The organism is Thaumasiovibrio clandestinus (genome assembly GCF_047250365.1).
Classification (GTDB): Bacteria; Pseudomonadota; Gammaproteobacteria; order Enterobacterales; family Vibrionaceae; genus Thaumasiovibrio.
In genome coordinates this window covers 1-57671 of sequence record NZ_JBLBVL010000003.1, presented here as the reverse complement: position 1 = coordinate 57671, position 57671 = coordinate 1, and the positions used below count along the sequence as shown (strand labels likewise).

At 45.3% G+C, this 57671-nt stretch carries 47 protein-coding genes and 1 riboswitch (1 of these 48 running past the window's edge); of the genes, 23 read left to right on the top strand and 24 right to left on the bottom strand.

From position 1 onward, the window contains the following. The 5 genes from ACKLNH_RS05820 to ACKLNH_RS05800 all read left to right on the top strand — a co-directional run. On the top strand, positions 1-237 hold the 3' portion of the coding sequence (locus tag ACKLNH_RS05820; protein ID WP_413111311.1) for an ATP synthase subunit C. The gene continues 213 nt to the left of window position 1, outside the view; 237 of the gene's 450 nt are visible here — the last part of the coding sequence; its start codon lies off the left edge, out of view; its stop codon occupies positions 235-237. A gap of 10 nt (positions 238-247) precedes the next feature. After that, positions 248-931, top strand: coding sequence for a hypothetical protein (locus ACKLNH_RS05815; RefSeq protein ID WP_413111310.1), 684 nt, complete (start codon positions 248-250; stop codon positions 929-931). Between the two features lie 47 nt (positions 932-978). After that, positions 979-1659, top strand: coding sequence for a DUF2764 family protein (locus ACKLNH_RS05810; RefSeq protein ID WP_413111309.1), 681 nt, complete (start codon positions 979-981; stop codon positions 1657-1659). A gap of 22 nt (positions 1660-1681) precedes the next feature. Then, positions 1682-3520, top strand: a complete 1839-nt coding sequence (locus ACKLNH_RS05805) for a V-type ATP synthase subunit A (protein WP_413111308.1) — start codon at positions 1682-1684, stop codon at positions 3518-3520. Between the two features lie 310 nt (positions 3521-3830). After that, positions 3831-5138, top strand: coding sequence for a dicarboxylate/amino acid:cation symporter (locus ACKLNH_RS05800; RefSeq protein WP_413111307.1), 1308 nt, complete (start codon positions 3831-3833; stop codon positions 5136-5138). An 80-nt stretch (positions 5139-5218) separates the two neighbouring features. Here the strand turns inward: ACKLNH_RS05800 and ACKLNH_RS05795 are convergent, their stop codons facing one another. Together ACKLNH_RS05795 and ACKLNH_RS05790 are read right to left on the bottom strand one after the other, a co-directional pair. Further along, on the bottom strand, positions 5219-7999 hold the full coding sequence (locus ACKLNH_RS05795; RefSeq protein WP_413111306.1) for an ATP-binding protein: 2781 nt from the start codon (positions 7997-7999) through the stop codon (positions 5219-5221). After that, positions 7996-9045, bottom strand: coding sequence for a cytochrome-c peroxidase (locus ACKLNH_RS05790; protein ID WP_413111305.1), 1050 nt, complete (start codon positions 9043-9045; stop codon positions 7996-7998). The genes ACKLNH_RS05795 and ACKLNH_RS05790 overlap by 4 nt, the downstream gene beginning before the upstream one ends. 227 nt (positions 9046-9272) lie before the next feature. On the opposite strand from ACKLNH_RS05790, the gene ACKLNH_RS05785 reads away from it, so the two are divergent. Continuing rightward, a complete protein-coding gene (locus ACKLNH_RS05785) occupies positions 9273-9695 on the top strand; it encodes an Hsp20/alpha crystallin family protein (RefSeq protein ID WP_413111304.1) in 423 nt (140 codons plus the stop codon). 71 nt (positions 9696-9766) lie between these two features. Here the strand turns inward: ACKLNH_RS05785 and serS are convergent, their stop codons facing one another. The 5 genes from serS to lrp all read right to left on the bottom strand — a co-directional run bounded on the left by serS (position 9767) and on the right by lrp (position 16563). Then, positions 9767-11059: a serine--tRNA ligase gene (serS, locus tag ACKLNH_RS05780; protein WP_413111303.1), complete on the bottom strand. Its 1293-nt coding sequence runs from the start codon at positions 11057-11059 to the stop codon at positions 9767-9769. A 107-nt stretch (positions 11060-11166) separates the two neighbouring features. Beyond that, on the bottom strand, positions 11167-12507 hold the full coding sequence (locus tag ACKLNH_RS05775) for a replication-associated recombination protein A (protein WP_413111302.1): 1341 nt from the start codon (positions 12505-12507) through the stop codon (positions 11167-11169). A 5-nt stretch (positions 12508-12512) separates the two neighbouring features. Beyond that, complete coding sequence (gene lolA, locus ACKLNH_RS05770; protein WP_413111659.1) at positions 12513-13112, bottom strand: outer membrane lipoprotein periplasmic chaperone LolA; 600 nt, start codon at positions 13110-13112, stop codon at positions 12513-12515. A 3-nt stretch (positions 13113-13115) separates the two neighbouring features. Beyond that, positions 13116-15968 (bottom strand): DNA translocase FtsK, encoded by a 2853-nt coding sequence (locus ACKLNH_RS05765; RefSeq protein ID WP_413111658.1) that lies wholly within the window; start codon positions 15966-15968, stop codon positions 13116-13118. A 100-nt stretch (positions 15969-16068) separates the two neighbouring features. Further along, positions 16069-16563, bottom strand: coding sequence for a leucine-responsive transcriptional regulator Lrp (gene lrp, locus ACKLNH_RS05760; RefSeq protein WP_413111301.1), 495 nt, complete (start codon positions 16561-16563; stop codon positions 16069-16071). Positions 16564-17133: 570 nt separating this feature from the next. Between lrp and trxB the strand changes: the two genes are divergently transcribed. The 5 genes from trxB (at position 17134) to ACKLNH_RS05735 (ending at position 24696) form a co-directional block, all read left to right on the top strand. After that, on the top strand, positions 17134-18090 hold the full coding sequence (gene trxB / locus ACKLNH_RS05755; protein ID WP_413111300.1) for a thioredoxin-disulfide reductase: 957 nt from the start codon (positions 17134-17136) through the stop codon (positions 18088-18090). 98 nt (positions 18091-18188) lie between these two features. Next, on the top strand, positions 18189-20000 hold the full coding sequence (gene cydD / locus ACKLNH_RS05750) for a heme ABC transporter permease/ATP-binding protein CydD (protein WP_413111299.1): 1812 nt from the start codon (positions 18189-18191) through the stop codon (positions 19998-20000). Then, positions 19993-21717: a heme ABC transporter ATP-binding protein/permease CydC gene (gene cydC / locus ACKLNH_RS05745; RefSeq protein WP_413111298.1), complete on the top strand. Its 1725-nt coding sequence runs from the start codon at positions 19993-19995 to the stop codon at positions 21715-21717. The genes cydD and cydC overlap by 8 nt, the downstream gene beginning before the upstream one ends. Positions 21718-21919: 202 nt before the next feature. Continuing rightward, complete coding sequence (locus ACKLNH_RS05740) at positions 21920-23176, top strand: anaerobic sulfatase maturase (protein ID WP_413111297.1); 1257 nt, start codon at positions 21920-21922, stop codon at positions 23174-23176. Between the two features lie 29 nt (positions 23177-23205). Then, positions 23206-24696, top strand: coding sequence for a sulfatase family protein (locus ACKLNH_RS05735; protein WP_413111296.1), 1491 nt, complete (start codon positions 23206-23208; stop codon positions 24694-24696). A gap of 94 nt (positions 24697-24790) precedes the next feature. Here ACKLNH_RS05735 and ACKLNH_RS05730 read toward each other — a convergent pair whose 3' ends face one another. Both ACKLNH_RS05730 and ACKLNH_RS05725 read right to left on the bottom strand, forming a co-directional pair. After that, complete coding sequence (locus tag ACKLNH_RS05730) at positions 24791-25510, bottom strand: Crp/Fnr family transcriptional regulator (protein WP_413111295.1); 720 nt, start codon at positions 25508-25510, stop codon at positions 24791-24793. A 55-nt stretch (positions 25511-25565) separates the two neighbouring features. Beyond that, positions 25566-26027 carry an outer membrane lipoprotein gene (locus ACKLNH_RS05725; protein ID WP_413111294.1) on the bottom strand — a complete coding sequence of 154 codons (462 nt, stop codon included), beginning with the start codon at positions 26025-26027 and terminating at the stop codon, positions 25566-25568. A 107-nt stretch (positions 26028-26134) separates the two neighbouring features. Between ACKLNH_RS05725 and aat the strand changes: the two genes are divergently transcribed. The 3 genes from aat (at position 26135) to infA (ending at position 27930) form a co-directional block, all read left to right on the top strand. Continuing rightward, the gene (gene aat, locus ACKLNH_RS05720; RefSeq protein WP_413111293.1) at positions 26135-26854 is read left to right on the top strand and encodes a leucyl/phenylalanyl-tRNA--protein transferase; all 720 of its coding nucleotides are present in this window, start codon (positions 26135-26137) and stop codon (positions 26852-26854) included. Further along, complete coding sequence (locus tag ACKLNH_RS05715) at positions 26851-27549, top strand: arginyltransferase (protein ID WP_413111292.1); 699 nt, start codon at positions 26851-26853, stop codon at positions 27547-27549. The genes aat and ACKLNH_RS05715 overlap by 4 nt, the downstream gene beginning before the upstream one ends. 162 nt (positions 27550-27711) lie before the next feature. Then, complete coding sequence (infA, locus tag ACKLNH_RS05710) at positions 27712-27930, top strand: translation initiation factor IF-1 (RefSeq protein WP_005298441.1); 219 nt, start codon at positions 27712-27714, stop codon at positions 27928-27930. 103 nt (positions 27931-28033) lie between these two features. Here the strand turns inward: infA and clpA are convergent, their stop codons facing one another. Then, positions 28034-30319, bottom strand: coding sequence for an ATP-dependent Clp protease ATP-binding subunit ClpA (gene clpA / locus ACKLNH_RS05705; protein WP_413111291.1), 2286 nt, complete (start codon positions 30317-30319; stop codon positions 28034-28036). A 36-nt stretch (positions 30320-30355) separates the two neighbouring features. Then, the gene (gene clpS, locus ACKLNH_RS05700) at positions 30356-30676 is read right to left on the bottom strand and encodes an ATP-dependent Clp protease adapter ClpS (protein WP_413111290.1); all 321 of its coding nucleotides are present in this window, start codon (positions 30674-30676) and stop codon (positions 30356-30358) included. A gap of 215 nt (positions 30677-30891) precedes the next feature. Between clpS and cspD the strand changes: the two genes are divergently transcribed. Beyond that, a complete protein-coding gene (gene cspD / locus ACKLNH_RS05695) occupies positions 30892-31113 on the top strand; it encodes a cold shock domain-containing protein CspD (RefSeq protein ID WP_413111289.1) in 222 nt (73 codons plus the stop codon). 163 nt (positions 31114-31276) lie between these two features. Here cspD and icd read toward each other — a convergent pair whose 3' ends face one another. Then, entirely contained in the window at positions 31277-32527 is a 1251-nt protein-coding gene (gene icd / locus ACKLNH_RS05690) for an NADP-dependent isocitrate dehydrogenase (RefSeq protein ID WP_413111288.1), read from the bottom strand. 142 nt (positions 32528-32669) lie between these two features. Here icd and ACKLNH_RS05685 point away from each other — a divergent pair, with 142 nt between their 5' ends. From ACKLNH_RS05685 to ACKLNH_RS05665, 5 genes are all read left to right on the top strand, one after another. Continuing rightward, positions 32670-33332, top strand: coding sequence for a pseudouridine synthase (locus tag ACKLNH_RS05685; protein ID WP_413111287.1), 663 nt, complete (start codon positions 32670-32672; stop codon positions 33330-33332). 256 nt (positions 33333-33588) lie between these two features. Continuing rightward, complete coding sequence (gene mnmA, locus ACKLNH_RS05680) at positions 33589-34695, top strand: tRNA 2-thiouridine(34) synthase MnmA (protein WP_413111286.1); 1107 nt, start codon at positions 33589-33591, stop codon at positions 34693-34695. 11 nt (positions 34696-34706) lie between these two features. Further along, on the top strand, positions 34707-35333 hold the full coding sequence (gene hflD, locus ACKLNH_RS05675) for a high frequency lysogenization protein HflD (protein WP_413111285.1): 627 nt from the start codon (positions 34707-34709) through the stop codon (positions 35331-35333). An 87-nt stretch (positions 35334-35420) separates the two neighbouring features. After that, positions 35421-36788, top strand: coding sequence for an adenylosuccinate lyase (gene purB / locus ACKLNH_RS05670; protein ID WP_413111284.1), 1368 nt, complete (start codon positions 35421-35423; stop codon positions 36786-36788). A gap of 360 nt (positions 36789-37148) precedes the next feature. Then, positions 37149-37916 (top strand): hypothetical protein, encoded by a 768-nt coding sequence (locus ACKLNH_RS05665; RefSeq protein WP_413111283.1) that lies wholly within the window; start codon positions 37149-37151, stop codon positions 37914-37916. A gap of 106 nt (positions 37917-38022) precedes the next feature. On the opposite strand, the gene ACKLNH_RS05660 is transcribed toward ACKLNH_RS05665, so the two are convergent. Continuing rightward, positions 38023-40110 (bottom strand): methyl-accepting chemotaxis protein, encoded by a 2088-nt coding sequence (locus ACKLNH_RS05660; protein ID WP_413111282.1) that lies wholly within the window; start codon positions 40108-40110, stop codon positions 38023-38025. A gap of 469 nt (positions 40111-40579) precedes the next feature. Here ACKLNH_RS05660 and ACKLNH_RS05655 point away from each other — a divergent pair, with 469 nt between their 5' ends. Next, the gene (locus ACKLNH_RS05655; RefSeq protein ID WP_413111281.1) at positions 40580-41689 is read left to right on the top strand and encodes a ribosomal protein uL16 3-hydroxylase; all 1110 of its coding nucleotides are present in this window, start codon (positions 40580-40582) and stop codon (positions 41687-41689) included. Positions 41690-41804: 115 nt separating this feature from the next. On the opposite strand, the gene oppF is transcribed toward ACKLNH_RS05655, so the two are convergent. From oppF to moaA, 8 genes are all read right to left on the bottom strand, one after another. Beyond that, positions 41805-42800 (bottom strand): murein tripeptide/oligopeptide ABC transporter ATP binding protein OppF, encoded by a 996-nt coding sequence (gene oppF, locus ACKLNH_RS05650; protein ID WP_413111280.1) that lies wholly within the window; start codon positions 42798-42800, stop codon positions 41805-41807. A 14-nt stretch (positions 42801-42814) separates the two neighbouring features. After that, positions 42815-43780: an ABC transporter ATP-binding protein gene (gene oppD, locus ACKLNH_RS05645; RefSeq protein ID WP_413111279.1), complete on the bottom strand. Its 966-nt coding sequence runs from the start codon at positions 43778-43780 to the stop codon at positions 42815-42817. Positions 43781-43789: 9 nt separating this feature from the next. Next, positions 43790-44704, bottom strand: coding sequence for an oligopeptide ABC transporter permease OppC (oppC, locus tag ACKLNH_RS05640; protein WP_413111278.1), 915 nt, complete (start codon positions 44702-44704; stop codon positions 43790-43792). Positions 44705-44714: 10 nt separating this feature from the next. Beyond that, entirely contained in the window at positions 44715-45635 is a 921-nt protein-coding gene (gene oppB, locus ACKLNH_RS05635) for an oligopeptide ABC transporter permease OppB (RefSeq protein ID WP_413111277.1), read from the bottom strand. Positions 45636-45731: 96 nt separating this feature from the next. After that, positions 45732-47357, bottom strand: a complete 1626-nt coding sequence (locus ACKLNH_RS05630; protein WP_413111276.1) for an ABC transporter substrate-binding protein — start codon at positions 47355-47357, stop codon at positions 45732-45734. Between the two features lie 573 nt (positions 47358-47930). Further along, entirely contained in the window at positions 47931-48080 is a 150-nt protein-coding gene (locus ACKLNH_RS05625; protein ID WP_413111275.1) for a hypothetical protein, read from the bottom strand. 412 nt (positions 48081-48492) lie between these two features. Then, positions 48493-49071, bottom strand: a complete 579-nt coding sequence (locus tag ACKLNH_RS05620) for a hypothetical protein (protein ID WP_413111274.1) — start codon at positions 49069-49071, stop codon at positions 48493-48495. A 3-nt stretch (positions 49072-49074) separates the two neighbouring features. Continuing rightward, a complete protein-coding gene (moaA, locus tag ACKLNH_RS05615) occupies positions 49075-50064 on the bottom strand; it encodes a GTP 3',8-cyclase MoaA (RefSeq protein WP_413111273.1) in 990 nt (329 codons plus the stop codon). Continuing rightward, a riboswitch (molybdenum cofactor riboswitch) is annotated at positions 50053-50210 on the bottom strand. Its footprint overlaps the gene before it by 12 nt. Before the next feature lie 350 nt (positions 50211-50560). Between moaA and ACKLNH_RS05610 the strand changes: the two genes are divergently transcribed. Beyond that, entirely contained in the window at positions 50561-51133 is a 573-nt protein-coding gene (locus tag ACKLNH_RS05610) for an LON peptidase substrate-binding domain-containing protein (RefSeq protein WP_413111272.1), read from the top strand. Between the two features lie 245 nt (positions 51134-51378). Next, positions 51379-52266 (top strand): uridine diphosphate-N-acetylglucosamine-binding protein YvcK, encoded by an 888-nt coding sequence (gene yvcK / locus ACKLNH_RS05605; protein ID WP_413111271.1) that lies wholly within the window; start codon positions 51379-51381, stop codon positions 52264-52266. Here the strand turns inward: yvcK and ACKLNH_RS05600 are convergent. The 3 genes from ACKLNH_RS05600 to uvrB all read right to left on the bottom strand — a co-directional run bounded on the left by ACKLNH_RS05600 (position 52228) and on the right by uvrB (position 56498). Beyond that, positions 52228-52590 (bottom strand): Hpt domain-containing protein, encoded by a 363-nt coding sequence (locus tag ACKLNH_RS05600; protein WP_413111270.1) that lies wholly within the window; start codon positions 52588-52590, stop codon positions 52228-52230. The genes yvcK and ACKLNH_RS05600 overlap by 39 nt on opposite strands. Further along, positions 52590-54062, bottom strand: coding sequence for a quorum-sensing sigma-54 dependent transcriptional regulator LuxO (luxO, locus tag ACKLNH_RS05595; protein ID WP_413111269.1), 1473 nt, complete (start codon positions 54060-54062; stop codon positions 52590-52592). Before luxO ends, ACKLNH_RS05600 begins: the two co-directional genes overlap by 1 nt. Positions 54063-54476: 414 nt before the next feature. Beyond that, positions 54477-56498: an excinuclease ABC subunit UvrB gene (gene uvrB / locus ACKLNH_RS05590; protein ID WP_413111268.1), complete on the bottom strand. Its 2022-nt coding sequence runs from the start codon at positions 56496-56498 to the stop codon at positions 54477-54479. Between the last annotated feature and the right edge of the window lie 1173 nt (positions 56499-57671).

Below are 57671 nucleotides of genomic sequence, written 5' to 3'. Positions count from 1 at the left end.
GCAATCGGTGTTGATGCTGAAACAGCTGGCGGTCTATTCGGTATCGGTCTAATGACTGGTCTTGCTCTGCTATTCTCTGCTATCTACCAGGGTCAAGCAGTCTCTGCTGCAATCAATGCATCTAAGAACAAACCTGAAGTATTTGGTCTGTCTATCGCTCCAGCCGCTATCGTAGAAGGCTTCTCTGTATTTGCTTTCGTATTCGCGTTAGTAATGGGTGCTAGCATCGGCGCTTAAGGAATAGACCATGACTGTAGAAAATCAAAACTCAACTCCTGTGTCTGCTGGTATCAAGCAACTGGTTGAAACTCTTCGTCAAGAAGGCGTAGATGCAGGTAAAAAAGCCGCAGAAGATATCATCGCTGAAGCGCGTGAAGAAGCATCAACCATCGTTTCTGAAGCTCGTGACAAAGCAGGCCTTATCCTAGGCAATGCACGTAAAGAAGCAGACTTTATCTCAACTGCAGGTAAGCAAGCATTTGAAATGGCAAATCGAAATGCCGTTCTTGAATTGAAAACTTTCCTACAAGAAGAGTTTGCGAAGCAGATCCAAGCGACTGTTGGTACTCAACTGACTGACGAAAAACTGCTTCAACAGATGATTATCGAAGTGGCAGGCCGTAACGCCATTGACGAAAGCGAGCCTGTTGACGTTATTCTTCCAACAAAAGTTGTTGGTGTTACAGAACTAAGCACTTCTCCTGAAGAGCTGAAAGAAGGCACATTGATGCACTTTGCTGTGGCACAAGCGGCTGAAATGTTACGTGAAGGCGTAACATTCAATGTTAGCGAAGATAACAAGCACGCATTGATGTTCCGTCTAAAAGACAAAGACATCGAAATTGCACTATCTGATGAAACTGTCACTCAAATGATGCTTAACCACCTGCAGCCACGTTTCCGTGCGCTACTGGAAGGCATTGTAAAATAAGCGGAAGAGGCAGGCTTGCCCTGCCTCTCCTTTAGCAAGGAGCGAATATGTCTGAAAAAGCATATCATGGTCTGTTGACTTCGCTGCCGCATATCGATTCATTGTTTGACAGTAAAATAACGCCTATATCGCGTTATCAGCTGGAACGTCGACTAAGCGGATTGACTTTCGATGAAAGAAAGTACCTAGGCACGATTGAACAATTGATGCACTGGGACCAAGCAAAAGATGACGCAGATGATGCAGAGCTAATCAAGTTCGCCACACGTACTCGAGACAGTGTGGACAGTCAGGTTCTTCGTGACCTGATAGATTGGCGCTTGGATATGCGCACAGTAGTTGCTGCCCTTCGTCGCAAGAAGGCTGGGGAAAAAGCCCCGTCTGCACCGCGCTGGAGCTTCGGCACTCGCTATGAATTTATCCGTCGCAATTGGAATGTTCCGTACTTCAATTTGCAATTTACCTTTCCATGGCTACCAGACGTAGCACGATACATGGAAAACGACCAAAGCCTAGAGCTAGAAAAAGAGCTACTTAATGCCGTGTGGGAACAACTTGACCGCATCAGCACTAAAGAGCGTTTTAGCTTTGAAGCAGTAGTTATCTACTTACTTCGCTGGAACTTAGTCTCTCGCTGGACAACATACAACAGCGAAATTGCAATTGAGCGGTTCGACCAGCTCGTAGAAAACGCACTTGGCAGCTTTGCCAGTGAGCTACCGGATTAATAACGAATAACAGGTTGTTCAAATGAGCACTGATTTAGTGAATACAAAGCCAACTGCACACGTAACCGCAGTTATTGGCGATACCTTAACCATTCGTCTAAACCCAGAAGATAATGGTTCATTGGTAAAAAACGAAGTACTGTATGTACTTCCAAGCCGTAAACAAACTGAAGGGCTCGACGAGCTACTGATGGCAGAAGTACTACGTGTTCGTGGTGACTCTGCTGACATTCAGGTCTATGAAGATACGCGTGGTGTCGCCGTTGGTGATGGTGTTATCCAAACGGGTGAGATGCTAAGTGTCGATCTTGGTCCAGGTATCCTGGCTCAAATCTACGACGGCCTTCAAAACCCGCTTGAGCGTTTGGCTCAAATCCACGGCAAATTCCTGAAGCGTGGCGTTCAAGTAGACGCATTGGACAAAACCGAAACATGGGCATTCAACGCTATCGCTAAAAAAGGCGACAAGCTACGTGCTGGTCAATCAATGGGTACGGTACAAGAAGGCCGCTTTACTCACCAAATTATGGTTCCTTTCCATATTAAAGGTGAAGTTGAGGTTACTTGGATCCAAGAAGGTACGTTCACCGTTGATACCGTTATCGCTCACGTAACTGATAGTCGTGGTAAAGAGCACAAGCTCACCATGGTTCAAAAGTGGCCAGTTCGTCAGTCTATCGCTAACACACTCGCGAAGATGGGCGGCAAGACTGAACGTAAATTCCCTAACGAGCCGTTGGTAACAACAACACGTACTATCGATACTTTCTTCCCTATCGCGCGTGGTGGTACAGGTTGTGTACCTGGCCCATTCGGCTCGGGTAAGACGGTACTACAGCATGGTATCTCTCGTTACTGTGATGCAGACATCGTTATTGTTGTAGCATGTGGTGAGCGTGCGGGTGAGGTAGTAGAAACTATCGAAGAATTCCCACACCTACCGGATCCTAAGCATGGTGGCACATTGATCGATCGTACGGTTATCATTTGTAATACATCATCAATGCCAGTTGCTGCACGTGAAGCCTCTATCTATACCGGTCTAACGCTAGGTGAGTACTACCGTCAGATGGGTTATAACGTACTGCTTCTTGCTGACTCAACGTCACGTTGGGCACAAGCAATGCGTGAAACCTCTAACCGTCTGGAAGAGATCCCAGGTGAAGAAGGTTTCCCTGCGTACATGGACTCCGCAATTAAAGGTGTTTATGAGCGTTGTGGTGTTATCGACAACGAAAACGGTGTTGATGGGTCACTGACTATGATCGGTTCTGTATCACCGGCTGGTGGTAACTTTGAAGAACCTGTTACACAGTCGACGCTAGGTACGGTTAAAACCTTCCTAGGCCTGTCGTATGAGCGTGCATACAAGCGCTTCTACCCTGCTATCGATCCACTCATCTCATGGTCTCGTTATCTTGACCAACTAGAAGATTGGTACGCTGAGAACTTAAGTCCTGACTGGGTTCCTACCGTTAAAGAGATGAAGCAACTGCTAGCCGATGGTGACAGTATTGGTCAGATGATGCAGGTCACGGGTGAAGAAGGTATTTCACTAGAAGACTATATTACGTATCAGAAAGCCCTGTTCCTCGACATGGTATACCTACAGCAAGATGCATTTGATGACGTTGATGCTTCTGCGAGCTTGGAACGCCAGCAGTTTACCTTTAACAAGGTTGTTGAGATCATCCGCATTACGTATGACTTTGCTGACAAAGCGACTGCACGTAAGTACTTTACATCAATGACACGTTACTTCCGTAACTTCCATTATGCTAAAGAAAACTCTGCAGAGTACGCTGATTACATTCAACGTATTGATATGCTGCGTGAAGACACACTGAAAGAAACAGCATAAGCAGTCAATTTCATGAATAATTTAAGCCGACATTATTGTCGGCTTTTCTTTTTCTTCAAATTAGTAATCATTAGCCACGTAAATTAAAACAAGATTAACATTTAATATTTATCGCTACTTTTTACCTTAAGCAGCGTTACGATATTGTTATAAACCCTCGAACAGTAGTACATAAAACCAACTAGTTTAGTGACGGCCATCACACTTCAGTTGATTACACCCCATATAAATTCGCAATCCAATCGAAAATCCGCTTTATTGAACACGCTTTGAAAGTAGTCGAAGCTATAATAATAAGGAGCGTTAACGCATGAATATGCAAAACAACAAATTATCACTCACCCAAAAAGTCATTTTGGGTATGGTGGCAGGTATCCTAACTGGGTTTGCTATCCAACATGTTTTTGGCAACATCGTTTGGGTTCAAGACTACTTGGTTGACGGCTTACTTAACGTTGGTGGTGCCATCTTCGTATCCAGCCTACAAATGTTAGTTGTGCCACTTATTTTTGTCTCTCTCGTCTGTGGCACTAGTTCACTAAAGGATATCTCGACTCTGGGTCGCCTCGGTGGTAAAACCATCGCCTTTTATCTACTGACAACGGCTATCGCAATTACTCTCGCCTTAACCATGGGTTCCATCTTTCAGCCAGGCGCAGGTGCAGACCTAGCCGCAGCGACCACCTTTGAATCTCGCGAGGCTCCAGCTTTAGGACAAGTTATTATTAACATGTTCCCTCGCAACCCAATCAACGCGATGGCAGAAGGCAATACACTACAAATTATCGTTTTCGCCATTCTGTTCGGTATTGCTATCGCCGCGGCAGGTGAACCGGGTAAGCGTGTTGCAAGCCTGTTTGCTGATCTAAATAGTGTTATTATGAAGCTAGTTGCTCTGCTAATGAATATCGCCCCTTTCGGTGTATTCTGCTTGATGGCAAAGCTGTTCTCTACACTCGGGCTTAGCGCCATCTTTAATCTGTTTGAGTACTTCTTAGTCCTGACCTGTACCCTGCTTCTTCACGCACTGATCACCTACCCACTATTACTAAAGACACTAGGCGGCCTAGACCCACGCATTTTCCTACGTAAAATGAAAGACGCTGTGATGTTTGCCTTTTCAACCGCATCATCTAACGCCACTCTGCCTGTAACAATGGAGACTGCAACCAAGCGCCTAGGAGCCAGCAATCGCATCGCTTCTTTCACTGTGCCTCTTGGTGCGACCATCAACATGGATGGTACTGCGATTATGCAGGGTGTCGCCACCATGTTTATCGCTCAGGCGTTTAATATCGACCTGACCATGGGTGACTATCTCACTGTTATCATGACAGCGACATTGGCATCCGTAGGTACAGCAGGTGTACCTGGCGTTGGCCTTATCATGCTCGCAATGGTACTGAATCAGGTCGGCCTTCCTGTTGAGGGAATCGCGATCATCATGGGTGTTGACCGCCTACTCGATATGATTCGTACAGCGGTTAATATTACTGGCGACAGTGCCGTGACTTGTATTGTAGCAAAAAGCGAAGGCGAATTAGATATCGATACTTACAACAACCCAGTTGCCGGCGAAAAAGAAGAAGAAGTTCACCTCCATCCAATTACCAATTAGCCTTTGACTAATCTGGAGACCTAAATTAAGTGCGCCCCGAGCTGATAACAAATACGGGGCGTCTTTTATTAAGGTCTGATTTACTCTTCCTGTTCTGATTCATCTTCTAAAGTCGTGTCGAGTATTCTTATCGCCTCATGAACATTAACTTCCAGCAAATTAATCAGTGACTGCATCAACTCTAACTCTGGCAATTGATTGTTATTCAAGCATGTCATAATAAGACTTCGTTTACTCTCGACCAAGTTTAAGTTCAAACACTGGCAGCCAGTTTCTAATCTCAATAGACAAGCGCTAAGTTGCGCCTTATCTTTGTTCGAGTATGCTTCAACCAAAGCTGACAACAGTTGCTCACCTAACGCTTTAAACTGTTCAATATCATTGAGATTAACTACCGTTCCATGACCATGGTGAGTCTGCAAACTGATTTCAGCTTCAGTACACGCCGCTTTACCTAAGTGCTGTATATCATGCCGAATAAGGTGAACGACATTATCAGTTTTACTTGCCGTTAATTGCTGTCGATAACGATAAAGTGCATCAATAAAGCTCTCTTTTTGCAGCGGCTTAGTCAGTATATGATTCACCCCTGCGGCAACAAAGCTATCGTGCGCTTCTTTAAATACGTCGGCCGTACAACCAAAAATTAGGGTCTTGGACTTCAGTTCCTGTCGAATGATTCTTGTCGCCTCAATGCCATCCATTACAGGCATATGATTATCCATAATGATCAAGTCATATTGCCCACCTTTGACTTTGTCCACGGCGATTTGTCCATTTTCAGCGACATCTACATTATGGCCCTGCTTACTACAAAAAGTTTTGGCTACTAACGCATTGACTTTATTATCTTCAACCAACAAAATATTAAGTGAAACATCGAGCACCCGACTATCTAAGAAGATACCTTCCTTCTCTGACTTTCTTTTTGAATTAATCGGCTCAAGATAAAGAGAAATTTCAAACTGGCTTCCTGTTCCTACTTTACTAGAAACAGACACATCACCCGACATTAAATGAGCCAGCTTTTTTACAATAGCCAAGCCCAACCCAGTACCGCCAAACTTTCGTGTGGTTGAAGCTTCAGCTTGAATAAAAGGGTTAAAAATAGTATTCAGTCTATCGTGAGGGATACCTATACCTGTATCTTCGACCTTTATCCGTAACAACTCTCTTTTATCAATTTGCAAATCAGGCTCAGAATAGAACGTCGTTTTAATTCCGCCTTTTTCTGTAAATTTAACAGCATTACCCAGCAAGTTAAATATAACCTGTCGGATCCGTGACTTATCGCCTCGATATGACTTTCTTGTTCCTAGTTGATTCTCAAGCTCAAATGTTAATCCTTTCTCCTGACATACCGCTGAGTAAGTGCTTAATATCGGTGCACAGATATCATCTAGCGCAAACTCCTCATTCTCAAGTTCAAGCTTTCCTTCCTCAATTTTTGAGATATCCAATATATCGTTAAGTAATGAGAGTAAATGATATCCAGACTCCAGCAAGACACTTAACTGCTCGTGCTGTTCAACATTCATATCAGTCGATTCTAGAATTTGTGCCATTCCCAATATACCATTGAGAGGAGTTCTTAATTCATGACTCATAGTGGCCAAAAAAGTTGACTTTGCTCGATTGGACTCATCAGCTTTGCTAACCGCATCTTCTAAACGTTGCTCTAACCGCTTTCTTTGGCTGGTTTCTCTCTCAACAGCGATAAACTGCTCTAACTGATTATTGGTATCAAATACTGGCGTAATCGCAAGTTCAACCCAATAAGGTTGACCGTTCTTACGGTAGTTTACTAATTCTGCAGTCACAGCCTTTGCTTGGCTTATATGTTCAGAGATACGCTTCGCTTCATCTAAAGATGTCAATTTTCCCCGTAGCAAATGACCCGGCTTTCTACCTACAAACTCTTGCCGAGTATAACCAGATAGCTGTTCAAATGCTCGATTAACCCATGATGTTTTACCGTATTTATCTGTGATAATAATAGCATCACTGGCATGTTCAACCACCATAGCCAACTGTGAGCGTTCGCGTTCCTTCTCCAGTAACTTCGCACTTAATTTCTTTTCTCTATATTGTTGTGCCCATTGGTGCCAATAGAGGTGTGATGACAAAACTAGAAACAAGAAGATAGAGGCCAGTGTAATATTAACCTGCGCATAAGCCCTTCGCTCTAACCAATAGTCGTTATTGTTATTTATTTTACGATGAATATCGCTATCTAATAGTGCTACTTTTTCATGCCTAATCGCATCTTCTACCCTATCTTGCAGTCGCATATATTCTTTAATTGCTAATAATGTAAAGTAATTTTTATGATCTTGTTGTAGCGACTTTTTATCTAACTGGTTCTCAAGAAAGTCATAGGCAATTAATTGTTCTGAACTCGATTGGGATGATAGGGATAATATTTCTCTAAGACCTCGAATAGTTTTATTGGTGTACTGCAGAGAAACTTTTTCGCTTAACATACGCTCAATACGCTGAGTCAACAATATGACTTCTGTACGATATTGATATGATAATTCGACCGCTTTTTCTGATATAGGGTTGAAAAATGGAAGATAAGCATAGTAGTTGTTTTTTATATTTTCATATAAAAACTTAGATTCAACTTCAAGTTGAACAAGTTCCGCTGAAAAGCGATCGAATACTCTATTTTCACCATATTCAAAAGCATTAATTTCCTCCAAACTATGTATGATATCTTGTGATAAAAATAGATAAGCCTTTTGATAAGAGCCACTAATATGACTCATTGCAAAACTAAAAGTGAACCACACCGCACACAGTGTAATTAATATAAAATGTAAGCGCTCTGTTTGCATTTGCGTCAGCTTAATTTTCATTGAGCTAACTCCTTTAGCACTGGCGGTGGGGGGGCGGATAGTGCACGCAAGAAAGCACTGATTTCGATAATGCTATCGGCTTCTAGCTCATAACCTAATTGAACTTGTGCCATTATCATAATCGCTTCTTCCAATGTTTCAGCTCGCCCATCATGAAAATAAGGTGCCGTTTCCGCCACATTTCTTAAACTAGCAACTCTAAATACTCTCCGGTCCTGCTCTTGGCCTGTAACATTGTAACGCCCTAAATCTTGGTCACTTTGTGCATAGGTATTATCTAAATGACCAAAACGTTGAAACAAGTTTCCTCCAATATTTTGTCCCTGATGACATACCACGCATCCTAAAGATTTAAACTTCTGCCAACCAACTTTTGCCGCTGGATTTAACGCATTTTCATCGCCGCGCAAATATTGATCAAACGGGGCGTTGGGGGTGTCGAGCGCGCGCATAAACGCCACCAACGCGGCTTTTACCGTTTCTTTCGTCATTTGCCCATCAAACGCAGACTGAAATTGATCTCTATAGCTCTCAACAGAATTCACATACAGTAAGACATCTTGCCAGTTAGTATTCATTTCCAAAGGGTTATGTAAGGGGCCATCAATCTGCTCACTTAAACTGGCGGCTCTTCCGTCCCAAAAAAAGCGGGTATTATAAGCAACATTAAATACTGTCGGTGAGTTCCTAGCACCGGCACCATTCACACCAACTGACACCTTTGATTCTTCAGCTCCATCACTATAAATATGATGGCACGACTCACAACTTACCTGTTGATTTGAGGATAAGTTGGGATCCATAAAAAGTTGTTTTCCCAACTGAATCGCAGGCATCTGCTCTACGGTTAGCGACAATGGTGGAATTGGTTCAATCAATTCAGTGTCGTCTACGCGATCTTTTGAGCCAGGTTCAATCAGGTGAAGGTGTTTGTCACCAAAATGCAAATGGTCCTTCATTGGGTCTTCAAAAGTTACCCAAAGGTAAGCCGTGGCCAATAAAAACACCATCGCCATTCCCAGCCAATTTAAAACCACTTTATTCATAGCTTGCACTTAAGTGTTAACTTTAACCATCATTATGGCCTATGTTTCTGTGCTTTTCATTTTTAATCAGCATGCCTTTGCTGAACCTAATGGTAATGCGGACATCTCAGTACGCAGCGCAACGACTCTCCTTTGACTCTGATCAAAAGAGAAACACATACTGTAAAGTGAACAGATAGCTGAACTAAAATAATAATGGCTCTATCAATACACCAAAGGGGGCGATTATGAGCTTAGTACCACGTGATTATTGGACCGATTTCAATCGTATGTTCGAACATGCATTTCCATCGATAAGATATAATGCCGGCACGGAGTCATTCTCACCACGGGTAGATATTATCGAGCAAGAAAATCAATATCAGATTGCTGCAGATCTACCTGGCGTCGACAAAAAAGATCTCAAGGTGCGAATAAGCAATGGTACTCTGTTTATCGAAGCTACAACCAGTAAGAATATCGATAAAACCGAGAACGGTAAGGTTGTTCACAAAGAGCGCTACAATGGAAAAATGATGCGTAGTTTCTTCTTGGGTAACAATATCCAACAACAAGATATTAAAGCAGAGTTTAAAGATGGCGTGCTACACATTAGTGTGCCTAAAGTAACACCCGATCAGGGAGAAAACAGTGAGATTGAAATCAATTAACCACAGATTCTGTTTTCTCATAAACCAAAAAGCCCTCCAGTGGAGGGCTTTTTGAATACTATATAACGATATTAGCCAATGAAGTCTAAACCACCCATATAAGGTTTTAGTACCTCTGGTATTGCAATACGGCCATCTTCTTGCTGGTAGTTTTCCAACACAGCAACCATAGTACGACCAACCGCTAAACCAGACCCATTTAGTGTGTGTAGAAGCTCAGGCTTCTTCTCACCCTTACGGCGGAAACGCGCTTGCATACGACGTGCTTGGAAGTCACCACAGTTTGAGCATGAAGAGATTTCACGGTATGTGTCTTGAGCAGGTAACCACACTTCTAGATCATAGGTCTTCATCGCACCAAAGCCCATATCGCCAGTACAAAGGATCACTTTACGGTAAGGTAGCTCAAGCAGTTGCAGAACTTTCTCTGCCTGACCGGTTAGCTCTTCTAGCGCCGCCATTGAATCTTCTGGTTTGGTGATCTGAACCAATTCAACTTTATCAAATTGGTGCATGCGGATAAGACCACGAGTATCACGGCCATAAGAACCCGCTTCTGAACGGAAGCATGGCGTGTGTGCAGTCATTTTGATCGGCAAATCAGCCTCGTCAACAATCACATCACGTACCATGTTAGTCAAAGGCACTTCAGCGGTTGGGATCAAAGATAGGCCTTGGCCTTCTTCCGTCGCAGGTTTGGTATGGAACAAATCTTCACCAAACTTCGGTAACTGACCGGTACCCATTAAGCTATCGGCATTAACAAGGTACGGAACGTACATCTCAGTGTAACCGTGTTGCTCAGTATGCAAATCAAGCATGAATTGCGCTAATGCACGGTGCAGACGCGCAAACTGGCCTTTCATCACGATAAAACGTGATCCGGTCAATTTAACAGCACTACTGAAATCTAGACCATCACCCATCTCACCTAGATCGACATGATCACGGACATCAAAGCCATACTGTTTTGGTTCACCCCATACAGTAACTTCAACATTGTCTTCTTCATCTTTTCCTGCTGGAACATCTTCCGCTGGAACATTTGGAACGGTCAAGGTAACGGCTTTAAGTTCATCTTGTAGAGCCGCTAATGCTTTCTTCGCTTCATCAAGTTCGCTACCAAGATTCGCTACTTCCGCCATGATCTTGTCAGCTTCTTCATGATCGCCTTTCGCTTTTGCCTGACCAATGGACTTGGAGCGGGAGTTGCGTTGCGCCTGAAGCTCTTCGGTTTGCACCTGCAGCGATTTACGTTTCTCTTCTAAATCGCGTAGTTTTTCCACATCGAGGTTAAAACCACGACGCGCCAGTTTTTGCGCTGTTTCGTCCAGCTCAGTACGAAGTAATTTTGAATCTAGCATGCTAATCCTATGCTCTTGAATATGCGAAAATGCACAATTTATCGGTTTTCGACATTATGCCCTAAAAATGGGGCTTATATGGCTAAACCATATCAAAAAAAATGTGGTTAAGGGTAGCGCTTTATCGGGCTTTTTTGGTCTAATTGACGCAGATAATCCAGCTTTTCGCTCAATTTTATCTCTAAACCACGGTTTGTTGGTGCATAGTAGCGCGTATGTTGCATTTCTGGAGGAAAATAATTCTCTCCAGCCGCATAAGCGCCCGGCTCATCGTGAGCATAACGGTACTCTTGACCATAGCCCATCTCTTTCATCAACTTCGTCGGTGCGTTGCGAAGGTGATGTGGCACTTCATAATCGGGCAATTGTACTGCATCCATCTGGGCCTGTTTCCACGCAGCATAGACAGCATTGCTCTTGGGGGCACACGCTAAATAGACAATGGCTTGCGCAATCGCGCGTTCACCTTCATAGGCACCGATACGGGTAAAACAATCCCACGCCGACACCGCGACCTGCATCGCTCTTGGATCCGCATTGCCGATATCTTCTGACGCGATGGCTAGCAAGCGACGCACAACATACAAGGGATCGCAACCCGCATGAAGCATTCGCGCAAACCAGTATAAAGCGGCATCAGGATCAGAGCCTCGAATTGACTTATGTACCGCTGAAATAAGGTCATACCATAAATCACCCTTATTATCGAAGCGTGCAACACGTTCACCCGTGACTTCGGCTAACATGGCAATATCAACAGGTTTAAGACCATTTTCATCAGCCTCTACCATATCGTCCAGTAGTTCGAGATAGTTTAAGGCCATTCGTGCATCACCATTAACCAGATCCGCTAACGCCGTTCGGATCTCGTCATCCAGCACCAACTGACTCTCTTTTAAGCCTCGCTCAGCATCACTCAGTGCCTGCTCAATAACAGCAAGAATCTCATCACTGGTTAGCGATTTTAACTTGTATACTCGCGCTCTAGATAGCAGTGCGTTGTTTAATTCAAAAGAGGGATTTTCCGTCGTCGCGCCGATGAAAGTCACCGTGCCATCTTCAATGTGCGGCAAGAAAGCATCTTGCTGGCTTTTATTGAATCTATGTACCTCATCAACAAATAGCAGTGTACGTCGACCAGCCAACTTATTTTCGCGGGCTTTCTCAATCGCGGCACGGATATCTTTAACCCCAGAGGTGACGGCACTCACTCGTTCCACTTCTGCATTCGCATAAAACGCTGCCACTTCAGCGAGCGTGGTTTTACCAGTACCGGGCGGCCCCCACAAGATCATGGAGTGTACTTGACCCGCTTCCAGTGCGCGACGTAGTGGCTTGCCAACACCAAGCAGATGTTGTTGCCCAATGTATTCATTAACATTGCGTGGTCGCATCCGCGCCGCCAGCGGGCGAAAATCATCCGCAAAATCGAGTGAAAAGTTATTCATAGCGCCTATCGTTGGTCAACAACATCCACACCTTTCGGCGGGATAAAAGTAAAGAAGCTGTCGTAGGGGATCCCTTGAGTGCTGAAGTCGTTAAGTTGATAATCCGTACGTTGTCCATCTTGTTCAACCAAGCTGAAACGGGTAATTCTACCGTTCTCTAGCACATCGATTTCAAAGTTGCCGTTAAGGTTAGTATTAGCGTGAGGCGTCAAGGTAAAGTGATCCCCTTTTCTAGATACCTCATAATCCTGCCAGTCTGACGCCTGATTACGGGTTAGCAACACAAACGGTGTATGCTCCGTAACATCAGCGAGATTTTGGATCATCACCTCATCCAAAAACGGATTAAAATACCACAGTGCATCTCCATCTGTGACGAGCAGGTTCTCTTCCGGTTGATTGGTGCGAAAGTGAAATAAACTCGGACGTTTGATCACCAGTTCACCGTGCCCCTCCACCAGCATGTCGCCTTCAGGGCTAATGACATGCTGAACAAAATTCGCACTAAAGGCATTTACTTGATTCAGACGCTCAATCAATGTTTGCTGTGCATCTGCCCAGACTGACGACGATACCATCGCCAACAATGCTACTACTCTCTTCATCATTTAATCTCTTGGTGGTGGCGGTGGCGCCAATACTTCTCGGTTTCCGTTGTGCCCTGGAGCACTTACTATCCCATGCGCTTCTAATTGTTCAACAATACGGGCGGCGCGGTTATAGCCTATCTTAAAGCGACGTTGCACCCCTGATACCGAACCTCGACGAGATTCAGCAACAAAAGCTGCCACTTGATCAAATAGCTGATCTAACTCTTCAGCCCCTTCTGCCGCTTCGCCAGGTAACAAGCTCTCAGAGCCTTGGTCATCATGTAATATGGCATCAATGTACTGTGGCTTACCACGAGCTTTCCAGTTTTTTACAACCGCGTGTACATCATCATCGGAAGCAAATGCCCCGTGCACACGAACGGTATGACTCTGTCCTGGAGGCAAATAGAGCATATCACCCATGCCGAGCAGCGACTCTGCTCCGCCCTGATCTAGAATGGTTCGAGAATCGGTTTTTGTCGACACGGTAAACGCCATTCGAGTCGGGATATTGGCTTTGATTAATCCGGTAATAACATCAACTGATGGGCGCTGCGTCGCTAGAATTAAGTGAATGCCAGCCGCACGTGCCTTTTGGGCTAAGCGTGCAATTAGCTCTTCTACTTTCTTGCCAACCACCATCATCAAATCTGCAAATTCATCGACGATAACCACAATGTTGGGCATTTTCTCTAACAACGGTGGTGTTTCATCTAGGCTATCACCCGGTTTCCATAATGGGTCATGGATAGGGTGTCCAGCTTCAGCAGCTTCTTTCAGTTTCGCGTTAAAACCAGCGACATTCCGCACTCCAACCGCGGCTAACAATTTATAACGGCGTTCCATCTCACCGACACACCAGCGTAATGCATTGCCAGCATCTTTCATGTCGGTAACAACCTCAGCCAATAGATGTGGGATACCTTCATAGACTGAAAGTTCCAACATTTTAGGGTCAATCATAATAAAGCGGCAGTCTTCAGGCTGGCATTTGTACAGTAAGCTAAGGATCATGACGTTCACGCCGACCGACTTACCTGAGCCTGTTGTACCGGCCACCAACAAGTGAGGCATTTTAGCCAGATCAGCCACCACAGCTTCACCCGCAATATCTTTACCTAGCACAACCGGTAGTGCAGCGCGGCTAGCTTGAAACTTATCGCTGGCCACCACTTCCGACATATAAACCGTTTGGCGACCACTGTTTGGCAGCTCTAAACCAACATAAGGTTTACCCGGAATAACATCAACAACCCGTACTGCTGATGCAGACAAAGCACGCGCCAAATCCTTTGCTAAGCCAGAAATACGGCTGACTTTCACCCCAGGCGCCAATTCAAGCTCATAGCGTGTAATGACGGGCCCCGGAAAGACACCCACCACAGTAACATGCACCTTATAGTCAGCTAATTTAGCCTCAAGTAGTCGAGCGATCCGCTGCAACTCTTCGTCTGAGGCTGGCTCAACATTACGAATGGCTGGCGCCAACAACTCAACGGTTGGTAATGGCTCAAGTGGTTTAGGAAGGTTTTCGTCCTTCTGCACCAAGAATGGGTTGTGCATCGCCGACTCGCGCTGTTGCGCTTCGCGTATCGCTTGTTGGAATGGGTCATCGTCTCCGACTATTCCAACTTCTTTCTCGGCACGCTCCAATTCTGACAAACCATCGCTGGCTCCAATTGGCGGAGGTGTGAGCGCATCAGAAGATGACGTTTCAGCGGAAACATCGCTGTTCGTCTCTTCAACAACAGTGGTCGTCGCTGACGAGGAAATACCGCTCTCAGTATTGATGACTTTAACAGGAGCAACGGCGACACCCTCTTCGTCATTTTCATTTGCATAGACGCTAAAGTTCTCATCGGTTGCATAAGCCTGCTCTAGCTGTTCTATGGTTAACGTTTTAACTTGGTCTGGGTCATTAAAGGTTATTGGCTCTATCGTCAATTCAGAGACGAAAGTGGATTCATCTTCAACCATAGTAGAAACAGCGCTAACATCACCAACACTTGGCGTTTGTTCAACCTCAATAGAGGCGACGGCCTGCTCTGGGCGCGTAATGATCAGTTCTCGTTCATGACTTGCAGATTGAAGCAGGACATCTGGAATGGTCACGCTTCCTTCGCTGCCAGCCTCAACGCTCACTGGTGGTGTATTCACCTCACCCATTGGCGTATCGGTAGCTAAATCAAGCCCTTTTGGTGCTTGCCACTCTTCATCGAACGGCTGTATCGACTCAGTCTCTGTTCCGCGTATTTTATTCACTCCCCCGCCGATACCGTTAAGCACCGTTTCACCGAGTACGTCAACGATCGTCAACCAACTGATCCCGGTAAAAAGCGTAAAGCCTGCAGCCCATAAGAACATCAGAATTAGCGTTGAACCAAGTAAGTTAAAATAGGGAAGAATTAGGTTTGTGGTGACATCGCCAATCACACCACCGGATGAAAAATACCAAATATCATCAAAGTTAAGATCAGCTAAACCACAGCTGGTAACAAACAACAATAACATGCCCAGCAATCGTGTACTGAGAATCATATAATTGGGATGCTCTGCTGCCGTTCGGCGACGAAATAAAACCCACGCCACTAACACCAAGACAAAAGGCATTGGGTAAGCTAGCAGGCCAAAGGTGAAGAATAAGGTATCAGCAATCAACGCACCAATTGCCCCCCCAGCATTGTTAATGTCTCCTTGCCAAGCGGTTTGAGACCAAGAAGGATCGGCAGGGTGAAATGAAAGCAGAGCAATAGATACAAATATCGCTACCATCAGGCCAACGATAAACAAGCACTCTAAAAGACGTTGTCCGCCCGTTAAGCGCTGACGCTCACGGTACTTACCTTTCAGTTTTATCAAAAAACACTCCATTGCGGATGAAAACAAGAAAAAATCGAGCGGCATTATCTTAAAAGATAAGGCCGCTCGAGTATTATCGCAATGTCAGTGATAGAGGCAAGCTAAAGCTGCATTATCGGGTTTTAATAACCAAATGGTTAGTTTGCTTAACTTCTTCCATCACTACATAAGTACGAGTATCGTTTACACCCGGAAGTCGTAAAAGGGTTTCACCTAATAATTTACGATATGCTGACATATCTGCGACTCGGGTTTTCAACAAATAATCAAAATCACCAGATACAAGGTGACACTCTTGAATATCGTCAAGCGCTTGCACAGCTTGGTTGAATTCATCGAATACATCCGGCGTGCCACGGTTGAGAGTGATCTCAACAAAAACAAGAAGTGACGCATCCAAATATTGCGGATTTAACAGTGCAGTATAGCCACTGATATAACCCTGGCGTTCTAAGCGACGCACGCGCTCGAGGCACGGTGTCGGAGAGAGACCGACTCGCTTAGACAGTTCTACGTTTGAAATTCGACCATCCTTTTGAAGTTCATTCAAAATATTACGGTCAATGCGGTCCAATTCCTTGGATGGTTTCTTATTGGTATCTACCATTGTATTCCACCTTTATTTACTTCCATGCAGTTCATATGTTTCTGTGTTTGCAATGTTTGAGAGGTAAATAGCAAAAAATATCTAATAACTATGATACTATTCGTTAAATTCCTTCATTTCCAGCGTTCCACGCTAAAAAGGCGATTTAGATTACAAAATCGTGGTGGCTTGTGCTGTCATCACGACAGAACAATCCTTCATTATCCTCTCTGGAATACGCATAATTTATGTATTCCAATCTGAAATTCATTTACAACATGCAACAAATGTTATTCGTTTAGCACATCATATGTGTTATTTGTGATCTCAGACTGACTGAGCATATCAGAGTTATTTGTAAAGGTAAAAGCCATCTCAGCCATATATCATTCTCTTCTGAATTAATTTCAATACAAGTAGGCCTATACGATATTACACCTCAGCGATACCCGTAATCTCCGCTTCCTTTGTTTTCACAATTTTCCTACAATCAAGCATTGGAATTTCAGCGTTATTGATAAAGCAGTCACCATAACATAGCGATAAGTGACGTAGCGCTTGCAACAATCAAATTACTATCTTGGAGAATTCATGGGGTCAGTTAAACATAGTTCACTACTCATCTTGGGCTCAGGACCTGCAGGCTACACTGCTGCGGTTTATGCCGCGCGCGCTAACCTCAACCCAGTAATGGTAACCGGGATGCAGCAAGGTGGTCAGTTGACAACGACCACCGATGTCGAAAATTGGCCAGGTGATGCTGAAGGCCTAACCGGACCGGCGTTGATGGAGCGAATGAAAGCGCACGCAGAACGTTTTGATACCGAGATTTTATTCGACCATATTCACAGTGTTGACTTTAGCCAACGCCCTTTTCGCCTTAAAGGCGATGATCAAGACTACAGCTGTGATTCTCTGATCATCGCGACGGGGGCGTCAGCTAAGTACTTAGGCCTCGACTCAGAAGAAGCCTTTAAAGGCCGTGGCATTTCTGCCTGCGCCACCTGTGACGGATTCTTCTATCGCAATCAAAAAGTCGCCGTAGTGGGCGGTGGTAACACTGCTGTCGAAGAAGCTCTCTACCTATCCAACATTGCGTCAGAGGTTCATCTGATTCATCGGCGTGATACATTTAGAGCCGAAAAAATTCTCGTGCGCCGTTTAATGGATAAAGTCGAAAATGGCAACATCACACTACACACTCACCGTACATTAGAAGAAGTGTTAGGTGATGAGATGGGGGTGACGGCATTAACACTTAAAAACACCCTAACGGATGAAACCGAACAGCTCGACGTTATGGGCTGCTTTATTGCCATTGGTCATCAGCCAAACACCACCATTTTCGAAGGCCAACTCGCTATGGAGAATGGCTACATCAAGGTTCAATCTGGCCTGAGCGGCAATGCAACACAAACCAGCATTCCTGGTATTTTTGCCGCAGGTGATGTTATGGACCATACCTATCGCCAAGCCATCACATCAGCAGGAACAGGGTGTATGGCTGCACTCGATGCTGAACGTTATTTAGACGGGCTAAACGACTAACCACCCACTCGATATAGCATCACTATTATGAGCCCCGAACAACGGGGCCTTTTGCTCAACAGCGGCAACAATATTGTTGCCCCAACACGCGGGTCATCATGGAACGTTCAACCCAACGCCGGTTATCACGCTGGCTTAAATCGCAAAGCAAACCAGCAAAGTCATGGTTAATTTTAACCGTATTAACTGGATTTGCGGCTGGTTTGGTTCTCATCAGTCAAGCCGCGCTTCTCGCCCATATTCTGCATCAACTGATTATCGAACAAACACCAAAAGCCGACCTCAAGGCAGCATTCCTCGCCTTAATTCTCACCGCCTTTATGCGCGCAGGGTTTAACTGGGCCAAAGAGTACTGTGGTTTCCGCTGTGGCGAACAGGTGCGACTTTATCTACGTCGCATTATTCTTGAGCGGCTCAATACACTTGGTCCCGCCTATGTCAAAGGACGCCCTGCGGGTGCATGGGCTAGTTTACTGCTCGAACAAATTGAAGAGATGCAAGACTTCTTTGCTAAATATCTCCCTCAAATGAGCCTCGCGGTCTTGATCCCGCTTGTTATACTTGCCGTCGTTTTCCCCCTAAATTGGGCAGCAGGGCTTGTCTTTCTCATCACTGCTCCGTTGGTGCCACTATTCATGGCCTTGGTTGGCATGGGTGCCGCAGATGCCAATAAGCGTAATTTTAAGGCCTTACAGCGCCTCTCTGGACACTTTTTAGATCGCCTAAAAGGAATGCAAACACTGCGGCTATTTTACTATGCAGAAAGAGAAGCTGAGCACTTACACGTTACTGCTCACATATTGCGAAAACGTACCATGGAAGTATTGCGCCTCGCTTTTTTATCTTCCGCAGTACTCGAGTTTTTTGCTGCCATCTCCGTCGCTATCGTTGCCGTTTATTTTGGTTTTACTTATATCGGTGAACTAAACTTTGGCCACTATGGCTTACCGGTAACCCTGTTTACCGGCCTCTTTGTGCTCATTCTTGCCCCTGAGTTTTATCAACCACTCCGAGAACTCGGCACCTATTACCATGCACGGGCTCAAGCCATTGCTTCGGCTGAATCACTAATGGCCTTCTTAGACGCCTCACATCAACCTTCTGAAGGCGGCACTGAAAAAATTGATCTCCAATATGCGCTTGATAGTAGAATTAAGTCCACTGCACTTATCGAAGCTCGGCAGTTAGAAATCTATAGCCCCGAAGGGATAAAACTTATTGGCCCGATTAGCTTTACTATCCATCACGGCGAGAAAGTTGCACTTGTCGGCCAAAGTGGTGCAGGGAAATCAACCATAATGAATGCGTTGTTGGGTTTCTTGCCCTATCAAGGAACCTTAACCATCAACGGTGTTGAGCTCACTCAACTCGATTTTTCTGATTGGCGTCGCCAATTAAGCTGGGTGGGACAAAACCCTCAACTGCTACACGGCACAGTCGCCGAGAATATTGCATTAAGCTGCCCAGACTCGCCATTAGACGCGATAAAAAGTGCCGCTGAAGACGCCTATGCCGCAGAGTTTATCGACACGCTTCCAAACGGATACCAACACGCAATAGGGGATCGTTCTAGCGGATTATCCGTCGGCCAAGCTCAGCGTATTGCGCTGGCACGCGCTATCTTACAAGCCGGTGAATTGTGGTTACTCGACGAGCCTACCGCAAGCCTCGATGCCCATAGTGAACAAAACGTACTCGCATCACTGGCCAACGTCACCCATAACAAAACAACCTTAATGATAAGCCACCAGCTTGGTCAGCTACATGCCATGGACAATATCATCGTATTGGATCAGGGCACAATTGTGCAACAAGGTACGTTTGAAGATATCCGCCAAAATGGCGCCATGCTCGACATGTTGAGCCATACCGAAGAACAGACTCAAGATACGGAGCAAACCGATGCGTGATCTACTTCCCTTTGTCGCTTTATATCGAAAACACAGCTTCGGCTTAACACTAGGGATGCTACTGGCATTGGCAACATTAGCGGCAGCAATTGGCCTCTTAACGTTATCGGGTTGGTTTATTTCCGCGTCTGCCGTTGCTGGTTTAACCATCGCCAAGCAAACCTTTAATTACATGCTACCTGGTGCAGGTGTGCGCGGTTTTTCTATGCTGCGAACGGCGGGGCGATGGGGGGAGCGCGTGGTGAGTCACAACGCAACATTCAAGTTGCTTGCTGATCTCAGGCTGTTTGTGTTTCGAAAATTAATCCCACTCATTCCAGGTAAACACGCCGATTTACGTGATGCTGATTTACTCAACCGCCTTGTCGCTGATGTCGACGCCATGGATCACCTTTACTTGCGTTTGCTGACACCACTCATTATTGGGCTTATTGCAACATTTGGGTTATCGGGTTTTTTATACTGGTTCAATCCCATGCTTGGCATCATGCTGGGGTCAATTCTCATCGTGTTAATGTGTGTCATTCCCATCGTTTTCTATCGTTTAGGCCGTCGACAAGGTGAGATGCTAACACTGAGTACTGCAACGCTTCGTGTCGCACTATTAGATTGGATTCAGAGCAACACTGAGCTATCTCTATTTAACGCTGGTCATCGCTACCAACAGCGCATTACTGATACGCAAGAACAACTGCTCAATGCCCAGCGAAAAATGGCCATGATAACAGGATTTGCGAGTGCATCTCTACAGCTAGCTTCTGGCTTAACCCTTGCACTAATTGTTTGGTTTGCCGCTGATGGCATTAACGGACGCGCACCGGACCCTTTTGTGGCCATGTTTGCCTTTGCCACACTGGCCAGCTTTGAAATTCTGATGCCTTTCGCTGGCGCATTCCAATACCTAGGTAAAACTCTCACATCGGCGAAACGGCTAAATCGCCTACTCAATGCAAAGCCCGACACTCCCTTTGCTGGTAATACCCATTGCGCTGATGCCATCGGTAACATCGCCTTGTCCAATGTTACCTTTAGCTACCACGATACGAATAGAGCTGCCATTAATGGGGTTAATTTAGAGATTAAAGCTGGCAGTAAGGTGGCGTTATTGGGTCAAACCGGGTGTGGCAAATCGACCTTACTGCAACTCATCACGCGCCAATGGGATCCCATGGCAGGGGATATTAAACTCGATGGTGTCTCTTTGAAAGAGTGGCAAGAAGCATCATTACGCAACAGCATGGTAGTTGTGAGCCAACGAGTGGATCTCTTTAATGGCACCCTGCGCGATAACTTACTGATCGCAAACCCAGAAGCTTCAGATGAAACGTTGCGTCAAGCACTCATCGATGTCACCCTCAATAATCTACTCGATAAGCAAGGTCTTGATAGCTGGATTGGTGAAGGTGGACGTCAATTGTCTGGCGGAGAGCGTCGTCGTATCGGTATTGCACGGGCGATATTACACAATGCCCCCATTTGGCTCCTAGATGAACCAACAGAAGGGCTAGACAAGCAGACAGAGCAAAACTTACTCAACATGCTAATGGATAAGTCTACTGACAAAACCGTCCTCTTTATTACCCACCGTTTGGTCGGCTTACCACAGATGGATACCATTTGTTTAATGGAAGCGGGCCAAATCGTCGAACATGGTAGCCATCAATCCCTGTTGGCAACCTCTGCACGCTATCAGCAGATCTGCCAATATATCCAGTAATCATTCGCAAGCCTTACAATTAGCCGCCCTACCTAAAACCGTATTCACAAAATACGGTTTTATTTTCGCCTCAACATAATGACGAACATCACACTTGGCAAACGTTTGCTTCCATTTGGACATTTGTCCTATTTTACTTAACCGCCCCTTGTTACTTTGCGCTCGTCTGTCTCTTCCAAACAATCGACCAAATGGTGCTTTGATGGCTTATAACGCAACTTCTACTCAATTCTCACCAACGGGCTGCCATGTCATGGCAAAACCAACAGGGTCTAAGTGCAACATTGATTGTCAATACTGTTTCTACCTTGAAAAAGACCAGCTATACCCTGAGCGTGCTAACAACGATTTCATGAGTGAAGAGACGTTAAGGATCTACATTGAACAGCACATTGAAGCGCAACATGGCAACGAAGTGGTGTTTGCTTGGCAAGGCGGTGAGCCAACGCTAAGAGGTATCGATTTTTACCAACGGGCCGTTGAATGGCAGCAACAATACTGTAATGGCAAAAAGATCATCAATACCTTTCAGACGAATGGATTGCTCATTAACGACGAGTGGTGCGCATTCTTCAAAGCTAATCAATTTCTCATCGGGATCTCAATAGATGGCCCCGCTGAATTTCACGATAAATATCGTGTCACACGCTCAGGTAAACCGACTCATCATCGAGTAATCAAGGCTATCGAGAAACTAAAACGCCATGGTATCGAGTTTAATACGCTCACCGTCATCAATGATATCAATGTTCATCACCCGTTAGAGCTATACCACTACCTTAAAAGTATTGGTAGTCAGCACATCCAATTTTTGCCTGCGGTTGAACAAGCAGCAACACAAACAACCGATGATGGCTTAACCCTACTTTATCCAGGTCGACAAGAGGCCGTGACGCTTTGCAACTGGTCTGTAAAGCCTGAAGACTATGGTCGTTTTCTTGTCACTATTTTCCACCACTGGGTAAGGCATGATATCGGTCATGTTTGGATCCAAATGTTCGAAAACACGTTTGCCATGACGTGCGAACAACCCGCACAAATGTGTATTTTTGCGAAACATTGTGGCAGTGCCTTCGCTTTAGAATCCAATGGTGACATTTATCAATGCGACCATTACGTCTATCCGGAATATAAACATGGCAACATTCACCATGACCGCTTAATCGATATCAATCACGGTAACGAAAATAAAGTGTTCGCTCAGCACAAGTCTCAATCATTGTCTCAAGATTGCCGACAGTGTGAACACTTAACGCTTTGCCACGGCGGCTGCCCTAAGCAACGCTTCTCGCTATCTTCCGCCAATAAGCCCGAACAGCACTACCTCTGTGCCGCTTATAAGTCGTATTACAGTTATTCGAAACCTTACATGCAGCTCATGAAAAAGCTGTTGCTAAAAGGGCACCCTCCTGCCGCCATTATGACCATAGTGGCGAAAAAAGAAGCCCAATTACGTTAAATCCAAACAAATACTAAATCGGAGTTACAATGACATATCCTAAGCTCAATAAAATCGCTAGCGCCATCGCGCTTAGCGCGATGGTGACGGCAGCCCCGTCGCTGGCAGAAGAGGTGGAACGCACCAGCCAACCGAATATTCTCGTTATTATGACAGATGATTTAGGTCAATGGGCCACCAACTTCCGTAATGATAAAATTGACACCCCAAACCTCACCTACCTTGCAGAGAACGGCGTTCGTTTTGAAAATGGAATGACCCCTGCACCAGTCAGCTCAGCTGCGCGTGCAAGCTTTCATACTGGAAAAATGCCTTCGCAGCACGGCGTTTATGACTTCTTAGCAGAAGACCCGGAGTTCGATGCTGACTGGCTTAACGGTGAGACCTTACTCAGTGAAAGAATGCAAGACCAAGGCTATCGCACGGCTTTGCTTGGAAAGTGGCATGCAACAACAGACAGTAAAGACCCAATTCGCGGCTTTGATCGTTGGTTAAGTTATGACGCACTTAAAGCTGGTTGGAAAAATCAATACTTACACAGTGGTACGGTTCTTTTCTCTGACGAAGGTGAAAACTTCGAGTATACCGGTATACAGGCACAATTTTTAACAGAAGAGACGCTAAAGTTTATCGACCAACCTAGCGATAAACCATTTTTTATCAGTTTAAACTACGTTGAACCGCATTTTCCATTCGAAGGCTTGCCTGAACGTCTGGTTGATAAATATCGCCCAATTGCCCATAAAGTCGTCGCATACGGCGGCGCATCAGTTCTAGAGCATATGAATGAGTTTGCGCTTATTCCTGATAATCACGAAGAGACGCTCGCGCAATACCTTGCCGCTGTCAGCTTACTTGATGATCAACTCGGTGCCTTATTGGATGGATTGCAAGGGCGTGACCTGATGGATAATACCGTTATCGCTTTTGTTTCTGACCACGGTCTATTAATGGGTCAATACGGTCTGTATGAAAAAGTAAACGGAACCTTCCCTTATAACTATTATGAAGAAACGATCCGAATTCCTTTTGTCATTTCAGGCCCAGACCACCTTGTTCGCCCTAAACAGGTTCGTGGTGAATTTGTTGATTTGCTCGACCTACATGCCACCATTCTTGATATTGCCGCGGGTGATGCCAACTATGATAGTAGCTATGGCCCAGGACAATCATTATTACCATTAATGGCAGGTGAACGTGTCCACACATGGCGAGAATATCAAATCGCTGAACGTGGTAACTCTCGAATGATCACTAACGGACATTGGAAATTGGTCCGTTACTATCCAAGAGATAAAGATGCCCAGCCAGAAGATCATTGGTATGATCTTAGCCATCCAATGGGCGAGCGCTATATCTCTGTCGCTCCTCGTCAAGAACAGCAAGATAAAATGATTGCTGAACTCGATGCGTTCTTTGAGCAATACTCAACAGACGAATATAGCGGTTTAAATATGTGGGAGCAGGCTTATCCTAACTTCACCACTGAAAATATCCTCAAACATGAACGTTGGAACTAAACACAACAACCGTTTAGATATAGAGGAACCGATCTAAACGATAGAAATATAGGGTGGGTAAAGGGCATCGCACCGGTGTTCATTTCCCACCCTATTACTTTTCTGCCTCTAATATCAGTTCATGTTTTAGTATCTCGAGATCCTCCAGCATAATATGCCCCTTAGAAACACTGATCGCGCCAGACTCTTGTAATTGTTTCAATATGCGATTGTAAACGCGTAGACTGGTACCTAAGCGTTCACACTCTAAGTTCTTATTGACAATAAAAAGCTTACCCGGGTTGGCACTATAAAACTTAACTAAGTCATCAAGCACACAATACTTTATGGTGTGAAGAATATGGCGAGTCATTCTTTCTACCGAGGTGTACCATTTTAAGGTGATATGCCGGAAAATACTCGCCGCTAAATCGGGCGAATTGTAAATTAATTGGGCAAATTTCTCGCCATCGACCACATATACATCACATCGAGCCGCAGCAACCACACCATAAAAACAAGGCTGCTGAGAAAACTTCTCCATTAACCCTAAGAAACCATTATGTCGAAAGCTGCCCAGTTGATAGCGCCGACCTTGTAACGCATCGCGATACAGAGAAATCTGCCCTGATACAATAAAGTGGAGATCCTCAACGGCTTGTCCCTGAGTGAGAATTTCTTGTCCCTCTTCAATGCTGATTTTACGCAATACCATCTTATGTTTGTTGTTATCAAACAGCGCTTGGATATCAGCAGTATGATAAATATCGTCTTCAGTTACATGCATAATAGGAAGAGTTAATCGTGCTTCAAATTGATCGAGAATATACCACAACCGTAACGTTTAAGAGCATTTCTCGGCTAACTTACTGGCATCTTATCAAACAAGGCTACATCGCCAAATCGACCCTAACGCCATCATCAAAATAGAGAATTCTCACGGTGTCACCTGAGGAGAATAACATCCGCTGATCAACATCTTGAATCACGTCTATCCAACGGTTGTCATCCGTCACAATCAGCAATTCCACCAAACGGTACTCTTTAACACTCACTTGGTCTCGTCGCTGTTGCGCTACCGCCGCACCCGTCATTGCGCCAACCGCCGTTGCGACTTCTCGCCCTGTTCCTTTGCCAAACTGATTGCCAATCACGCCTCCTACAACCGCGCCTAACAAGGTCGTCCACCCCGATTGCTGATTATACTGTTGCACCTCTTGGTGGGTGATATAACGCACACTATCGACAGTACCATACACCACCTCATTAACAGGTCGTGCAGTGTTCCTTTCATAAGCGGCAAACAGCTGGATAGGCAGCAATAATACGATAAGTAACCACCATTTGTTCATTCTCTTCTCCTACTTAGTGCATTGACTAACTTGCACTCGATCTATATTGCTGGCACGATGCAGCCAGAACACCTTATGTTACCAGAACCATTACTGCATTCTCATTCATGGCTATCTATTTACCAGAGCTCAGCAAAAACGATTTTCATTTTCCACCGCTAGAGCAAGCACTCGAAGATCCTAACGGTCTACTGGCTTATGGCGGCGACCTCTCTGTCCCACGCCTACTGAGCGCATATCGACAAGGCATTTTCCCTTGGTTTGGTCCCAACGAACCTATTTTATGGTGGAGCCCTGCGCCTCGAGCGGTATTCTTACCAGCAGAGTATAGCCCGAGTAAAAGTACCCGTAAGTTTCAGCGCAAACATCAGTATAAAGTCACCCTCAATCACGCATTTGAACAAGTCATCCACCATTGCGCTGCATCACGTCGTGCAGATGAGACATGGATTACTGACGCCATGCAATCAGCCTACATTGAACTACAACAACAAGGACATGCTCACTCTGTCGAGGTTTGGGATAACGGAGAGCTGGTTGGGGGCTTATATGGTGTGGCCATCGGGCAAGTCTTTTGTGGCGAGTCCATGTTCTCGCTGAAAACTAACGCCTCTAAAATTGCCTTATGGTTCTTTTGCGACCATTTCTACCGCCATAATGGCAAACTCATTGACTGCCAAGTTATGAATGAACACCTTGCATCGCTCGGCGCCATGGAAGTCAGCCGAACAGCTTTCTTGGAGACACTCAGTATACTTAGAGAAAGGACGACACTTAGTGGGTGTTTCCTTCCGCAAAAGCTTGAACAGCACGAGGCAAATCAATGAGTATTCAGGTTGGGCTAACCCCAGAAAAACCATGCAGTTATTTGCCAGACCAAAAGGATCGGCTAATGGTGGTAATGGAGGACGCCTGCCATACAACCAATCATTATCGTCAGCTAATGGATCTCGGTTTTCGCCGCAGTGGTAACATGATCTACCGACCACACTGCTCTGAATGCCAAGCTTGCCAGCCAATCAGAGTCGATACCGCTCAATTTTCGCCTAGCCGCAGTCAAAAACGGTTAATGAAGAAATCGCAAGCGTTGCGCGTAGAGATGAAAACCGTACTAGATACCGATTGGTACCCCCTCTATGCACACTATATTACGCAACGGCATCGTAATGGCAGCATGTACCCGCCTAAAAAAACCGACTTCGAGCAGTTTGTCTCTAGTGACTGGATGTCGTTAGGCTATATGCACGTTTACGACCAAGATAAACTTGTTGCTATTGCGGTATGCGATCTCTTTCATGATGCGATCAGTGCGCTATACACCTTTTTTGATCCTGACTTGCCTTTTTCTATCGGCAAGGTATTGATTTTAAATCAAATAAAATATGCCAAATTACATAACCTGCCTTGGCTATACTTAGGATTTCAGATTGATGAATGTAAAGCGATGAATTATAAAATTCAGTTTCAACCCTACCAACGTCTCATTAATGGTGCATGGCAAAGTGCAAACTCGACGTCTTAAGTCTGGGTTAAAGCTAACATATAAGAAAAAGTACGATAAAATCGTTTTGAATTGCTGACAAAACGACTGCCTAGGGTTAGAATTGCGCCCTAAACTTTACTCTAACCCAGATTCAAGGCATTATCGGCCCGATTTTGTAAATGGCCAGCCTAAGAGGATTCAATGGCAAAAGAAGACGTAATCGAAATGCAAGGTACCGTGCTAGACACGCTACCAAACACTATGTTCCGTGTAGAGCTGGAAAATGGTCACGTAGTAACCGCTCACATTTCAGGTAAAATGCGCAAGAACTACATCCGCATCCTGACTGGTGATAAGGTAACTGTGGAGCTGACTCCTTACGACCTAACTAAAGGCCGCATTGTTTTCCGCGCACGTTAATACTTCGTCGCCAGGATCAAAAAAACCCGGACATAGTCCGGGTTTTTTATTGTTTTCCTGACATAACAACAGCAGAGGCTATGCCTCTACTGTGTCAGTTAACTTAATGAGCTGGCTGCAAATCGTTATTAAAATCGAACTTCAGCTCACCGTTAGAGACCTCAACCTTAATTGAGCCACCTTTGGTGAGACATCCAAACAACAATTCATTCGCCAGCGGCTTTTTCAAGTGTTCCTGAATCACACGTGCCATTGGGCGTGCCCCCATCGCCTTGTCATAGCCTTTCATCGCCAACCAATTTCTGGCCTCTGATGACACTTCCATCGACACACCTTTGGCGTCCAGTTGCACTTGCAGATCAACAATAAACTTATCGACGACCTGCACAATCACCTCAGGCTCAAGATGGTTAAACCAAATGATATTGTCTAAACGATTGCGAAACTCTGGCGTAAATACTTTTTTGATCTCACCCATCGCATCAAAGCTATGATCTTGCTGAATCAAACCAATAGACTTGCGCTCTGTTTGTCGCACACCTGCATTGGTCGTCATCACAAAAATCACATTACGAAAATCCGCTTTACGGCCATTGTTATCGGTTAATGTGCCGTTATCCATTACCTGAAGCAACAAATTAAACACATCAGGGTGTGCTTTCTCTATCTCATCAAGCAATACCACTGAATGAGGTGATTTAATAACTGCATCTGTTAGTAACCCACCCTGATCATAACCAACATAACCTGGAGGCGCACCAATCAAACGAGACACCGTATGGCGCTCCATGTATTCCGACATGTCAAAACGCAACAGGTCAATGCCCAACGTCTTCGCCAGTTGCACCGTGACCTCTGTCTTACCTACCCCAGTTGGGCCGGCAAATAGAAACGAACCAACAGGCTTGTTTTCCGCCCCGAGTCCTGCCCGGCTCAACTTGATCGCTTGGCACAAAACTTCAATCGCCTCGTCTTGACCAAACACCAACATTTTAAGCCTGTCATCTAACTTCTCTAGAATCTCTTTATCTGATGAAGATACTGACTTCTCTGGAATTCGAGCCATTTTAGCGATCATTGACTCGATGTCAGAGACATTTACCGTTTTCTTACGCTTATTTGATGGCGCTAAACGACAACGCGCACCAGCCTCATCAATAACGTCAATGGCTTTGTCAGGCAGATGGCGCTCATTAATGTATTTAGCTGACAATTCAACCGCTGCGCGTATCGCAGTGTTGGTGTAGCGAACTTCATGATGCGCTTCATATTTTGGCTTCAAGCCAATCAAGATTTTGGTGGTATCATCCAGCGATGGCTCAATAACATCAATTTTTTGGAAGCGACGAGCTAACGCGCGCTCTTTTTCAAAAATAGCGCCATATTCTTGATAAGTTGTTGAACCTATACAGCGCAACTTGCCACTACTTAACAGTGGCTTTATCAAATTCGCCGCATCCACCTGACCACCAGAGGCAGCACCAGCCCCAATGATAGTGTGAATTTCATCAATAAAGAGTATCGCGTGTTCTTCTTGTTCTAGCTGTTTTAATATCGCTTTAAAACGCTTCTCAAAATCGCCACGGTATTTAGTGCCAGCCAACAACGAACCGATGTCGAGCGAATAAATCACACAGTCTTTAATCACGTCCGGCACATCATTTTCGACAATACGCCATGCCAAACCTTCAGCGATTGCCGTTTTACCGACACCAGCCTCTCCGACCAACAACGGATTGTTTTTACGTCGACGGCACAATACCTGAATTGTACGCTCCAGCTCTTTATCGCGTCCGATCAACGGATCGATACCGCCAGATTTAGCCAGCTGATTCAGGTTGGTTGCAAAGTTTTCTAATCGATCTTCATTGCTAGAAGTATCAGCAGCCTGATTCTCATTGACAGAATCATTGCTACCATGCGTCTCGTCATTACGGCCAATGCTGCCTGACTCTGATTTAACAGTGCCATGAGAGATAAAGTTCACGACATCTAAACGGCTAATATCATTTTTCTTCAACAAATAAGCCGCATGCGACTCCTGCTCACTAAAAATGGCAACCAAAACGTTCGCACCGGTTACTTCACTTCTGCCTGAAGATTGAACATGGAAAACCGCACGTTGCAACACACGCTGAAAGCTCAGCGTTGGCTGCGTTTCTCTTGATTCATCATCCGCGGGAATCAAAGGAGTCGTCTGATCGATAAAAGAGTCCAATTCACGCTTCAGTGTTTCTAGGTTTGCTCGACACGCCAATAAAGCTTCTTGGGCAGCAGCATTATCTAACAGCGCCAACAGAAGATGCTCTACTGTCATAAATTCATGGCGCTTCTCGCGAGCCCTGGCAAAAGCACCATTCAGACTCGCTTCTAGCTCTTTGTTCAGCATAGACACCTCCCCAAATAGACGACAACGTGTAATGGATTATGCTTTTTCCATTGTACACAATAAAGGATGCTCATTTTCGCGAGCATACATGTTAATCTGAGCCACTTTGGTTTCTGCTACTTCAGCAGTAAACAACCCACACACAGCCTTGCCTTCATAATGCACGGTTAGCATCAACTGCGTTGCTTTCTCTGCTTCCATGGAGAAAAATCGCTGTAAGACTTCTATTACAAACTCCATCGGCGTGTAATCATCGTTGTTGAGAATCACCTTATACATTGAAGGCGGAGCCACCTTGGTCTCTTGCTTTTCAACAACTTCCGCGTCTGGCGTTACCCATTCATACAATTTGCTCATAGTTTTATCTTAGTCATTTGTTATGTTACGCGCTACATAAAGTTGTGCACAATGATCGTTTTTTATGCATTTGTTATCACATGCGCTTGACTGTCTATTTCATTTTACTAAAGTGTTACGTGTAGTAGGTATAACTGCATTAGTTGCAGGTCTCATAATTTCACCTAAAATTACGTTACCTGCGTTGGAACAGATATGCGATAAAGGATGTAAGCATGGCAACAGGTACAGTTAAGTGGTTTAACAATGCAAAAGGATTTGGGTTCATCTGCCCGGAAGGTGGTGAAGGCGATATCTTCGCTCACTACTCAACAATTCAGATGGAAGGTTACCGTACACTAAAGGCCGGACAGCAAGTCAACTATGAAGTCCAAGCGGGTCCAAAAGGTTTCCATGCCAGTGAAATTGTTCCAGTCGAAGCAGATCAACCCAAATAAAGCATACTTTCGACACACAACCATCATAAAAGACGAGATATCTCGTCTTTTTTAGTCTACGTCGCCAGCAAATTTATCCTACCCCACATATTATAAAGGCCCAGCCGAAGCTGAGCCAGTAGTAACGTATTTAACTGATACGGATATCATCCGCGATCACAGATTACATCTGCGCAATCATGTCTTCTGCAAACTCAGAACACTTACGCAGTGTTGCGCCATCCATCAAACGCTCAAAGTCATAAGTCACTGTCTTATTACTGATCGCTTTCTCCATCGACTCGATGATTAAATCAGCCGCCTCTGCCCAACCCATATGACGTAACATCATCTCAGCAGAAAGGATTAGCGATCCTGGGTTCACTTTATCTTGGCCTGCATATTTTGGTGCAGTACCATGAGTCGCCTCAAACAACGCCACGCCATCACCGATATTTGCGCCTGGTGCAATACCAATACCGCCCACCTGAGCCGCTAATGCATCAGAAATATAGTCACCATTTAAGTTCATGGTCGCGATAACATCGTATTCCGCTGGACGTAGTAGAATTTGCTGTAAGAACGCATCGGCAATGCTGTCCTTAATCACAATCTCTTTGCCAGTACTTGGGTTCTTCAGCGTCATCCATGGGCCACCATCAAGCAACTCGGCACCAAACTCAGCAGCCACTTCGTAGCCCCAGTCTTTAAATGCACCTTCCGTAAACTTCATGATGTTACCTTTATGAACAATCGTTAAAGAGTCACGATCGTTGTCGATAACATATTGCAGTGCTGCACGGACAAGACGCTTCGTGCCTTCTTCAGAGATAGGCTTAATACCAACGCCACACTGCTGAGGGAAACGAATTTTGGTCGCACCCATTTCGTCCTGCAAGAACTTAATCACTTTATCCGCTTCAGGCGTTCCAGCCTTAAACTCGACACCCGCATAGATGTCTTCAGAGTTCTCACGATAAATGACCATGTCGGTCAGTTCTGGCTGTTTCAACGGGCTAGGCACACCATCAAAATAACGAACCGGACGCGCACAAATATACAAGTCTAACTCTTGGCGCAATGCAACGTTGAGAGAACGAATTCCGCCACCAACAGGAGTCGTCAGTGGACCTTTAATTGCTACTTTGTACTCACGGATAAAATCAAGCGTTTCTTGAGGTAACCAAGCATCATCACCGTAAACATGGGTTGATTTTTCACCGGTGTAAATTTCCATCCACTCAATCTTACGCTGGCCTGCATAAGCTTTACCCACCGCAGCATCGACCACTTTAATCATTGCTGGAGACACATCGACACCAATACCATCACCTTCGATGTAAGGAATTATTGGATTATTCGGAACAACTAACTTTCCTTCCGCATCCAAGCTAATCTTCTGGCCTTCTACTGGTACGACAACTTTACTATCCATATTCATCTCCTAGTGTCCATTTGTTATCTTTTTGTAAGAAGCGGGCAAATCATACTGTAAAATCAATCTACGCGCCATCTTTGCACGATTCGAGTATAATAGAGATCCCGATATTGACAATTCCCTTTATCTCTAAACATTTATGAAATCATCAACCGCTTCTAAAGCCGTATTGTCGCATAAACCAACGCGACGCACATCTCGTCAGCACAATAAGCCACGTCGACCTACTGGGGAAACACGTGTCATATTATTTAACAAACCCTACAATGTACTGACACAATTCAAAGGGGAAGCGAGTGACACTACACTAGCCAACTTTATTCCAATAAAAGACGTATATCCGGCCGGAAGGTTAGATAAAGATAGCGAAGGATTGCTGGTGCTAACTAACGATGGCATTTTGCAAGCTCGCTTGACTCAACCACAGTCCAAACAAGAGAAAGTGTATTGGGTTCAAGTCGAGGGCACACCTTCCGATGAGTCGCTCGAGCAACTGCGCCGAGGGGTAACACTAAAAGACGGACTCACCTTGCCCGCCAGCGTTGATGTCATGCCTTCACCAGAGGTATGGGAACGGGTTCCTCCTGTACGAGAGAGAAAATCAATTCCAACCACTTGGTTAAGCATTACCTTAAAAGAGGGAAGAAATCGGCAAGTTCGACGTATGACTGCCCATATTGGCCATCCGACACTGCGTTTAATTCGCTATAAAATGGCGACCTGGACTATCGACGATCTTAAGCCTGGAGAGTGGAAAGAAGTGCCTGCGCCAACGCGCCCTAAACAGATCAACAAAAAATAGTAACGAAGCCATATTCACTGCATTACCAAATTAACGAACAAAACGGCTATAGCTGTAAAAAAATACTGCCATTTTAGAGTAGAACTGGTATAGTTTCGCCAAAGCAAACGTTTGCGTATACGTAATCGTCCGCCTTTGCTGAAAATGTAATCATACATTGCGGTTGATAAACGAGATCAATATCACAGCTATCTACCACAGTGCATCTTTGCTACAATTCCGCTTTGGTCTTAACTTGCTTAATATGTAGAGAACTATGTCAGACAACAGCCAGAAAAAAGTCATTGTCGGAATGTCCGGCGGCGTTGATTCTTCCGTTTCAGCCTATTTACTGCTTCAACAAGGGTATCAGGTTGAAGGCCTGTTCATGAAAAACTGGGAAGAAGATGACAATGATGAATACTGTGCCGCTGCAGAAGACCTTGCTGACGCACAAGCTGTGTGTGACAAGCTCGGTATTCATCTGCACACCATAAATTTTGCGGCGGAATATTGGGACAACGTTTTTGAGTATTTCTTAGCGGAATACAAAGCAGGACGCACCCCGAACCCAGACATTCTGTGTAACAAAGAGATAAAATTCAAAGCATTCCTTGAGTTTGCTGATGAAGTCCTTGAAGCCGACTATATTGCAATGGGCCACTACGTGCGCCGCTCTTTCCCAACGAAAGAGGGCGAAAAAGCACAAATGCTACGTGGTATCGATAACAATAAAGATCAGAGCTACTTCTTGTATACACTGAGTCATGAACAAGTGGCACGCAGCCTATTCCCTGTTGGTGATCTAGAGAAGCCAGAGGTTCGTCGCATTGCCGAAGAACAAGGCTTAGTCACTGCAGACAAAAAAGATTCCACCGGTATCTGTTTTATTGGTGAACGAAAATTCACTGACTTTTTAAAACAGTACCTGCCTGCTCAACCAGGCAATATAGAAAGTACAGAAGGCGAGATCATTGGTGAGCACCAAGGTTTGATGTACCACACACTAGGTCAACGCAAAGGGTTACACATCGGTGGCATGAAAGACCGCAGTGAAGACCCATGGTACGTTGTCGATAAAGACATGAAACGTAATGTTCTTATTGTTGGTCAAGGTAAAAATCATCCACGTTTGCAGTCTAACGGTCTAATGGCAGGGCAATTGCACTGGGTTGATCGTCAAGCAATCTCCGAGCCTGTGACCTGCACCGTTAAAACGCGCTACCGTCAACAAGATATCGCATGTACCATCATTCCTGTGGATGATGAAAACATCAAAGTGGTCTTTGATGAGCCACAAATTGCTGTTACGCCAGGACAATCAGCTGTGTTTTATCAAGGTGATATCTGTTTGGGCGGCGGCATTATTGAAGCGCGCTTTTAAGGAGTTACACCTTGGCTTATAACAATTATGACAGAACACTGGCGTTTGCCGGAGTTTGCCAAGCCATCAAGCTAGTCCAAACCGTTGCCCGAGAAGGACAGTGTGATGAAGAACAATTTGTTGCTTGCTTGCGTAGTATTACCGCCCTCAACGCAACCAGTACGCTTGGTGTTTATGGCAATGACGAATCCAACTTAAAGATTGGCTTAACATCACTGGCAGAAGAGTTTGATAACTCACCCGGTGGCAGCGAACTGACCCGCTATCTCGTTAGCCTCATGGCGCTAGAGCGCAAACTTAGCGCCCGTCGCGATGCATTATCACAACTGGGTGATCGCATCGACACCATCAATCGCCAACTAGAGCACTATGATCTACTTGATGAGCAAATGATTAGCAATTTCGCCAGTATCTACTTAGATGTGATTAGCCCCCTAGGGCCACGCATTCAGGTGACCGGCGCTCCTGCACAGTTGCAACAATCGCTTGTACAACATAAAGTACGTGCTTTATTGCTTGCCGGCATTCGCAGTGCGGTGCTTTGGCGTCAAGTGGGAGGCAAACGCCGCCACGTGATTTTCAGTCGCAAGCAGATGGTTGAGCAAGCTAAGATTATCTTGGCGAGAAACGCGTCCTAAGAGACTCGCTCTCGCGCAATTTGTTTATTCCGGGGCTGATGAGCCTCGGTTATTTTATTCACCTTCAAATATCTGGAGAGAGGTACCATGGAACTGTCAGCATTGACTGCTGTTTCCCCGGTCGACGGCCGTTACGGAAGTAAAACCACTGCCCTGCGTAGCATTTTTAGTGAATTTGGTCTTTTAAAGTACCGCACTATTGTTGAAATTCGTTGGTTGCAAAAATTAGCGGCCACCGATGCTATTGCAGAAGTACCTGCATTCAGTGCTGAAGCCAATGCTTTTCTAGATAAAGTTGCCGCTGAATTCAGCGAAGAAGATGCCATGCGCATCAAGACCATCGAGCGCACAACCAACCATGATGTTAAAGCGGTTGAGTACTTCTTAAAAGAGAAAGTGGCCGAGGTTAAAGAACTCGACGCGGTTAACGAGTTTATTCACTTTGCTTGTACGTCAGAAGACATCAACAACCTATCACACGCGTTGATGTTAAAAGAAGCCCGCGATACCGTGATGCTACCTGAAGTTCGCAACGTTATCGATGCGATCAAAGGGCTCGCTAACGAATACCGTGACATTCCAATGCTAACCCGTACCCACGGTCAGCCAGCCTCTCCATCAACGATGGGTAAAGAGATGGCGAATGTGGCGTACCGCATGGAGCGTCAATTCAAGCAACTAGAAAACATCGAAATTTTGGGTAAGATCAACGGCGCAGTGGGTAACTACAATGCTCACCTTTCTGCATACCCTGAACTTAACTGGCATGAGTACAGCGAAGCTTTCGTTACCTCGCTAGGCTTAGACTGGAACCCCTACACAACGCAAATTGAACCGCACGACTACATTGCTGAAATGTTTGATGCGTATGCGCGCTTTAATACGATTCTGATCGATTTCGATCGCGACATTTGGGGCTACATCGCACTGGGTCACTTCAAGCAAAAGACCATTGCTGGCGAAATTGGCTCTTCAACCATGCCGCACAAAGTTAACCCAATTGACTTTGAAAACTCGGAAGGTAACTTGGGCCTAGCCAATGCGATCTTTGGCCATATGGCGCAAAAACTGCCGATCTCTCGTTGGCAGCGTGACCTTACCGATTCAACGGTACTGCGTAACCTTGGTGTTGGTTGTGGCTACGCCATCATTGCTTACACCTCGACCCTGAAAGGGATCAGCAAGCTAGAAGTGAACCGTGAGGCACTGCTGGCTGAACTGGACCAAAACTGGGAAGTGTTGGCTGAGCCAATTCAGACTGTGATGCGTCGCTACGGTATCGAAAAGCCGTATGAGAAACTAAAAGAGCTAACCCGTGGTAAACGTGTTGATGCTGAAGGCATGGCGACATTCATCGATGGCCTTGCACTGCCAGAAGATGAAAAGGCTCGTTTAAAAGAGATGACGCCAGCCAATTACATCGGTCAAGCTGTTGGCCTAACTGACATCCTATAACGCTTCTCGCGTTTAAAGGATCGCGGCTTTAGCGCATCAATAAAAGGCTTGCTTCGGTAAGCCTTTATTATTTTACGTTTTATCTGTATAAAATTTGAAGTATTTGTTCATTATACAGCCATTTAGACACCGTTTTTTTTCATATCTCTCACCCTAGACCTACCATACTCGCACCATTGTGACTGGTATCACACTATTTGGTTTATTTTGTAAGGCTTAACCTTCCATAATGCATTTCTGATTACAGGTCAGACCATTTAGAATTGCGCCGACCATTTTGTCTGAACTCGTTGCTTAAGTTTCAACAAACTTCAAATTTCAGGCGCTACTACTGCCTATCGTTGTATCAAGGATTTACAAATGAAGAAAACACTAATTGCGGCTAGCTTGGCGCTAGTTTCTGCGAGCAGCTTCGCTTTTAATGAAGCACCATTGGCAAAACATGACCTCAAAATCGTCTCTGAGCATCGCGACCACTTCAGCCGCAACTACATGGAATTGGGCAGCAACTTTGGTATGGTAGGTCCTGGTATTTTGATGACCACGCTTGAGTACCATACGTGGTCAAAAGATAATTCAAAAATTCTCGGTGGAAGTATCACTGATAAAGATATGCACAGTGTTGATTCACTGTATGTTCCTGGGTTTATGTATTTCATTCCAGTAAGCAAAACAGTCGCTATTGGTCCAGCAGCAAAATATGAATTTAATTCAGGCTATCGCTCAATGTTTAAAGCTGGCATCGCTGGCATGTACAACCCTGGCAATGGCTTCTACGGCATGGCGATGTACCGCTTTGACCGTGGTATGTCTAGTGACGTAAAACCTAACAATTACGACATGGTAAATATGGATCGTAAAGATCTCATGGTGGGTTACAAAAGTGCTGAATGGAACATTAACCTGCGGGGTTCACACTTCCATTTTGTTGAAAGTCAAACCAAACAGATTCTTGATTCATTAGGTCATGATGGCCAATTTGCTGAAGCGGAACTTATCGCTGAGTACAACGGATACAATAACTTCTCTCCATATGTATCAGCAATTTGGGAATCAACGGGTAAATACATGAACCCAACCGCCTACGGTAACAGTGGTTTCTCTGTCGGCGTAAAACTGCATTTCTAAACAAGTCTGCTTGTTTTCAATCATGGTTGTTGGAATGCCAATACGGCCACTTTGAGTGGCCGTATTGTTAGCAATAAATAGCAACACAACACTCCGCTATCAACAGCTATACTCTAAACTGCCCTACCAGTTGCCGCTGCTGCTCTGCCAGCTTGGTTAAATGTTGGCTAACTTGTGTGGTCTCTTCTGCTTGCTGAAGTATCTGCTTACTTGATAAACGAATATTACGCACATTCGAGCTCATCTCTGCTGATGCCGTTTGCTGCTCGTCTGCCGCTCGGGTGATCTCCTCACTGACAACCTGAATTTCAGACACTGCCACGGTAATCGCTTCTAGGCTAGCGACGGTTTTTTGCACCTGCACCGCCGTATCTGTGGCGGCACTATTACCTTCTTCGATCGCCTCAACAACCCGATTCGTTCCGGTATGAATCTGTTCAATTACCTCTCGAATTTGCCCTACTGACTCTTGCGTACGTCGTGCCAATTGGCGCACCTCATCAGCAACAACCGCAAAGCCGCGACCATGCTCCCCTGCCCTAGCGGCTTCTATCGCTGCATTGAGCGCCAAAAGATTGGTCTGCTCCGATACGCCTTCAATGACAGAGAGTATCTGGTTAATGCTATCACTGCCTTGCGCTAATTCGTGGGCAATCGGTACGGCTGCCTCCATCCGTTCAACCAACTGATGCATCGCATTCGCAGACAAGTTAACCACCGACTCGCCTTGATCAACAAATTGCAGTGCTTTGAGCGCGGCGGTAGTGGATAATTCTGTTTGCTTTACCACTAAACCTGCGGTGTGCGTCATTTGCTCAGAGGCTGTCGCGGCTAGGTCCACTTCTTTAAACTGAGACGCGCTACTTTCTTCCGCCGCCGTTGCCACTCGCGAGGTCTGATTCGCCGTACAATCAATCTCACCCGCCGAATCAATAATCTGCCGAATTGTCGGCTGAAGCTTATCCAAAAATCGATTAAACCATGTCGCCAGTTCACTGATCTCATCCCGGCCATGTACCTCAAGCCGTTCGGTTAAATCCCCTTCACCACTGGCGATATCTTTCAAACGCATAACCACCAGCTTAATTGGTGATACCAATGTGCGGGCAGCAACCCAACTAATCACTAACGCTAATAACAGCACCATGAAAGCCGCTAACCACTGCACTTTATCCGCATCGCTGTATGCGTTCGTCATCAACTTATCTAGCGCAACTGCGTCCTTTAATACTGCATTTTGGGGAAGCTGAATAAGAATACCCACCCAGTTCTGACCGATTTCAACCGATGTTAGCATGTTGAGCCACAGGCCATCTGGAGTCCATTCAAGGTGCTCTACACCTTGGTTAATGGCAGCGAGCGTTGACGATGGAAAACCGTGCTGTAAGTTTGCTCGTTTACCACGAATAGCGAGGTCACCAGACCCTAAAATCAAGCCATTCGAAGCAATAATGGTGACCTTACCAGCCCCATTCACCAATTGCTGACTGGCGAGCGTAGCGGCGGGTTGTAACGCCTCCAGTGAGGTCACCAAACCAATCACACCAATCACCTTTTGATCCAAAATTAAAGGAACGGTGAACGTTGCGGTTGGAATCCCTTGTTTTAATTCAGGGGCAAGAAAACAACCCTGCTTTGAATCAACGCTGCAATTGAACCACGGAGAGTCAATAATCTCTGCTTCTGGGATAATGGCAAATTGAGGCTCACCGTTAACCCTATCCCAACGCGTTGCAAAGCGTCCCGCATCATTTGATCCTGCGTAGTCAGCATTTATATAATAGCTATCTTCATCATCTAGCCCATTAGGCTCAAAAACGACATAAGCCCCATCAACGGTAGGAAAGTCAGCAACAGTACGACTCAACAATTCACTGATAGAAGCACGTAAATCTGCACTACTGATATAATTGATTTCAGCATTATATTTTAAAAACAAAATACTTTGTGCCATCATTTGCGCGCGAGAGTCCGCTTCATCAAGAATACGTCTCAACTCCACAGCTTGCCCTGCCGCTTGCGCGTAAACTAACTCTTCCGTCTTGGCTGTCACCGTAAGATAACTTTGCTGACTTATTTCTGCTTGAGTTATTCGATTGTAATAATGCCCAACACCCTGCAGTGCAGCCACCGTAAATAATAACCCTAACCCAGCAACCGCTATAATCTTCCACTGCACAGAAAGCAACCGCATTGATAATCCCTTACCTAACTTTCAGTTTCCATTTGCAATTAAGCCAATTACAAATCAATTTGTAGACTAAATACTCTAGCTGTATACAACTCTACGCCCGAAAGGAAAATATTCCTTTTTTCCTTACATATCAATATTTTACCAAGCAGCGACTTTGATATAAAGAACAATTAATGCCTGCTGACAGAAATCACTATTAAATAGTGTCGAATGCCTCTTTCTCAGGAATTAATACCAACGGTGCTATTTTCATCAACGTATCGATAGGCGCTGAATCCACACGCTAAGAAACACCGCAATACGACAGACACCACACAACCCAAGACGTAATGTGTCATTTTTACTAACTCGCACACAACTCAACCAATTGAAATTCGCAGCTTAGCAAATGTCCGCTACTCTCAATGAGTAACCATGGCCTAAAAACAGCGAAGTGAAGATTCCGCATCGCCTTCTAATGGATATCAGCATGAAGCTCAACATTAACTTTGACCAATTTTTGGATTCGTACTGGCAACAGAAGCCCATTCACTACGCTGATGCTGTCACCCCCTTTCATTCACTGCTATCTCCTGACGAACTCGCAGGACTTGCCGTGGAAGAAGAGGTGAATGCGCAATTGATCTATTTCATCAACGACAAAGCGAAGATTAAAACCAGCCCGATCGATTTTAATACTATCCCCGAAAACGCGCCTTTTCAGCTTGCGGTACATGCGGTCAATCACTGGCTCCCAGCCACGACTGAATTTGTTGCACTATTTAATGCACTGCCCAACTGGTTACTGAGCGATCTTAGTGTATGTTACTGCATGAAGGCGCATCATATGGCAGCTCACGCAGATCGCCATGAGCGGCTTATCGTTCAGCAACAAGGCTGCACGGTATGGCAGATTGGCCCACCGCAAGATCTCGCCACCTGTGGTCACAGCACCTTTACACCAGAGCAAGAGTTCATACTTAACCCAGGCGATATGCTTTACATTCCCGCTTTTTATGCAGCCAGTAGCCAGACACTTGAAAATAGCATGAGCTATAGCATGAATTACCGTACCCCTTTCGTCTCTGAACTCATCGCCAGCTTGTCTGATCATCTCCTTCATGACGCCGAGAAAGAGCCACTGTTCAAACACCACACCAATAAACCAAGGCATGCCCATAATGCCATTAGCGCTCAGGATTTTTCAGATATAGAAGAAATGCTTACCGATCTGCTTCACCAGCAAGAACTTTTAAAAACCTGGCTCGGTGAACATTTGAGCACTCCACTCCACCAGCTGGATCTCGTTTCTGCAGAGCAGCCATGGCACCTAACCGAAATAAGAGATTTACTACTTGAAGGCAAACAATTGCATAAAATTAATGGCTTAAAGGCGCTTTACCATACTGATCAACCAGAGAACCTATATATCAATGGCGAACAATTTAGCTTACCGACAGAATGGGATTCTTTAGGCGCAGCAATTTGTGATAGCCCACATATAGATAAAGAAATATTGGGACTTGCGGTGGATGATCCCGGTGTACTGGCCTTTTTAACGGAGGTCGTCAATATCGGCTATTGGTATTCAGAAGAGTAGTGCTCAATTGACGCAGCGCGAATACAGCGCTCCCTATAGGGACGCCAATAATTCAAATAACAATCTAGAGAAACAAAAAAGGCGCGGCTCTCACCGCGCCGAAGTCTGTCACAGACTAAAACGGTTCTACGTGTAGGCAAGACACAGCATGTCTCTCATTTCCTTTCAGGTGGGGTCTTTCTTGAGCGCACTCAGCTGTTGCCAATGGGCAACGCGTACGGAAAACACATCCCGAAGGTGGATTAATTGGCGAAGGAAGTTCACCTTCTAGCATTTGGATCTTTTTATTGCGTTCAATTTCTGGGTCTGGGATCGGCACAGCAGACATCAACGCTTTGGTATATGGGTGTAACGGGTTGGCAAATAACTGCTCACCTTCTCCCATCTCGACAGGATTACCCAAATACATCACCAATACGCGATCAGAAATGTGTTTTACAACCGACAAGTCATGAGCGATGAAAATGAGTGATAACCCCATCTCCTTCTGAACTTCCATCAGTAGATTAACCACTTGCGCCTGAATAGACACATCCAACGCTGACACTGGCTCATCACAAATGATCATCTTTGGTTTAAGAATCAATGCACGGGCAATACCGATACGCTGACACTGACCACCTGAGAATTCATGTGGATAGCGGTTAATCACATTAGGTAATAAGCCGACTTTGGTCATCATCGACTTCACTTCTGCTTTCACTTCATCCTTGGTTTTATTGGGATAAAATGTCCGTAATGGCTCGGCAATAATATCGCCAATCGTCATACGCGGATTCAATGATGCCAAGGGATCTTGGAAAATCATCTGGATCTCTTTGCGCTTTTCACGCAGTGCATTGCGCGGCAATTTGGTTAAATCTTGCCCAAGCCAAACAACATTGCCGTCTGTTGCCTCAACTAAACCGATTATCGCGCGCGCAAAGGTCGATTTTCCACAACCAGACTCACCCACAACACCAAGAGTCTCCCCTTCATACAGACGAATATCGACCCCATCTACCGCTTTCAATGTCGACGGCTTACTCCACGGCCATGCAGATTTAGAGGCGATATCAAAATGGACTTTAAGATCCTTTACATCTAACAAAACTTGTTTTTGTGCTTCCATATCAATTCTCCTCCTTACCACGTCTGCCAGTCAGAGAAACAGGCACGTAAACGCTCATGCCCAAATGCTTCTAATTTTGGTGTATTTAATTTGCAGTTCGCCGTTACTCGATGGCAACGATCCTGATATGGACACCCTGGTGGGAGATGCAATAAGTTCGGTGGATTGCCCGGAATGGTTGGCAGAATTTCGCCATCCGTATCCAAGCGAGGGATCGCCTTTAACAAGCCTTCTGTATATGGGTGGGCGGGTTTGTAATAGATCTCATCAACCTTGCCGTACTCCATGGTACGCCCAGCATACATAACCAGTACTTTGTCACAACTGCCCGCCACCACACCCAAGTCGTGGGTGATCATAATAATGGCCGTATTAAACTCACTTTTTAGCTCATTGAGCAAATCCATGATCTGCGCTTGTACGGTCACATCTAGCGCAGTGGTCGGTTCATCTGCAATCAAGAGTTTTGGACGGCACAACAGTGCCATTGCAATCATCACGCGTTGACGCATGCCACCAGAAAACTCGTGTGGGTACATGGTAATACGCTTGCGGGCTTCCGGTATTTTAACCGCTTCTAACATGCGCACCGACTCTTCAAACGCTTCCGAACGTCCCATGCCTTTATGCAACATGAGTACTTCCATTAGCTGATCACTCACCTTCATATAAGGATTCAGTGAGGTCATCGGATCTTGGAAAATCATCGCAATCTGCTCTGCGCGAATACGATTTAGCTCGTGCTCGGGGAGTTTCAAAATCTCACGACCTTCAAACTTAGCACTACCATGCACAATGCCATTTTTTGCCAACAGTCCCATGATGGCAAAAACAGTCTGACTTTTACCTGAGCCTGACTCGCCCACAATCCCTAATGTCTCCCCTTTTGATAGTGAGAAGTTCAGGTCATTAACTGCGGTAACATTGCCATCTTGAGTGGTAAACTCTACGCGCAGATCTTTTACATCTAAAAGGCTCATCCTTCCTCCTTAGCGATCTTTTGGATCCAACGCATCACGCAGACCATCACCAACATAATTGAAACAAAACAGGGTGGTTACCATAAAGGCAGCAGGGAATAGCAATTGCCAAATCGCCAGCTCCATTGTTTGTGAACCTTCTTGCAATAAGGCCCCCCAACTGGTCATCGGCTCTTGCACCCCTAGGCCTAGGAATGACAGGAACGACTCCGTCAGGATCATGCTTGGTACCAACAGCGTGGAATAAACGGCAACAATACCTAATACATTAGGCACAATATGTCGCGTGATAATGCTCCAGCGGCTCACGCCACAAACATACGCAGCTTCAATAAACTCTTTACTGCGTAAACTCAACGTTTGCCCACGCACAATACGCGCCATATCAAGCCAAGAGATCGCCCCAATCGCAACGAAGATCAACATGATATTACGACCGAAAATTGTCACCAGAACGATAACAAAGAACATGAAAGGAATTGAGTATAGGATCTCGAGAATACGCATCATCACACGGTCAGTTCGACCGCCAATAAAGCCCGATGTCGCACCATAAAGGGTACCGATAACGACAGCAACCAGCGCCCCCATAACGCCAACCATCATCGAGATACGGCCACCGACTAAGGTACGCACATACAAATCGCGACCTAAACTATCAGTACCAAACCAGTGTGCTCCCTCTTCACCAAATGAAGGGGCTGCATGCATCGCATACCAGTCAGTCTCATCAAAGGCATAAGGGGCAAACATCGGCCCAAAAATAACGGCGAGGGTGATCAGCATAAGAATAAACAGACCAGTCATCGCCGCTTTATTTCGCATGAAGCGGATACGGGCATCCTGCCACAAACTGCGGCCTTCGACTTCCAGCTGCTCAGAGAACTTCTCCAATGCGTCTACGTTTTCTTGAATCTTTATCATTGGAGCCACCTTAGTAACGGATCTTTGGATCGATATACGCAAGTACGATATCAACAATGGCGTTAAAGATAATGGTCAAGGTACCGATCAAGATGGTTACCCCGAGCACTAGCGAGTAATCACGGTTAAAGGCTGCATTAACAAACAGCTTACCGATACCGGGTAGACCAAAGATCGTTTCGATCACCACAGAGCCAGTGATAATACCGACGAATGCAGGCCCCATGTAAGAAACTACAGGCAGCATCGCAGGCTTAAGCGCGTGCTTAATCACAATGTAGCGATAACTCAATCCCTTCGCTCGCGCCGTGCGGATAAAGTTACTGTTAAGGGTTTCAATCATACTGCCACGCGTGATACGAGCAAAAGTTGCGACGTACAAAAGTGACATGCCGAACATCGGCAAGAGCATGTACTGTATTCCCCCGCCATGCCAACCACCAGCGGGCAGCCAGCCGAGTTTGATCGAGAAGACATAAATAAGCACGGGCGCCAACACAAAGGAGGGCATGACGACCCCAGCCATCGCGGTTGACATAATCAGATAGTCTATCCAGCTATTTTGTTTCAGCGCGGCAATGGTTCCGACCGTCACTCCCATAACAACGGTAAAAACAAAGGCGGCAATACCAATTTGCGCCGACACAGGCAGTGCAGCACTAATCAACTCGTTTACCGAATAGTCTAAGTATTTGAAAGAAGGACCAAAGTCACCTCGTAGTATATTGCCGAGATAGGTGGTGTATTGCTCAAATACCGGTTTATCTAAACCGTATTTCGCCTCAATATTCGCCATGACTGCTGGCGGTAGTGGACGTTCAGTAGAAAAGGGGTTGCCTGGCGCAAAGCGCATTAAAAAAAAGGACGCCGTAATCAATACCAACAGCGTAGGTATTGCTTCTAAGATCCTTTTCGCAATGAATTTAAGCATAAGCGAACTCTATTAGTGTGTGACAGTGAAATGCAAAGCACTGCCTGTGAAGCCTCACAGGCAGGGCTCAATTTTTATAATAATGTTGCTCGTGAATTACTGAGCGATAATGTAGAGATCTTTTGAGTAGATCTTCTCTTCTGGGTTGTTAACTGGGAATCCGCCAACTTGCGTCGACAACAAGCGGGACTTAACATACTGATAAATAGGCGCTATAGGCATATCGTCAGCCATTAGCTGCTCTGCTTGTAGGTAGTACTTCTGACGCTCTTCTTCTGATGTTGACTGCATCGCTTGTTCGATAATCGCATCGTAGGCTTTGCTGTCATAGTGAACACCACCGGTGGTGTTATTACTCTTCATCAGTGTTAAGAACGAAGATGCTTCGTTGTAGTCACCACACCAGCCGGCACGCGCCACTTCGAAGTCACCCGAATCTTTCGAGGTCAAGTAGGTCTTCCACTCTTGGTTCTCAAGAGTAACATCTAGACCTAGCGTACGTTTCCACATAGAGCCCAGCGCTACCGCGACCTTCTTATGGTTCTCAGAGGTGTTGTAAAGCAGGTTAAACTTCAGTGGGTTACCTTTGCCAAAGCCAGCTTCCTCAAGTAGGCGTGCAGCTTCTGCGTTACGCTCAGCTTGTGACATTTGACCATAAGCCGGCATTTCTGGGTTGAAGCCCGCCGTAATTTCAGGTGTTAAGAAGTAAGCAGGCTTCTGGCCTTGTCCCATAATAGCATCTGCTACAATGTCACGGTCGATAGCGTACGAGATCGCTTTACGAACACGGACATCATCAAACGGTGCTTTCTTGGTATTGAAGATGTAGTAGTAGGTACATAGGTTGCCCGTTACTGAAACAGACTCTGGGTACTCTTTTTGCAGACGTTTGAAGTGCTCAAGTGGCAATTCGTTAGTGTAATCAATCTCACCCGCCAAGAAACGGTTCATCTCTGTCACTTGGTTCTCGATTGGTAGGAAAGTCACCTTCTCTAGTGTGGTGTTATCGTTATCCCAGTAAGTCTCACTGCGCTTAAGAACCAAACGCTCGTTGACTACCCATTGATCAACAACATAAGCACCGTTACCAACGAAGTTTTCAGGCTTGGTCCACTGATCGCCAAACTTTTCAACTGTCGCTTGATGAACAGGTTTAACGGTTGTGTGCCCCATCATCATGACAAAGTATGGAACCGATGTTTCTAGTTCAACAACCAATGTGCGGTCGTCCAAGGCTTTAACACCCAACGTCTCTTTGTCTTTATCGCCTGCAACGATATCTTTCGCATTCACCATCTTGGTATATTCCATGTACCAAGAGTATGGAGAAGCGGTTAAAGGATCGACTGCACGCTTAAAGCTGTAAACAAAATCATGCGCAGTAACAGGATCGCCGTTTGACCACTTCGCGTCTTCGCGCAGGTAGAAAGTAAATGTTTTGTTATCTTCCGTTTCCCAACGCTCAGCCACGCCTGGAATGGTATTACCCTCGCCGTCTTGGTTAACCAAGCCTTCTAACAGATCACGGATCACGTGAGATTCTGGCACCCCTTGAGTTTTGTGCGGGTCAATCGACGCCACTTCAGTACCATTACCACGGACTATTTCTTGTTTATCTGCTAATTTCACGCCTTCAGGGATATTTGCCGCTTGAGCAGCGCCCGCAGCAACAGAAATACCCGCTGCCAATAACAACGCCTGAGTAATTTTATTCTTGTTCATGCATCAGCTCCAAATTTAATGCGTTATGCTTCCTTGACTATCCGCCTCGACCTTCTACGAACTTAAAAGACGATGAAATAATATGCTATTAATCGAGAACAAGAGGCGAAATACCCTTAAACATTATCATTTACTGAAAGTATTTACTACATCAGAGACACAAAAACAGATTTTAGCCTTTACAAAAGCCACAAATGCAGCACCTAACACTACAAAACAGACAAAATTCATCTCTTTTTCTCAACAACCATCAATACGGGCAGCAGAACAGTCTATTAAACTGTAAAGGGAAGGAGAATTGGTGAATAAAACTACTATTTTCATGGCTCACGCTGTTATGCAATAAAGTGCAACAAAATACCAATACGACAGCTTGAAATGAAAGAACTGCAACAAGTCAAAGTAAATTGACAATAATGGGCGCTAGGCATACCCATTTGACCTATTTAAGCCAACACTTAAAACAAAAAAAGCGCCACTAGGGCGCCCGATCGATATATCACTGTTCTTTTCCATCACCGTCAACGATAGCAACGCGTCAGGGAGGTATAATGCTTACAAGATCAAAAACTATTATTTTGTTTCATCATTATCAAAAGGACGCTCATTTACTTCATCTTGCTGTTGATCCGCGATAGCTTCATTCTCGTTAAATGTTTCGTCCATCCCTAAGTCATGCATCATCTGCTTCAAACGCTTATTGCTCATACGACCATGCTTCATGAAGAGTCCTCTTTCTATACCAATTTAAAAGTAAGAAACAATAACGACACACCCGTGACACGTTATTCTCCCTTGTTAACTATGGCACAATATTTAAACATCTCCAGTTCTCAGCAGTATGAAAGCAAATAACCAAAAGTAATATTAAAACAATACTTAGATTAAATTATTACATCGTGAACTTTTTGAAACCTGCGTCTTTATTATAAGTACAAGTGGCGTATGATCTTAATGTCAGCGATAGCTCTCTGGCACAACTTCCGTTCCGATGACACATTAAGAGATAATAATGCGACCTGTAGGCTACCATACTCATCCATCCAGCTCTCGTGTTCGCCATGGTTACGTTCCGGCAAAAAATACGCCGAAAAAACCTGAAAAAACACAATGACAAGCAACAACTCAATAACATTCAAAGGCCCTTGGTAAAGGCCCTTGGTAAAGGGCCTTTTTGTTGTGTGTTTTTTTGGCGACATAACCAAAGCACATGCTGTTGCTTGGCGGAGATAGCCGATGCTGCAAGCATCGCATAGAGTGCGGCAAAGCGGTGATAACCTTCAATTAGGTTATAACCGGGATGAATATAATGCCCATCATCCAAATAAAAGCCATGCTGATGCCAATAAATAATCGGCGGACGAGGCCAGGTTAACAACTCCCGAAAGTAGCAATTTAGCGAATCATCTTGATAACTGATCCGCTGCATCCGTCGTGACAGCCGTGTTAATGTCTCGTGATAGGGTATCTGTATTAAACTCTCGATTTGTTCAAAGCTCCAACTCACCTTTACAAAGCGTAATTGCGTCCACGCCAGCCCTCCCCAACGTGCAAATACTGCTGCCCAATGTTGATATAGCCATTGCTCCAGTACATCATCAGGGAAATGAGGCAAAACGTATCGACAACGCACCATCCAAGTATCAAGCGGTTCAATCTGCGTTGTTCCCCACCCTATTGGCTGCAAATCAAATAACAAACGCCGGCCATCCACCGATTAACCTCCAATTGAAGCTAGATGTGGCGTTATGCCCGAATGCCCTTCATGAAGATGATGGCCTTTCTGTTTAAGTTGTAAAGCATGCTGAATAGTCTCAATTAACACCGCTTGGTCTGCATCGTCTTGCAGCAACGCCCTAAGAGGGACGCCTTGCTCCCCAAATAGGCAAAGGTGTAGTTTCCCACGTGCAGAGATGCGCAACCGATTACAACTGTCGCAAAAACCATCATCATAAGGCAAAATAAGCCCAATTTCTCCTTGGTAATCAGCATGAAAATAGACCTCAGCGGGTCCATCACTACTCCCTCGACGACGCAACTGCCACCCTTCAGCCAAAAGTTGATGCCGCAGCGCAATACCTGACTGGTGGTAACGTTGGAAAAAGCTATCCATCTCACCCGTTTGCATCAGCTCAATAAAGCGCAGCTGAATCGGGCGGTGTTTCACCCAATTAAAAAAACCCTCAATCTGGGTCGCATTCAGATCTTTTAAAAGAACGGTATTCACCTTAACCTGTTCAAAGCCAGCATCAAATGCCGCATCAATCCCGGCCATCACTGCCTGAAAACGGTTTTGCCCGGTAATTTGATGAAACATGCGCGGGTCTAAACTATCCACACTGACGTTTAAATGCGTCAATCCTGCTTGTCGCCACTGCGCTATCCCAGCGGCTAATCGATAGCCATTGGTGGTGGTCGCAATATGTTTAATTCCTGAGGTTTCAGCAATCGTCGCAATAATGTCACCAAAGTCACGCCGCATTGTTGGCTCACCTCCGGTAATACGCACTTTCTCTGTGCCGCATTGGGCAAAGCTACGCACCACCCGACCGATCTCAGGCAACGTAAGAAAAGTGGACCGCGTTCCACTAGGGGGGGAATAACCATCAGGCAAGCAATACTGGCAACGGAAATTACAGACATCCGTCACGGAGAGACGCAAGTAGTAAAATCGCCGACGAAAGCGATCTTCGAACTGTTCTGCCATATTTCACCTTTCCAAATACGGGAGGCTTATCAATTTCTCGATAAACCCTAAAGATTGTGTCAATCCACAATACTTCAGTGACATCTGTCACGGCGAGGCAGACTTATGATGCTTCACTTAGTCCATCACGCTCGGTTAATGGCTGTGCACAGACTAAGTTAACGTACGTGCACTCATCCAAATCACTACAAGTCTAGTTCATTTTCACTCACAAATAGTTTTCATTTTCACAACAACACCAAGAACACCGCTTAAGGCGCAAAACGATCATCGCTGCCCACCGTGAATACCCTTTCTGACTACACCTATATCTGCGTTTTTGCATTTTACGAACACGTTGCATCTTAGTTTCATATTGCATAACGAAATGATGCATTTTGCAACAACTCAGCAGGAGTGATAGCTCGGAAGCTTTTATATCAACAGGTTATAAAGCCTTAAAAAGTAGGCACCACATTTGCAGTCTCTTAGACATATCAAAACAGGGGGACGCATCATGACGAACACACTGCCCGTACTATTTCAGAAACGCCACATTCTGCCAGACGGTCGCCTACCAATGCGCATTGCCCCTGGTGGACAGATGGATACCATCAAGCACGCTTTACGCAACGGCGGCATTCTTGGCATCTGTATGTATGACCCTGCCGACGAACAACAATTTTATGAGATAGGAACGCGAGTTAGAATCGAAGATTTTGACACCGACTTAGTGAATGGGCTATTACAAATTACTGTCGTGGGATTAGATACGTTCGAAGTTGTTAACTTTTATAATCATGAATCAAACATCTGTTTAGCCGATTACGAAAGTACGACACGTTGGCCCGAAACAGCACCATCTGTACCGCAGAAAATGCTCGCTGAACGCTTGCAGATTATGTATGACAAGCACCCAGAGCTGAGTGACTTACATAATAATAAACAATTAAACAATCTGAGCTGGTTATGTCAGCGTTGGCTAGAGTTACTTCCCGTGCCCGTGCGAGAGAAGCAACAGCTGCTAACTCAACCTAACTGTCTCAATACCTGTGACTATTTAATGAGCTTAATGCAAGAGCCTCATTAAGTCGCATGCATACTATTTAGACACGGCACTGTTCATCACTTTCGCCCGGTCTATACCGCCACTGGATACAAGCTCGTACAGTGGCGCGCCCTTTACTTTATTGCCGCTCCGCTATCCGCAGCTCAGTAATAGCAAGCACGCTATCATACAGAGTGCCACAAAGATCCCACCGCGGTATCATTTCGATAGGATATCTGTTCGAATTATGTTATTCAGTGCGAATCTATTAATAACTAAATCGGCGTATGACTACCATCAATAACAAAAAGATTGTCGCGCTTGGCGGCGGACACGGGCTAGGGCGTGTTCTTTCATCATTATCTTCATATGAAAGCTCTGTTACGGGTATTGTCGCCACCACAGATAACGGCGGTTCAACAGGTAGAATCCGGGCATGCCAAGGCGGCATTGCATGGGGTGACACTCGCAATTGTATCAATCAATTGATCACTGAGCCTTCCGTTGGCTCAATGATGTTTGAATATCGCTTTAAAGGAAATGGTGAGCTCAACGGCCATAACTTGGGTAATTTAATGCTCACCGCGCTAGATCATCTTAGCGTCCGGCCTCTTGAAGCGATCAATACCATCAGAGAGCTACTAAAAGTAAAGACTCGCATCGTCCCAATGTCAGAGCATTCTGCCGACTTAGCCGCCATTACCACCAATGGCACCGTTATTTGCGGTGAAACCAATGTCGATGAACTAACAGAAGTACCTCAACGACTGGTTGTTGAGCCTCCTGTACCTGCTACACGCGAAGCGATTGAAGCAATAAAGCAAGCCGATATTATTCTACTTGGACCAGGCAGTTTTTTAACCAGCATCATGCCGCCGCTTCTGCTTAGTGAAGTGGGCAAAGCACTACAAAACACCAGCGCGAAAATTTACTTTATTACCAATCTCGATAAAGAGTTTGGTCCAGCTGGTGAGATGTCGCTCAGTATGATGTTGATGTGGTGTGAGCGTGCCATGCAAGGACGGACTATTGATGGCATTATTACAAATGAAAAAAAAGAAATAGCCGGACACTATCATCAGGCTATTTCTCCTTTAGCTTCATTCAATCATCAGTGGCGTCACGATCGCGACGCGCTACGACAAGCTATCGATACAATTCTCTTCGGCAGCTAGGGCACGATAACGGTCTGCCGTGTGACGGACCGTTTCTTTAAACGTATCGAGATGTTCAAATACCCAACTGTCTTGACCTTGTTTAACGCGAGACTCACACTCTTGCGCTAAGTCTGCCAGTCTATCGGCACCAAAACTGGACGCACTACTCTTTAACGAGTGGCTAATCTCCCGAATTTGGCTTAAAGACGGGGAATCAGACAAAGTATCATGATACTGCTGTAGTTCGTCACTAAACACAGTGAGCAACAAGCCAACCGTATCTTCGCCAACCTCTACAGCTAAACGCCGAATTGTATCGGTATTGATGGTGGTATCCCCCATTAAACCGTCTCCCCTTTTTCACTGGCTGAATCTTGCCAAGTTTGTAGCTTTCTATAAATGGTGGAAGGACTGACTTCTAGTAAGCCTGCTGCTCTCGGGATATTTCCATCGCATGCCGTTATTGCTTCCTCTATGGCTTTTTTCTCTACTTGCCATAGCGGGAGAATAACCGGACTCGCTAGCCTTTCACCGTTCCTATTCTGAAACGATACTGAATTCACATCAACTGTTGCAGATTGTTCTGCGACTAAAGTTTCGTTCTGTTCTTCTAATGCAAAATTAACACCAGAAATATCGTTTAACGGCGGCGGCAGCATCTGTTTGGTGACAGTTTCGGCATTATTCAACACCACAATGTTGCGAATAACATTTTGCAGCTGACGTACATTGCCTGGCCAGTCGTACGCCTTGAAAATACGGATCACGTCATCGTCAAACTGGGCGAACGGTTTTCCTTCCTCTACCGACATATGTGCCAACAACGATCGTGCTATTTCAATAACATCCTCTCCTCGCTGATTTAGCGGCGGTAATGTCAATGGGATAACATGTAATCGGTAATAAAGATCTTCCCTGAAACGACCCGCTTTCACCTCTTCCCACGGGTCACGATTGGTGGCACAGACAAAACGCACATCCACCTTCATCTCTTTTGATGAGCCTAACTTATGAAAAACACCGGTTTGAATAAAGCGCAATAGTTTAGATTGTAAATCGAGGTCCATCTCGCAGAGTTCATCAAGGAATAGTGTTCCATTATGCGCTAACTCTACAGCCCCTTTGCGCTCTGCCGCGGCACCTGTAAATGCCCCTTTTAAATGACCAAACAGTTCACTTTCAATCAAGTCTTTGGGAATAGCAGCACAGTTAATCGCAATAAAAGGCCCCTCTTTTCGCGGGCTCGCAGAGTGGATTGCATCGGCACACACCTCTTTACCCGTACCGCTTTCCCCAGTAATAAACACCGTTGCTTTAGAGGCAGCAGCAGATTCAATAATCCTATAAACGCCCTGCATTTTCAGGCTTTTACCAATAAACCCTTGGTAATGTGTCCCCTCTGTCGTTACATCAAATGCACTTCCATCCGGTAACTTTGTCGCTCGCCGAAAGACATTACTCACCGTAATTCTTAGCCCTTCAGCCTCACAAGGTTTGATCAGGAAATCCTGAGCGCCCAGCCTCATCGCCTCAACGGCAATATCAATCGAACCATGCGCCGTCATGATAATGACGGGGAGATCGGGATAGGTTTCCTTTACCGATTCTAAAACGTCCATACCCGTCATATCTGGCAAGCGAAGATCAAGAAGAATCAATTCTGGTGGCGCAGCAGCAACATATTGCAGTGCTTCTTTTCCTGTCGCCACTATCGTTACATCCAGCCCCAATGGGTTGAGGTACGATTTATATAATGCTGCAACAGACGCTGTGTCCTCAACCATCAGCACACGCTTTCTATTTTCTAGTTGCATTAAGCGGTCTCCTTGCATCCCAGGGCAAAAACTTCAAATAGATCACTACGTTTCTTCTTCTACAGACATAATGATAATCGATCATTTTGCAAAATGAGAAATTCTTGCTGATTATTTTTGCATTTTGCAAATGACTTTTTTATATTGCAATATTGATAACTTAGTCATTGAAACACTGGCGGAAGTGACGCTCCCAGAGCGCTTACAGTCAGCATCTAAATTATTTTTAAGCATCCGATAAAGTTGGCACACTTGATGCATTTAATAGACCTGACCCTTCGGGGTCAGCCTAGCCAACTGACGTTGTTTGTGATTCAATCACCAAACAATGAGCCAGCCGACCCCATATTGTCGGTTGGCTTTTTTTTTATCTAATCACGACCACATTTGCATGCACACATGCTTTATTACCGATTAGCTATTAACAATAAACTGTTTACGTAACGTTTCTATCTCATCGCGCTTTTCGGCTGCTTTCTCGAACTCAAGATTTTGCGCATGGTCATACATCTCTTTCTCAAGCGCAAGAATGCGAGTTTCCAGCTCTTGAGGAGACAACGACGAATAACTGCCACCCTGTTCGGCCACTTTATGCAGTTTCGCCGCCCGATTTGGCGACCTTTTCATGCCACCACCCAATTCAAGAATGTCAGAGACCTTCTTATTCAGTGCCTGCGGTACACTTCCTGTATCAATATTGTGTTGGTGCTGCTTGTCACGTCGACGATCTGTTTCTGCGATAGCGCGCTGCATAGAGCCCGTAATCCGATCGGCATACAGAATCGCTTTACCTTTCAGGTTTCTTGCCGCACGACCAATGGTTTGAATCAACGACCGCTCCGAGCGCAAGAACCCTTCCTTATCGGCATCAAGAATAGCCACTAGCGAAACTTCCGGCATATCCAGTCCTTCACGCAACAGGTTAATCCCCACCAGCACATCAAATTCACCTAACCGCAAGTCTCTAATAATTTCAACCCGTTCAACCGTATCAATATCAGAGTGCAAATACCTGACGCGGACCCCATGCTCTGTTAGATACTCGGTTAAATCTTCCGCCATGCGTTTAGTCAGTGTTGTTACCAATACGCGCTCATTTTGGTTGGCGCGAAGGTGAATTTCCGACAAGAGGTCATCCACCTGCGTCGCTACCGGGCGAATTTCTATTTCAGGATCGAGCAACCCTGTCGGCCGCACCACCTGCTCTGCGATATCACCATCCGATTTTTGTAACTCATAATCACCAGGCGTTGCCGAGACATACACCGTTTGCGGTGCTAATGCCTCAAACTCTTCAAACTTCATTGGACGATTATCCAACGCAGAAGGCAAACGAAATCCAAACTCCACCAGCGTCTCTTTTCTGCTTCTATCGCCACGAAACATCGCGCCTATTTGAGAAACAGTAACGTGTGACTCATCAATGATCAGCAAGCCATCGGCGGGCAGATAGTCAAACAGTGTTGGTGGCGGCTCACCTTCTGCGCGGCCACTTAAATAGCGTGAGTAGTTCTCAATACCAGAGCAATACCCCAGCTCTTGAATCATCTCTAAGTCGAACTGGGTTCGCTGCGTTATACGCTGCTCTTCTAGCAGTTTGTTATTACTCAATAGTTGCTCTTTTCGTTCAACTAACTCTTCTTTAATTTTCTCGATGGCATCTAACAACTTCTCGCGCGGAGTAACGTAGTGCGTTTTGGGGTAAATCGTACAACGCGGCAAGTTGCGCGATTCAATTGCCCCGGTTAGTGGGTCAAAGGTTGAGATATTCTCGACTTCTTCATCAAATAGCTCGATCCGAATCGCTTCATGCTCAGACTCGGCCGGAAAGACATCGATGATCTCCCCACGCACACGAAATGTACCACGCTGGAAAGCCACATCGTTGCGTGTATATTGCAGCTCTGCTAAACGGCGTAAAATGCCGCGCTGATCGATAACGTCACCCCGGCGAATATGCAGCATCATTTTCAAATAGGAATCGGGATCGCCCAAACCATAAATGGCCGACACCGAGGCAACAATCACCACATCTCGCCGCTCTAACAACGCCTTCGTCGCCGACAAACGCATCTGCTCGATATGCGCATTAACGGACGCATCTTTCTCTATAAAGGTGTCCGTGGTTGGTACGTAAGCCTCAGGCTGGTAGTAATCGTAATAAGAAACAAAGTACTCCACCGCATTATTTGGGAAGAACTCCTTCATCTCGCCGTACAATTGCGCAGCCAATGTTTTATTTGGCGCCAAAATTAGCGTAGGTCGATTGGATTTCGCAATAACATTGGCCATGGTGTAGGTTTTACCCGATCCCGTGACACCTAATAGCGTTTGGTGCGCCAGCCCTGAATCCAACCCATCTAACAGCTGCGCTATCGCTGCAGGTTGATCACCAGCAGGCTGATAAGGCGATGAAAGTTTGAACATCTTGCTCATGGTATATCCTTTATTTTATGGCCTCGTTATTGTCAATCCAGCACGCGGAAAGTCAATAACTAATAAAATCCACTCACTGTCATCACGATGCAAACCGTTACATACAAATACCACCAAATAGCCATTACGTGCAAAAAAGCGTCAACATCGCATTGCAAACTTTGTCGCATAGCATTATGATAGCCGCCCTCGTCAAGATTGGCCGATATGACATCCTTTTCGAATCCGTTTTATTACTCTCTCTTTTAGTTTAGCCAGCCGTTACTTTCTTCTTTCCCTATGGGCCTGTGGTTATCTTTTCCACTGTCTTATCCTCGCTATTCACAACTTGCCATTGTTACTTTATTGAATAAAAAAACCGCGCTATTAGCTCCTACTTTTGATTAATATCAACAAAACAGGATAAGCGGATGATTTTAAAGGGATTTTATTGGCAGCAATAAGCTAGTCAGCGCAGCCCTCTTTCCTTTGCAATTTAATACAATATTATCAACACAGTTACCCACAGAATCCGTGGATAACTATTGAAGTGTATGGAAAACCCGTTTGCGCAACAGCTGTGGATAACTACTCCCAGTTATTCACAGCACATAGAGGGTGTGTAAGAAAATTGTAAGAAACCGCGAGGTTTGAAAAACGCCGCCGCTTAGTTTGAAAAACTTTTCATTTTAAACGACTGGTTTGGCGTGGTGATTGTGGTTGGCTCCGTTCAAAAGTTCGCGCTGGTATCTTCTTACTTGTTACTACAGTTCACCCAAACACCTATCTATATACACGTGGAGTGAGCAAAGATTCAAACAATGATGGGATGCTACCCATTTAATGCGAGTGATCCCCTCTTTATCTACTGCGTTAAACCACCTTTAAACGGTGTTTAAACTCCCCTACTCTGCCGTTTTTTAAATTCTTAGCCCGGTAATGGCGCGGGATTCAACCTGATTTAATTCTTTCCCGAAACTCTTCCGATCAGCTGATGATGGACGATTAGATATTGTTTGTCCTGAAGCAAATCAGGAGGTTTGAAATGGATAAACAGAACAGTGTAACGACTGACCGACACCTTTGGCCGTCTTCGCTTGCATCGATATATGACGTGCTGCTTGATGAGGTGAGCCGCAAACACAAACATGTTGCAGAGCCTATACGTCAGCAATTGGTGAAACTGGCGGTGCT

Excerpts from the sequence above, each read along its gene's own strand:
- ACKLNH_RS05815 (WP_413111310.1), top strand. The coding sequence starts at position 248 with ATGACTGTAGAAAATCAAAACTCAACTCCTGTGTCTGCTGGTATCAAG.
- ACKLNH_RS05810 (WP_413111309.1), top strand. The coding sequence starts at position 979 with ATGTCTGAAAAAGCATATCATGGTCTGTTGACTTCGCTGCCGCATATC.
- ACKLNH_RS05805 (WP_413111308.1), top strand. The coding sequence starts at position 1,682 with ATGAGCACTGATTTAGTGAATACAAAGCCAACTGCACACGTAACCGCA.
- ACKLNH_RS05800 (WP_413111307.1), top strand. The coding sequence starts at position 3,831 with ATGAATATGCAAAACAACAAATTATCACTCACCCAAAAAGTCATTTTG.
- ACKLNH_RS05795 (WP_413111306.1), bottom strand. The coding sequence starts at position 7,999 with ATGAAAATTAAGCTGACGCAAATGCAAACAGAGCGCTTACATTTTATA.
- ACKLNH_RS05790 (WP_413111305.1), bottom strand. The coding sequence starts at position 9,045 with ATGAATAAAGTGGTTTTAAATTGGCTGGGAATGGCGATGGTGTTTTTA.
- ACKLNH_RS05785 (WP_413111304.1), top strand. The coding sequence starts at position 9,273 with ATGAGCTTAGTACCACGTGATTATTGGACCGATTTCAATCGTATGTTC.
- serS (WP_413111303.1), bottom strand. The coding sequence starts at position 11,059 with ATGCTAGATTCAAAATTACTTCGTACTGAGCTGGACGAAACAGCGCAA.
- ACKLNH_RS05775 (WP_413111302.1), bottom strand. The coding sequence starts at position 12,507 with ATGAATAACTTTTCACTCGATTTTGCGGATGATTTTCGCCCGCTGGCG.
- lolA (WP_413111659.1), bottom strand. The coding sequence starts at position 13,112 with ATGAAGAGAGTAGTAGCATTGTTGGCGATGGTATCGTCGTCAGTCTGG.
- ACKLNH_RS05765 (WP_413111658.1), bottom strand. The coding sequence starts at position 15,968 with ATGGAGTGTTTTTTGATAAAACTGAAAGGTAAGTACCGTGAGCGTCAG.
- lrp (WP_413111301.1), bottom strand. The coding sequence starts at position 16,563 with ATGGTAGATACCAATAAGAAACCATCCAAGGAATTGGACCGCATTGAC.
- trxB (WP_413111300.1), top strand. The coding sequence starts at position 17,134 with ATGGGGTCAGTTAAACATAGTTCACTACTCATCTTGGGCTCAGGACCT.
- cydD (WP_413111299.1), top strand. The coding sequence starts at position 18,189 with ATGGAACGTTCAACCCAACGCCGGTTATCACGCTGGCTTAAATCGCAA.
- cydC (WP_413111298.1), top strand. The coding sequence starts at position 19,993 with ATGCGTGATCTACTTCCCTTTGTCGCTTTATATCGAAAACACAGCTTC.
- ACKLNH_RS05740 (WP_413111297.1), top strand. The coding sequence starts at position 21,920 with ATGGCTTATAACGCAACTTCTACTCAATTCTCACCAACGGGCTGCCAT.
- ACKLNH_RS05735 (WP_413111296.1), top strand. The coding sequence starts at position 23,206 with ATGACATATCCTAAGCTCAATAAAATCGCTAGCGCCATCGCGCTTAGC.
- ACKLNH_RS05725 (WP_413111294.1), bottom strand. The coding sequence starts at position 26,027 with ATGAACAAATGGTGGTTACTTATCGTATTATTGCTGCCTATCCAGCTG.
- aat (WP_413111293.1), top strand. The coding sequence starts at position 26,135 with ATGGCTATCTATTTACCAGAGCTCAGCAAAAACGATTTTCATTTTCCA.
- ACKLNH_RS05715 (WP_413111292.1), top strand. The coding sequence starts at position 26,851 with ATGAGTATTCAGGTTGGGCTAACCCCAGAAAAACCATGCAGTTATTTG.
- infA (WP_005298441.1), top strand. The coding sequence starts at position 27,712 with ATGGCAAAAGAAGACGTAATCGAAATGCAAGGTACCGTGCTAGACACG.
- clpA (WP_413111291.1), bottom strand. The coding sequence starts at position 30,319 with ATGCTGAACAAAGAGCTAGAAGCGAGTCTGAATGGTGCTTTTGCCAGG.
- clpS (WP_413111290.1), bottom strand. The coding sequence starts at position 30,676 with ATGAGCAAATTGTATGAATGGGTAACGCCAGACGCGGAAGTTGTTGAA.
- cspD (WP_413111289.1), top strand. The coding sequence starts at position 30,892 with ATGGCAACAGGTACAGTTAAGTGGTTTAACAATGCAAAAGGATTTGGG.
- icd (WP_413111288.1), bottom strand. The coding sequence starts at position 32,527 with ATGGATAGTAAAGTTGTCGTACCAGTAGAAGGCCAGAAGATTAGCTTG.
- ACKLNH_RS05685 (WP_413111287.1), top strand. The coding sequence starts at position 32,670 with ATGAAATCATCAACCGCTTCTAAAGCCGTATTGTCGCATAAACCAACG.
- mnmA (WP_413111286.1), top strand. The coding sequence starts at position 33,589 with ATGTCAGACAACAGCCAGAAAAAAGTCATTGTCGGAATGTCCGGCGGC.
- purB (WP_413111284.1), top strand. The coding sequence starts at position 35,421 with ATGGAACTGTCAGCATTGACTGCTGTTTCCCCGGTCGACGGCCGTTAC.
- ACKLNH_RS05665 (WP_413111283.1), top strand. The coding sequence starts at position 37,149 with ATGAAGAAAACACTAATTGCGGCTAGCTTGGCGCTAGTTTCTGCGAGC.
- ACKLNH_RS05660 (WP_413111282.1), bottom strand. The coding sequence starts at position 40,110 with ATGCGGTTGCTTTCTGTGCAGTGGAAGATTATAGCGGTTGCTGGGTTA.
- ACKLNH_RS05655 (WP_413111281.1), top strand. The coding sequence starts at position 40,580 with ATGAAGCTCAACATTAACTTTGACCAATTTTTGGATTCGTACTGGCAA.
- oppF (WP_413111280.1), bottom strand. The coding sequence starts at position 42,800 with ATGGAAGCACAAAAACAAGTTTTGTTAGATGTAAAGGATCTTAAAGTC.
- oppD (WP_413111279.1), bottom strand. The coding sequence starts at position 43,780 with ATGAGCCTTTTAGATGTAAAAGATCTGCGCGTAGAGTTTACCACTCAA.
- oppC (WP_413111278.1), bottom strand. The coding sequence starts at position 44,704 with ATGATAAAGATTCAAGAAAACGTAGACGCATTGGAGAAGTTCTCTGAG.
- oppB (WP_413111277.1), bottom strand. The coding sequence starts at position 45,635 with ATGCTTAAATTCATTGCGAAAAGGATCTTAGAAGCAATACCTACGCTG.
- ACKLNH_RS05630 (WP_413111276.1), bottom strand. The coding sequence starts at position 47,357 with ATGAACAAGAATAAAATTACTCAGGCGTTGTTATTGGCAGCGGGTATT.
- ACKLNH_RS05625 (WP_413111275.1), bottom strand. The coding sequence starts at position 48,080 with ATGAAGCATGGTCGTATGAGCAATAAGCGTTTGAAGCAGATGATGCAT.
- moaA (WP_413111273.1), bottom strand. The coding sequence starts at position 50,064 with ATGGCAGAACAGTTCGAAGATCGCTTTCGTCGGCGATTTTACTACTTG.
- ACKLNH_RS05610 (WP_413111272.1), top strand. The coding sequence starts at position 50,561 with ATGACGAACACACTGCCCGTACTATTTCAGAAACGCCACATTCTGCCA.
- yvcK (WP_413111271.1), top strand. The coding sequence starts at position 51,379 with ATGACTACCATCAATAACAAAAAGATTGTCGCGCTTGGCGGCGGACAC.
- ACKLNH_RS05600 (WP_413111270.1), bottom strand. The coding sequence starts at position 52,590 with ATGGGGGATACCACCATCAATACCGATACAATTCGGCGTTTAGCTGTA.
- luxO (WP_413111269.1), bottom strand. The coding sequence starts at position 54,062 with ATGCAACTAGAAAATAGAAAGCGTGTGCTGATGGTTGAGGACACAGCG.
- uvrB (WP_413111268.1), bottom strand. The coding sequence starts at position 56,498 with ATGAGCAAGATGTTCAAACTTTCATCGCCTTATCAGCCTGCTGGTGAT.